Source organism: Ideonella paludis (genome assembly GCF_018069865.1).
GTDB classification, from domain to species: domain Bacteria; phylum Pseudomonadota; class Gammaproteobacteria; order Burkholderiales; family Burkholderiaceae_C; genus Ideonella; species Ideonella paludis.
The window spans coordinates 333752-389376 of sequence record NZ_JAGQDG010000005.1; the positions used below are offsets into that span (position 1 = coordinate 333752).

Annotated in this window: 54 protein-coding genes, 2 tRNA genes and 4 rRNA genes (2 of these 60 running past the window's edge); 27 read left to right on the plus strand and 33 right to left on the minus strand. The window is 63.3% G+C overall.

The annotated features are described in order from the left end of the window. The 4 genes from KAK11_RS14840 to KAK11_RS22315 form a co-directional block, all read right to left on the minus strand. Positions 1–844, minus strand: the 5' portion of a protein-coding gene (locus KAK11_RS14840; protein ID WP_210809977.1) for an MbnP family copper-binding protein. The gene continues 68 nt to the left of window position 1, outside the view; only the first 844 of its 912 coding nucleotides appear in the window; it begins with the start codon at positions 842–844; the stop codon falls past the left edge of the window. A 4-nt stretch (positions 845–848) separates the two neighbouring features. After that, positions 849–1076 (minus strand): hypothetical protein, encoded by a 228-nt coding sequence (locus KAK11_RS14845; protein WP_210809978.1) that lies wholly within the window; start codon positions 1074–1076, stop codon positions 849–851. Further along, positions 1073–1315 carry a hypothetical protein gene (locus KAK11_RS14850; protein WP_210809979.1) on the minus strand — a complete coding sequence of 81 codons (243 nt, stop codon included), beginning with the start codon at positions 1313–1315 and terminating at the stop codon, positions 1073–1075. The genes KAK11_RS14845 and KAK11_RS14850 overlap by 4 nt, the downstream gene beginning before the upstream one ends. Positions 1316–1465: 150 nt before the next feature. Further along, positions 1466–1858: a DUF2946 domain-containing protein gene (locus KAK11_RS22315; protein WP_210809981.1), complete on the minus strand. Its 393-nt coding sequence runs from the start codon at positions 1856–1858 to the stop codon at positions 1466–1468. A 125-nt stretch (positions 1859–1983) separates the two neighbouring features. On the opposite strand from KAK11_RS22315, the gene ruvB reads away from it, so the two are divergent. Then, entirely contained in the window at positions 1984–3048 is a 1065-nt protein-coding gene (gene ruvB, locus KAK11_RS14860) for a Holliday junction branch migration DNA helicase RuvB (protein WP_210809982.1), read from the plus strand. Between the two features lies 1 nt (position 3049). After that, a complete protein-coding gene (locus KAK11_RS14865; RefSeq protein ID WP_210809983.1) occupies positions 3050–3412 on the plus strand; it encodes a thioredoxin domain-containing protein in 363 nt (120 codons plus the stop codon). On the opposite strand, the gene soxR is transcribed toward KAK11_RS14865, so the two are convergent. Then, positions 3405–3860 carry a redox-sensitive transcriptional activator SoxR gene (soxR, locus tag KAK11_RS14870; RefSeq protein WP_210809984.1) on the minus strand — a complete coding sequence of 152 codons (456 nt, stop codon included), beginning with the start codon at positions 3858–3860 and terminating at the stop codon, positions 3405–3407. The two genes, KAK11_RS14865 and soxR, sit on opposite strands and share 8 nt — an antisense overlap. A 107-nt stretch (positions 3861–3967) precedes the next feature. Between soxR and KAK11_RS14875 the strand changes: the two genes are divergently transcribed. Then, positions 3968–4390 carry a VOC family protein gene (locus KAK11_RS14875; protein ID WP_210809985.1) on the plus strand — a complete coding sequence of 141 codons (423 nt, stop codon included), beginning with the start codon at positions 3968–3970 and terminating at the stop codon, positions 4388–4390. A 44-nt stretch (positions 4391–4434) separates the two neighbouring features. On the opposite strand, the gene KAK11_RS14880 is transcribed toward KAK11_RS14875, so the two are convergent. From KAK11_RS14880 to KAK11_RS14895, 4 genes are all read right to left on the minus strand, one after another. Next, the gene (locus tag KAK11_RS14880; RefSeq protein WP_210809986.1) at positions 4435–4899 is read right to left on the minus strand and encodes a hypothetical protein; all 465 of its coding nucleotides are present in this window, start codon (positions 4897–4899) and stop codon (positions 4435–4437) included. Next, entirely contained in the window at positions 4896–6458 is a 1563-nt protein-coding gene (locus KAK11_RS14885) for a caspase family protein (RefSeq protein ID WP_210809987.1), read from the minus strand. The genes KAK11_RS14880 and KAK11_RS14885 overlap by 4 nt, the downstream gene beginning before the upstream one ends. After that, complete coding sequence (locus KAK11_RS14890) at positions 6455–8323, minus strand: caspase family protein (RefSeq protein WP_210809988.1); 1869 nt, start codon at positions 8321–8323, stop codon at positions 6455–6457. The genes KAK11_RS14885 and KAK11_RS14890 overlap by 4 nt, the downstream gene beginning before the upstream one ends. 66 nt (positions 8324–8389) lie before the next feature. After that, a complete protein-coding gene (locus tag KAK11_RS14895) occupies positions 8390–9559 on the minus strand; it encodes a sterol desaturase family protein (protein ID WP_375140688.1) in 1170 nt (389 codons plus the stop codon). A 112-nt stretch (positions 9560–9671) separates the two neighbouring features. Here KAK11_RS14895 and KAK11_RS22225 point away from each other — a divergent pair, with 112 nt between their 5' ends. Continuing rightward, a complete protein-coding gene (locus KAK11_RS22225; protein WP_210809989.1) occupies positions 9672–11420 on the plus strand; it encodes a methyl-accepting chemotaxis protein in 1749 nt (582 codons plus the stop codon). A 7-nt stretch (positions 11421–11427) separates the two neighbouring features. On the opposite strand, the gene KAK11_RS14905 is transcribed toward KAK11_RS22225, so the two are convergent. From KAK11_RS14905 to hemB, 5 genes are all read right to left on the minus strand, one after another. Next, the gene (locus KAK11_RS14905; RefSeq protein ID WP_210809990.1) at positions 11428–12087 is read right to left on the minus strand and encodes a histidine phosphatase family protein; all 660 of its coding nucleotides are present in this window, start codon (positions 12085–12087) and stop codon (positions 11428–11430) included. Next, the gene (locus KAK11_RS14910) at positions 12087–12392 is read right to left on the minus strand and encodes a DUF1840 domain-containing protein (protein WP_210809991.1); all 306 of its coding nucleotides are present in this window, start codon (positions 12390–12392) and stop codon (positions 12087–12089) included. The genes KAK11_RS14905 and KAK11_RS14910 overlap by 1 nt, the downstream gene beginning before the upstream one ends. Positions 12393–12455: 63 nt before the next feature. Continuing rightward, positions 12456–13724, minus strand: coding sequence for a cyclic di-GMP phosphodiesterase (locus KAK11_RS14915; RefSeq protein WP_210809992.1), 1269 nt, complete (start codon positions 13722–13724; stop codon positions 12456–12458). A 108-nt stretch (positions 13725–13832) separates the two neighbouring features. Next, entirely contained in the window at positions 13833–14942 is a 1110-nt protein-coding gene (locus tag KAK11_RS14920; RefSeq protein ID WP_210809994.1) for a magnesium transporter CorA family protein, read from the minus strand. A gap of 7 nt (positions 14943–14949) precedes the next feature. Then, positions 14950–15954 (minus strand): porphobilinogen synthase, encoded by a 1005-nt coding sequence (gene hemB, locus KAK11_RS14925; protein WP_210809995.1) that lies wholly within the window; start codon positions 15952–15954, stop codon positions 14950–14952. Positions 15955–16243: 289 nt separating this feature from the next. Between hemB and KAK11_RS14930 the strand changes: the two genes are divergently transcribed. The 7 genes from KAK11_RS14930 to KAK11_RS14960 all read left to right on the plus strand — a co-directional run bounded on the left by KAK11_RS14930 (position 16244) and on the right by KAK11_RS14960 (position 21425). Next, entirely contained in the window at positions 16244–16675 is a 432-nt protein-coding gene (locus tag KAK11_RS14930; protein ID WP_210809996.1) for a CopD family protein, read from the plus strand. Positions 16676–16683: 8 nt separating this feature from the next. After that, a complete protein-coding gene (locus tag KAK11_RS14935) occupies positions 16684–17796 on the plus strand; it encodes a VanZ family protein (RefSeq protein ID WP_210809997.1) in 1113 nt (370 codons plus the stop codon). A gap of 37 nt (positions 17797–17833) precedes the next feature. After that, complete coding sequence (locus KAK11_RS14940) at positions 17834–18160, plus strand: (2Fe-2S) ferredoxin domain-containing protein (RefSeq protein ID WP_210809998.1); 327 nt, start codon at positions 17834–17836, stop codon at positions 18158–18160. A gap of 9 nt (positions 18161–18169) precedes the next feature. Beyond that, positions 18170–18787 (plus strand): alpha/beta hydrolase, encoded by a 618-nt coding sequence (locus KAK11_RS14945; RefSeq protein WP_210809999.1) that lies wholly within the window; start codon positions 18170–18172, stop codon positions 18785–18787. A 125-nt stretch (positions 18788–18912) separates the two neighbouring features. After that, positions 18913–20064, plus strand: a complete 1152-nt coding sequence (locus KAK11_RS14950; RefSeq protein WP_375140690.1) for a D-alanyl-D-alanine carboxypeptidase family protein — start codon at positions 18913–18915, stop codon at positions 20062–20064. Positions 20065–20257: 193 nt separating this feature from the next. Further along, entirely contained in the window at positions 20258–21148 is an 891-nt protein-coding gene (locus KAK11_RS14955) for a D-amino acid aminotransferase (RefSeq protein WP_210810001.1), read from the plus strand. A gap of 1 nt (position 21149) precedes the next feature. Beyond that, a complete protein-coding gene (locus tag KAK11_RS14960; protein WP_246498974.1) occupies positions 21150–21425 on the plus strand; it encodes a YbeD family protein in 276 nt (91 codons plus the stop codon). Here KAK11_RS14960 and KAK11_RS14965 read toward each other — a convergent pair. After that, positions 21391–22137: a tetratricopeptide repeat protein gene (locus KAK11_RS14965; protein ID WP_210810003.1), complete on the minus strand. Its 747-nt coding sequence runs from the start codon at positions 22135–22137 to the stop codon at positions 21391–21393. The genes KAK11_RS14960 and KAK11_RS14965 overlap by 35 nt on opposite strands. Positions 22138–22182: 45 nt before the next feature. On the opposite strand from KAK11_RS14965, the gene lipB reads away from it, so the two are divergent. After that, positions 22183–22911, plus strand: coding sequence for a lipoyl(octanoyl) transferase LipB (gene lipB / locus KAK11_RS14970; RefSeq protein WP_210810004.1), 729 nt, complete (start codon positions 22183–22185; stop codon positions 22909–22911). A gap of 13 nt (positions 22912–22924) precedes the next feature. After that, positions 22925–23908: a lipoyl synthase gene (gene lipA, locus KAK11_RS14975; protein WP_210810005.1), complete on the plus strand. Its 984-nt coding sequence runs from the start codon at positions 22925–22927 to the stop codon at positions 23906–23908. A gap of 18 nt (positions 23909–23926) precedes the next feature. Here lipA and KAK11_RS14980 read toward each other — a convergent pair whose 3' ends face one another. Beyond that, complete coding sequence (locus KAK11_RS14980; protein ID WP_210810006.1) at positions 23927–24433, minus strand: peroxiredoxin family protein; 507 nt, start codon at positions 24431–24433, stop codon at positions 23927–23929. Between the two features lie 12 nt (positions 24434–24445). Here KAK11_RS14980 and KAK11_RS14985 point away from each other — a divergent pair, with 12 nt between their 5' ends. Beyond that, positions 24446–25129 carry a DUF4197 domain-containing protein gene (locus KAK11_RS14985; protein ID WP_210810007.1) on the plus strand — a complete coding sequence of 228 codons (684 nt, stop codon included), beginning with the start codon at positions 24446–24448 and terminating at the stop codon, positions 25127–25129. 53 nt (positions 25130–25182) lie between these two features. On the opposite strand, the gene KAK11_RS14990 is transcribed toward KAK11_RS14985, so the two are convergent. Then, positions 25183–26331 carry an ATP-binding protein gene (locus tag KAK11_RS14990; RefSeq protein WP_210810008.1) on the minus strand — a complete coding sequence of 383 codons (1149 nt, stop codon included), beginning with the start codon at positions 26329–26331 and terminating at the stop codon, positions 25183–25185. 196 nt (positions 26332–26527) lie between these two features. Between KAK11_RS14990 and KAK11_RS14995 the strand changes: the two genes are divergently transcribed. The 10 genes from KAK11_RS14995 (at position 26528) to rrf (KAK11_RS15040) (ending at position 35696) form a co-directional block, all read left to right on the plus strand. After that, the gene (locus KAK11_RS14995) at positions 26528–27112 is read left to right on the plus strand and encodes a hypothetical protein (protein WP_210810009.1); all 585 of its coding nucleotides are present in this window, start codon (positions 26528–26530) and stop codon (positions 27110–27112) included. Between the two features lie 48 nt (positions 27113–27160). Then, positions 27161–27610 carry a PTS sugar transporter subunit IIA gene (locus KAK11_RS15000; RefSeq protein WP_210810011.1) on the plus strand — a complete coding sequence of 150 codons (450 nt, stop codon included), beginning with the start codon at positions 27161–27163 and terminating at the stop codon, positions 27608–27610. Further along, positions 27579–27848 carry an HPr family phosphocarrier protein gene (locus tag KAK11_RS15005; protein ID WP_210810012.1) on the plus strand — a complete coding sequence of 90 codons (270 nt, stop codon included), beginning with the start codon at positions 27579–27581 and terminating at the stop codon, positions 27846–27848. The genes KAK11_RS15000 and KAK11_RS15005 overlap by 32 nt, the downstream gene beginning before the upstream one ends. A gap of 57 nt (positions 27849–27905) precedes the next feature. Further along, positions 27906–29675 (plus strand): phosphoenolpyruvate--protein phosphotransferase, encoded by a 1770-nt coding sequence (ptsP, locus tag KAK11_RS15010; protein WP_210810013.1) that lies wholly within the window; start codon positions 27906–27908, stop codon positions 29673–29675. 398 nt (positions 29676–30073) lie between these two features. After that, a 5S ribosomal RNA gene (gene rrf, locus KAK11_RS15015) occupies positions 30074–30186 on the plus strand. 245 nt (positions 30187–30431) lie between these two features. Then, positions 30432–31960: ribosomal RNA gene (locus KAK11_RS15020) — 16S ribosomal RNA — on the plus strand. Positions 31961–32105: 145 nt separating this feature from the next. Beyond that, positions 32106–32182, plus strand: a tRNA-Ile gene (locus tag KAK11_RS15025). 16 nt (positions 32183–32198) lie between these two features. Then, a tRNA-Ala gene (locus tag KAK11_RS15030) sits at positions 32199–32274 on the plus strand. 319 nt (positions 32275–32593) lie between these two features. Continuing rightward, positions 32594–35468, plus strand: a 23S ribosomal RNA gene (locus KAK11_RS15035). Between the two features lie 115 nt (positions 35469–35583). Continuing rightward, a 5S ribosomal RNA gene (gene rrf, locus KAK11_RS15040) occupies positions 35584–35696 on the plus strand. The 16S, 23S and 5S rRNA genes sit together here with 2 tRNA genes alongside, the layout of an rRNA operon. 84 nt (positions 35697–35780) lie before the next feature. On the opposite strand, the gene KAK11_RS15045 is transcribed toward rrf (KAK11_RS15040), so the two are convergent. The 7 genes from KAK11_RS15045 to KAK11_RS15075 form a co-directional block, all read right to left on the minus strand. Continuing rightward, entirely contained in the window at positions 35781–36704 is a 924-nt protein-coding gene (locus KAK11_RS15045) for a hypothetical protein (RefSeq protein WP_210810014.1), read from the minus strand. 326 nt (positions 36705–37030) lie between these two features. Beyond that, positions 37031–37375, minus strand: coding sequence for a hypothetical protein (locus tag KAK11_RS15050; RefSeq protein WP_210810015.1), 345 nt, complete (start codon positions 37373–37375; stop codon positions 37031–37033). Then, a complete protein-coding gene (locus KAK11_RS15055) occupies positions 37372–38724 on the minus strand; it encodes a cytochrome P450 (protein ID WP_246498976.1) in 1353 nt (450 codons plus the stop codon). Before KAK11_RS15055 ends, KAK11_RS15050 begins: the two co-directional genes overlap by 4 nt. A gap of 52 nt (positions 38725–38776) precedes the next feature. Further along, entirely contained in the window at positions 38777–39970 is a 1194-nt protein-coding gene (locus KAK11_RS15060) for a hypothetical protein (RefSeq protein ID WP_210810017.1), read from the minus strand. 38 nt (positions 39971–40008) lie between these two features. Then, positions 40009–40965, minus strand: coding sequence for an MBL fold metallo-hydrolase (locus KAK11_RS15065; protein WP_310737811.1), 957 nt, complete (start codon positions 40963–40965; stop codon positions 40009–40011). Then, complete coding sequence (locus tag KAK11_RS15070) at positions 40962–42671, minus strand: long-chain-fatty-acid--CoA ligase (RefSeq protein WP_210810018.1); 1710 nt, start codon at positions 42669–42671, stop codon at positions 40962–40964. The genes KAK11_RS15065 and KAK11_RS15070 overlap by 4 nt, the downstream gene beginning before the upstream one ends. Before the next feature lie 93 nt (positions 42672–42764). Next, a complete protein-coding gene (locus tag KAK11_RS15075) occupies positions 42765–43460 on the minus strand; it encodes a DUF8198 family protein (protein ID WP_210810019.1) in 696 nt (231 codons plus the stop codon). Positions 43461–43576: 116 nt separating this feature from the next. Here KAK11_RS15075 and KAK11_RS15080 point away from each other — a divergent pair, with 116 nt between their 5' ends. From KAK11_RS15080 to KAK11_RS15090, 3 genes are read left to right on the plus strand one after another with little or no spacing between them, the layout of a single operon-like run. Then, the gene (locus KAK11_RS15080; RefSeq protein WP_210810020.1) at positions 43577–44083 is read left to right on the plus strand and encodes a hypothetical protein; all 507 of its coding nucleotides are present in this window, start codon (positions 43577–43579) and stop codon (positions 44081–44083) included. 13 nt (positions 44084–44096) lie between these two features. Next, positions 44097–45761: a GMC family oxidoreductase gene (locus KAK11_RS15085; RefSeq protein WP_210810022.1), complete on the plus strand. Its 1665-nt coding sequence runs from the start codon at positions 44097–44099 to the stop codon at positions 45759–45761. A 26-nt stretch (positions 45762–45787) separates the two neighbouring features. After that, positions 45788–46714, plus strand: coding sequence for an esterase/lipase family protein (locus KAK11_RS15090; RefSeq protein ID WP_310737812.1), 927 nt, complete (start codon positions 45788–45790; stop codon positions 46712–46714). 532 nt (positions 46715–47246) lie between these two features. On the opposite strand, the gene KAK11_RS15095 is transcribed toward KAK11_RS15090, so the two are convergent. The 9 genes from KAK11_RS15095 to KAK11_RS15135 all read right to left on the minus strand — a co-directional run. Next, positions 47247–48092 carry an HDOD domain-containing protein gene (locus KAK11_RS15095; protein WP_210810024.1) on the minus strand — a complete coding sequence of 282 codons (846 nt, stop codon included), beginning with the start codon at positions 48090–48092 and terminating at the stop codon, positions 47247–47249. 74 nt (positions 48093–48166) lie between these two features. Continuing rightward, a complete protein-coding gene (locus tag KAK11_RS15100; protein WP_210810025.1) occupies positions 48167–48355 on the minus strand; it encodes a hypothetical protein in 189 nt (62 codons plus the stop codon). Positions 48356–48466: 111 nt separating this feature from the next. Continuing rightward, on the minus strand, positions 48467–48637 hold the full coding sequence (locus KAK11_RS15105; RefSeq protein ID WP_210810026.1) for a hypothetical protein: 171 nt from the start codon (positions 48635–48637) through the stop codon (positions 48467–48469). A gap of 403 nt (positions 48638–49040) precedes the next feature. After that, positions 49041–49631 carry a hypothetical protein gene (locus tag KAK11_RS15110; RefSeq protein WP_210810027.1) on the minus strand — a complete coding sequence of 197 codons (591 nt, stop codon included), beginning with the start codon at positions 49629–49631 and terminating at the stop codon, positions 49041–49043. 310 nt (positions 49632–49941) lie between these two features. Beyond that, complete coding sequence (locus KAK11_RS15115; protein ID WP_210810028.1) at positions 49942–50952, minus strand: DUF1513 domain-containing protein; 1011 nt, start codon at positions 50950–50952, stop codon at positions 49942–49944. Between the two features lie 34 nt (positions 50953–50986). Beyond that, positions 50987–52045 carry an imelysin family protein gene (locus KAK11_RS15120; protein WP_210810029.1) on the minus strand — a complete coding sequence of 353 codons (1059 nt, stop codon included), beginning with the start codon at positions 52043–52045 and terminating at the stop codon, positions 50987–50989. Beyond that, a complete protein-coding gene (locus KAK11_RS15125; RefSeq protein WP_210810031.1) occupies positions 52042–53463 on the minus strand; it encodes a di-heme oxidoreductase family protein in 1422 nt (473 codons plus the stop codon). Before KAK11_RS15125 ends, KAK11_RS15120 begins: the two co-directional genes overlap by 4 nt. Positions 53464–53468: 5 nt before the next feature. After that, positions 53469–54665: an imelysin family protein gene (locus KAK11_RS15130; protein ID WP_210810032.1), complete on the minus strand. Its 1197-nt coding sequence runs from the start codon at positions 54663–54665 to the stop codon at positions 53469–53471. Further along, on the minus strand, positions 54658–55625 hold the 3' portion of the coding sequence (locus KAK11_RS15135) for an alpha-hydroxy acid oxidase (RefSeq protein ID WP_210810033.1). 136 nt of this gene lie beyond the right edge of the window; 968 of the gene's 1104 nt are visible here — the last part of the coding sequence; its start codon lies off the right edge, out of view — the gene reads right to left on this strand; the stop codon is at positions 54658–54660. The genes KAK11_RS15130 and KAK11_RS15135 overlap by 8 nt, the downstream gene beginning before the upstream one ends.

A 55625-nucleotide genomic window follows, 5' to 3' on the forward strand; every position in this document is an offset into this window, starting at 1 on the left:
CCAGACCCAAGGCATTGAAAACAGCCGGGCACTCTGGGTCCGTCGAGCCGGACATGCAGCCCCCAGGGCCTGCGCCATTGACAGTCACGTTGTTGCCGGCCAGCAAGGCCTTCACATCCACCGCGACCTTCTGGCTGTCCGGGTTGAAGCTGGCCAGTGTGATCACGGGCCGGTCTGGGCGTGCGCAGGTATCCACCTGCCCGGCGGCGGGGTTGGTGCCGGTGCAGCCGGTGGAGCCCAGGTGAGTGAAGAAGGTCGGCGCCGTCCAACTGGCGTTGGTGACCTCAATCTTGGTGAACTTGCGCCCACCTGCCCAGCTCCAGGCCATGCCGGGGTGAACAGCGTTGTTGATGACCGCCGGGGTCACCGTGGTGGCTGCTGTTTGGTCGGTGTGGTTGAGGGCCAGGGGCACCCCCAAGGTCATCTTCATGCCCACGTAGTCGCCAGCCGGCACGGTGCCTTTGATGCTGGCATTCATTTCTGTGGTGCCTGCGCAGGTGCCGGTTTTGTCTTCCAGGTCGATCAGGGTGAGGGTGTCGCTGCCCTTGGTGGTGTTGTAGTTGTCCTCGGTCGACAAGACCAGGGGCACTTCACTGCCGCTGCGGGTGACGAGCTTCACATTGGCAATGTAGAAGCGCATGTCGGCCAAGGTGCCGCTGGCGCTGGTGGTGCCCAAGCCGCTGAGCGTGGAGGCGCAGGTGATGGGGGTATCGCCGGCCACGGCGGCAAACTCAACGCGCACAGCCTTGGGGCCTGTGTCTTCTGTGCTGTCGCCGCCGCCACAGGCGCTGAGCGCGGCCAGGGAGGCTGCGGCCAAGCCGCTGAGCATCAGGGTTTTGTTCATGTCATCAATCCTCTTGATTGTTTTGGGTGGGGTGGGAATGTGCAGGCTCGGCCAGCGCCACACGCTGTGGGCTGGCGTCGGCCCGCAAGGGGGGCGGTGTCAGGGGTGGCATGGGCTCTGCGGCCAAGCCGGAGCCCAGGCTGACCGCCAGTTGAAAGATCACCAGCACGGCGGCCACATGCGCGGCCACAAACCAGCGGATGCGGCTGGCGTGGTCCACAGCGGGCTTCATGGGGTGCCCCCTTCATGGCGGGCCACCAGCGTCGGTGCGGCGGGGGCCTCGGGGTGGCAATGTTCAGTGGTGTGGGGCTGTGCGGCAGCGACAGGCCTCAGCGTCAGGGGAGGGGTCTGGCGCGAGGCTGGGCCGGCGGTGTGGATGATGCTGCTGGTCAGCAGCCACAGCGCCATGGCCAGCATGGCGCCGATGTTCAAGATCGTCATCCAGCGGACGACGCGTTCCAAGAGAGACACGGTAGGGACTCCACAGGGGCGCCCTGGGCCTCAGGTCCACAGCGTGGACGCAAGGCATAACGAGGGGGCAGCCCGGGTCACCCGAAGGTGACAAAGCTTGCAAGGCAGGCAGCGCCAACGCGGCGGCCTGCGGCAAGAGCGGCGGGTGGATCAGCCGCGCAGCGGAGGGGCTCGGGGGTGGGCGCTGGCCCAGGCAAACAGCGGCCGTGGGGCCTGCAAGAACAGCTCAGGCACGGCCTGGCTCAGGCCCTGGTGTAGAGCGGGGCTTGCGCTGGCGGCCGGTGGTGCAGCGGGTGACGCTGCTAGGCCGCACAAAGCACAGTGCTCTAGGCTGTGGGGAGAGAGCGTGGCATCCGCAGGGATCTCTTCCCCGCTGAGACTGACCACCTTTATGCCCTGCGGTGTACAGATTTCCGTCCAAGGGGTGGACCCCTTGGAATGAGCCACTGCATGCGAAATCGTCGGAGCCACGCTCAGGCCGAAGATCGCCAACAAGGCGATCCACGAACAGCGGCGGAGGTGGTGACGAATCAGGGCAAGCACGGGCGCATTCTATGCACAGCGCGGGCCGCAGTGCTTGAGCAGGCTGCATCGAGCCGGCCACTGCGCCTGCAAGCCCGTGGAATCGGAGCTCGCCCAGCCACGCCAAAGCTGGCGATAATCCCTGTATGTCCATCCAGACCGACGATTTTGGAGATCTGCCTGCCCGCCCGGCTCGGGTGGTGGCGGCCAGCCCCGCGACCCCGCAAGAAGAGGCGCTGGAGCGCGCGCTGCGGCCCAAGGCGCTGCAAGAGTATGTGGGGCAAGCCAAGGCGCGGGAGCAGTTGGAGATCTTCATTGGTGCGGCGCGCAAGCGCAGCGAGGCGCTCGACCATGTGCTGCTGTTCGGCCCACCGGGTTTGGGCAAGACCACGCTGTCGCACATCATCGCCACCGAGCTGGGTGTGAACCTGCGCCAGACCAGCGGCCCGGTGCTGGAAAAGCCCAAAGATTTGGCCGCCATCCTGACCAATCTCGAGAAGAACGATGTGCTCTTCATCGACGAGATTCACCGCCTGAGCCCTGTGGTCGAGGAAATCCTCTACCCGGCCCTGGAGGACTACCAGATCGACATCATGATTGGCGAAGGCCCGGCGGCCCGCTCCATCAAGCTCGACTTGCAGCCCTTCACGCTGGTGGGGGCCACCACGCGGGCCGGCATGTTGACCAACCCGCTGCGCGACCGCTTTGGCATCGTGGCGCGGCTGGAGTTCTACACCGCTGAAGAGCTGGCGCGCATCGTCACGCGCTCGGCCGGTTTGCTCAACGCGCCCATTGAGCCCGAAGGCGCCTTGGAGATTGCCCGCCGCAGCCGCGGCACGCCGCGCATTGCCAACCGCCTGCTGCGCCGCGTGCGCGACTATGCGGATGTGAAAGGCACAGGCCGCATCACCCGCGAGATGGCCGATGCTGCGCTGAAGATGTTGGACGTGGACCCGATGGGCTTTGACGTGATGGACCGCAAGCTGCTGGAGGCCGTGGTGCACCGCTTTGACGGCGGCCCGGTGGGCTTGGACAACGTGGCTGCTGCCATTGGCGAAGAGAGCGGCACCATCGAAGATGTGATTGAGCCCTACCTCATTCAGCAAGGCTATTTACAGCGCACACCGCGCGGCCGTGTCGCGACCTTGATGGCCTGGCGCCATCTGGGGCTGACGCCGCCCTCGCGCGCGGGCGATCTCTTCGAGTCCTGAGGTGGCTGCGCCGCTGACCCTGGCCTGCCTGTGCGCAGCCTGGTGCAAGACCTGCACCGAATACCGCCAGGCTTTTGACGCCCTGGTGGCCCCCACACCCGGCTTGCAAGCCGCCTGGGTGGACATTGAAGACCACGCCGATGCGCTGGAGGCCTTTGGCGAGGTGCCCGATGTTGATGACTTTCCGACCTTGCTGCTGATGCGGGGCGAGCAGCCGCTGTTTTATGGCCCGGTGCTCCCGCATGCGGCGGTGGCCCAGCGCTTGCTAGCGCAGGCCGACGCGCTGCCGGTGTGCGAAGAAGCCGAGGTGCAGCACTTGGCGCAGGCCGTGGCAGAGCTGCTGCGCAGCGGGCTGCTCAGGTGACGTCAGACGCGCGATTGCCAAGAAGGTAACGGGCGCCTGAGCCGAGCGCCTGGGCCGCATCACCGGGGTTGTAGAGCGCGCAGCGTTTGAGCGAGAGGCAGCCGCAGCCGATGCAGGCATCCAATTGATCGCGCAGCGTGCACAGCGCGGCAATGCGTGCGTCGAGCAGCGGCTTCCATTGGCGCGACAGGCGCGTCCAATCGGCTTGGGTGGGCGTGCGGCCTTCGGGCAGGCTGGCCAGGGCTTGGCGGATGTCATCCAGGCTCAAGCCCACGTTTTGCGCGGCGCGGATAAAGGCCACGCGGCGCAGCGCCTCACGCGGGTAGAGCCGCTGGCCACCGCTGCTGCGCAGCGCAGCGATCAAGCCTTGGTCTTCATAGAAACGCAGGGCGCTGGTGGCCACGCCGGCCCGCTGGGCCAATTGGCCGATGCTCCAGTGTTCGCTCATGAGGTGTCTCGAAGGTGTGTGCTCGCGGCAAGTGTAAAGCGCTTGACTTCAAGTTCACTTGAACTTTGAGAATGCGCCCACCACCAACTTCCTCAAGGACATTCATCATGAGCCGCATCACTTTGGAACATGTCAATCTGACCGTCACCGACCTGCCCGCCACGCTGCACTTTATTGAGCTGGCGCTGCCGGATTGGCGCGTGCGAGGCAGCGGGCAGATGGACTGGTTTGGCAAGACCATTGACTGGTGCCACGTGGGCGACGACCACAGCTACCTGGCCTTGCAAAGCGGTGGCGAAACCGCGCCCATTGATTGGCAAAGTCACCACACGGCCGTCAAGCACATTGGCCTGGTGGTGCCGGATGTGGCGCAGGTGGTCGAGCGTTTGAACGCTGCGGGCTATCCGCTGGACCATTGGGGCGGCACGGGGGCCGCCCGCCGCAGTGCCTATGTGATGGCACCGGGGGCGCTGCAGTTTGAGTTTGTCCAGTACGACAGCGACAAGATCGCGCTGCGCAATGACTACTAGGGTCTGTAGGGCTCACGCGGGTAGGATTTTTAGGTCAACAGACCCTACGCCACGCTAAAGCGCAGCTCGCGCGTACCGGTGCGGCCTTGGTCGTCGCTGACCTGCAGCACCAGGCGGTGCTGTCCACTGGGAATGGCGGCTTGCTCGACGCGCAGGCCGTCGGGCTGCACCTTGACGCTGGCCAGCAGGCGCTGCGTGAGGTCGAGCTTGAAGGCACCGTAAAACACCCGAAAGCTCTCTGGGGCAATGCGGGCGCCTGCGGCCGGCTTGAAGGCGAGTTCGATGGGCACGGGTGAAGGCAGGGCCGTCTCGCTGACCGTGGGGCGCAGCACCTCGATGACTGGAGCACCTGCCGCTCGGGTGGCGAACAAAGGCGCATCCAGGTCTGCGGCCAGTTGCCGGGCTTCGTCTGGGGTGATCAGCCACGGGGCGCTGTGGCCTTGGGCGAACACGTTGGGGCAGGCGAGGGCCGCGCTGCACTGCAGGAGTCGTCGGCGCATCAGCGTCATGGGCGAACCTCTTCCAGATCTAAGAGCGCCGCCGCAAAGGCGTCGCCGCAGGGCGGGCTGTGGCAGCCCGCTGCGCGCGAGCCCAGCAGCCATTGCACGCGGGCGCGGTTGTGCGCGTCCAGCAAGGTGCGCACAAAGGGGCCGTCGCGCCCGGCGGCTTGCAGGGCGCTCATGTCACGCGGGCCGTCGCTGACCATCACCAGCAGCCGGTCACGGCCCGCAGGCCCGGCGGCGGTGAGCTGCCATTGCGGGCGTGGCAGCAGCAGGTTCTGGCCTTTGACGATGCGGTTGTCGCGGTCCAGCTCGTTGGGGAAGAGCAGGGTCAGGGCGCGACCATCTGAGCCGGCCATGGCGACATAGACATAGCCGTCTTGCGCGCTGGTGATCGACAAGTCCAAAGGGTCCACACCAATGCGCAGTTGCGTGCGGCTGCTCGCCACGCGCAGCTCGCGCTTGTGGTCGCGCTGGGCATGGAGCTGGCTCAGGATGTCGGCGGCGCTGGCCTGCGGCGGGGCCAAGGTGACGGGGGTGGGCGCTGTGGCCGTGCTGGTGGGCTTGGGCGGCACGACGGGCGCGGCGGTGGGGGCGGCAGGGGCGGGCCGCTCGGGCTGCGGGGCTTGGGCAAAGCCATTGGGCACAAACTGTTTGTTGCCCGCCAGGGTCAGGTGGTGCGGGATCAAATGCGGATGAGGCCGCAAAGTGGCTTCGAGCGTGGCTTGCGCGCAGTGCACCAGCTCCTCGGCGGTGATGGCGCCGCTGCCATCCAGGTCTTTGGCTTGGCCGCGCAGGCACTGCAGCAAGGACTGTGTGGCCAAGCCGCCCGATTGCGGGTTGTCGAAGCTCACTTCGTCGGGGCGAGAAGAGGCGATGTGCACCACATCGCCCAAGCCCATGCCCGCGGCGGTGGCAGCCTGCGAAAAGCTGCGGGTTTTGACATTGCTGGGCTGGCTGCACTGCTCACTGACGCCCGACATCTTGGGCCGCCAATCGCCCAGCAGGCTGCGGCTGGCTGCGCCTTGCTTGGCACCGCCGGAGTGGCAGGCGTCGTAGACCACGAAGAGCTTGTCGGCCTTGTCGCCCACGGGTTTGAGCAGGCGGGCAAACTCGCGGTGGGTGAAGTCCTTCAGGTCATGTGGGATCAGGGTTTCGACACAGGCCGACTCCTGCGGGTCGTGATAGCGCGAGCCATGCCCAGACCAATACACAAACACGCGGTCGCCGGGCTGCACCCGGGCTTGCAAGGCGGCGATCGCCTGCATCACGCCGGCCCGCGTGGCTTGGCCATCGCGCAGTTCGGTGATGTTGGCGTCGGGGACTTGCAGCAAGGCCGCCATGGCACGGGCACTGCGCATGTCGTGGCCAATGCCCAGCAAGGTCTCCACCGGTCTGGCGGGGTCGGCGGCATAGTGGCCGACGCCAATGATCAGGGCATGTCGCCCGGCTCTGGCGGGTGGCGCCTCTGCTGCGGCGGCGTGCGACGGCGCAGGCCCCAACAGCCAACCCGACAGCAAGATCATCAGCAGGCTGAGCCCTCGCAGCCACAGGCGCAGGGGCTTCATCGCAGGGCCAGCGCGCCTTGGCGCTGCTCGTAGCTGGTGAGCTCTTCGCGGTCGCGCCGCTCCAACTGGCCGGTTTGGCTGCGGACCTCAATGTCCACGGCCGCGTAGTAGCGCAGTTGCGGCACATACCAGTAGGTGTGCAGCCAGCGGTTGGCCCAGCGCTGGCTACCGCGCGTGCTGTCCACCGAGGCATCGATCTCAATGCGCAAGGCCTCAAACTCACCGGCCGGCACGCGCACGGTTTCTCGGGCTTTCACGAGCATGTCAGCGACCACCTTGCGCAGCGTGGGGTCGCCGTCGGGGTTTTGGACCTCGATTTGGTACTCGACCTTGCGCCGCTGGCCGACTTGCATGTCCTCCCACCAGCGGGCCTGGTAGGGCTTGTAGAGGGTGCGCGGCTGGGTGTCGGAGCGGGGCGATTCCAGCACCCGGCCCAGCGGGTCCATCAAAGTGCCGCCGCCGGTCAGCCATTGGCCATCGGGCAGCACTTTCTTGACCTGGGTGCTGTAATTGCGCACGACCTCGCCGCGCCATTTGTCGACGACTTGGAAGTTCCAGCGGTCGCCCACGCTCAGGCCACTGGCGGTGCTGACTTGGCCGGCGGGCGAGGGCTTGGTGGCCGCGGCCATATCCGGTGTCCAGCCGGCAGGGCGGGCGCCGACGCTTTGACGGGGCGCAGCGGCCGGCCAAGCCAGGTCGGCTGCGGGCGCGGCGTCCACCCCCTTGGGTGGCGATGCCAAGCTGGCCAGGACGGCGGCGTCAGCCTGCGCGGATTGCCGCGGCCCGGCCTCGGGCAGGGGGATGGCGGCTGCAGCGGGAGGTACTTGTGCCGCTGGGCGCAAGGCTTGGGCTGCCGGTGTGGGTGTGGGGGCGGGCATACTCAGGCTGAGCACGCGCTGTTGGGCCAAGGCCGCAAAGCGGCTTTGCGGGTAGCGGCGCAAAAAGGCCTGCAGCTCGGCCGGGCTGCTGCTGTCTTTGACGGCATCCCAAAAGGCTTGCTCCACCGCCTCGGGCTGGGCGCTGGGCGCGGGGGCGGCGGCTGCGGCGCTGGCTTCTGCCTGCCGCGGTGCTAAGAAGTAGAAGTCACCCTCCAGCGAGGTGCTCTCCCACGGGATCTGCTTGCCTTGCGACTCTTTGCGCACGGCCACGCGCACCTGTTTGAACACGTCCTCGACCTTCATGCCCGGTGCGCGCATCAGGCGCAGCAGGTGCTCGGTGTAGAGGCCATGCTGGCCGCTGCCGTCGCTGCTGACGGAGCCGGGCGCGGTGGCAAAGGCCACCAAGGTGCCGACGGGCGCTTCCATTTGGGCCAAGCCTTGGGTGGCTGAGCGGAAGCTGCGTGCAAAGGGGTTGTTGCGGCAGGCGTCCAGGATCATCAGGTTGGTGCCGTTGCCCGCACTCTCCATTTTGTCGAGCACGGCCTGGGCATCCATGGCTTGATAGGCCACCTCGTCTTCACGCTGGATGTCCGCGCCGACCGGGATCAGGTAGTTGCGGCCTTTGATCTGCATGCCATGGCCGGCAAAGTAAAACAGGCCCGAGCCGCCCTGGCGCAGGCGGCTGCCGAACTCCCGCACCGCGCCCATCATGTCCTTGTGGTTGGCATTGAGCTTCAAGATCACCTGAAAGCCGGCCGCTTCCAGGGCTTTGGCAATGGCTTTGGCGTCGTTCAGTGGGTTGTTCAGCGGCGCATCGGCATAGTTGTTGTTGCCGATCACCAGCGCCACCCGCTGTTGCGTGGCGGTGCCGGCGGCCTGGGGCTGCACGGTGAAATTGCGGCCCGTGTTTTGGGCCACGGCCGGGCCGGTGGCCAGCAGCGCCGCCAGGGCGAGCGTGGACAGCAAAGGAGAGAGACGTGGAGACATGCCGAACCCAAAGGGGAGGTCTGCATGTCATCGGACAGGCGCTGCCGGACTTGAGCGCCCGGCTCGCTACTCCGGTGTGCAGACGCGCCCAATCAGCCACAGCAGGCCCAAGACGCCCAGGGCTGCGGCGGCTTTGTCCAGCCAGGGCAGGGTGTGCGCCAGCCATAGCAGGCTGAGGACGGCGCCCAGGGCGCACAGGCCCAAGGCCCAGGCCAGCGTTTGGCGCTGGCGCGAGAGGGGCGGGTTGTAGAGCGGGCGATGCAGCTCAAACGGTGGGCTCGGGTCTTGGGCCGCCACATCGGCGGGGCGCCAGCCCGGCGGCATCAGCCACACCTTCAGTTTGTCGATGGGGCTTCGGGTGCGCCAACTGTCTTTGAGCAGCGCGCTGTAAACCTCCAAGTTGGCCCAGACCGGGTTCCAACTGCGCAGGGGCTTGCGGGTGCCGTAGACGATGGGCTCCAAGTCGTCTTCCTCGATGTAGGTGCCGAACAGGCGATCCCAGACCATGAAGATGCCGCCATAGTTTTTGTCGAGATAGCGGTCATTGACGGCGTGGTGGACGCGGTGATTGCTGGGCGAGCAAAACCAGCGGTCGAACCAGCCCAGGCGCCCGACCTGCTGGGTGTGGACCCAAAACTGGTAGAGCAGATCGATCAGGCCAACCACGGCGAACACCAGCGGCGGAAAGCCCAGCACGGCCATCGGCAAATAGAACACCCAGCCCAGCAGGTGGCCGGAAGAAGTTTGCCGCAGGGCGGTGGAGAGGTTGTAGTCCTCGCTTTGGTGGTGCACAGCATGGGCCGCCCAGAGCACCGCCACCCGGTGGCCGCAGCGGTGCAGCCAGTAGTAGCAAAGGTCGTAGAGCAGCAGGCCGCTGACCCAGACCCAGGCTTGGTCGGTGGGCAATTGCCACAGCGAGGCATGTTGCCAAACGCTGGTGTAGACACCCACCGCCAGCAAGGCCGTGAACAGACCCACCACCTGACTGAGCATGCCCAAACCCAGGCTGTTGAAAGCGTCGTTGAGCCGATAGGTCGGATGGCCGCGCCGCAGGCCGACCCACCACTCCAGCCCGATCAGCAGCAAAAACACAGGGCTGGCCAGGGCAATGATTTGAGACGAGGTCATTCGGGAGGAGGCCGTCAAGGTGGGTCGAGCCACCCATGCTGCCCCAAAGCGCAAGGCTTGTGAGTTGGGGCTTTCATGAGCCTGCTGGCGCCGGAATCGGCGGGACATGGCCCTGCTTTTCAGCGCCTTATGCAGGACGACACCACGCGACACTGGGTGTCAGAGCTTGGCGTCGAGGTCGGTTCGCTGCCATGCATTGCACTTTTGAGAGGGATGAGCCATGACAATTTTGGCAAACACGGGAATTGGTCGTCGCTTGTTGTGGGCCGCTATCGCACTGGTGGCTGTGCTGGGCGGGATGGCTGCGTTTTCGTGGTCGCGACTGGATGACTTGCACAACCTCACCTTGGACACTGAAAAGATTCGTGTGCCCCAGTTGCAGCGCGTGGCCGACATCGAGCTGAACGTGACCCGCGTGTCCTTGCAGATTCGTCATGCACTGCTGGTGCGCAATGATGAGGACCTCAAGGCCACACTGGCGGACATCGGCGCCAAGCGCAAGCACATCGAAGAAACGTTCCAAGCCTACGGTAACGCTTTGACTTCCGACATCGGCAAAACCGAGTTCGCGCGCATTCAGCCGGTCGCCCAGGCCTTTTGGGAGATCGGCAGCGCCAACATCGAACAGATCACGGCAGGCCAAAAAGACGCGGCCTTTGATACCTTGGTCAGCAAGACCATTCCGGCCCGCAACAAGTTGCTCGAAGCTCTGGCCGGTGAGAAGAAGCGCCAGGGCGAATGGCTCGCCCGCGACCTGAAGGACATTGATGACCGAGCCACCTTGATGGCTCGGCTGATTGTGGGCATGGTGGCGCTGGCGGGTGCGGTGCTGCTGACTGCGGCCTGGATGATTGCCAACACCCTGCGCCGCCGTGTGGCTGTCGCCCAGCGTGTGGCTGATGCCGTGCGGGAGGGCGACTTGAGCGTGGTGGTCAAAGACGATGTGCGCGACGAGTTTTCGCCGCTGCTGGCAGGCTTGTCTCAGATGCAAACCTCGCTGGCGCAAGTGGTCAGCACGGTGCGCCGCAATGCCGAGAGCGTGGCCACCGGCAGTGCGCAAATCGCGCAGGGCAATCAGGATCTCAGCGGCCGCACCGAGCAGCAGGCGTCCGCACTAGAGCGCACCGCGTCGGCCATGGAGCAACTCGGCTCCACCGTGCGTCAGAACGCCGACAACGCCCAACAGGCGAACCAGTTGGCCATGGGCGCGTCGACCGTGGCCGTCCAGGGCGGCGATGTGGTCGGCCAAGTGGTGGAGACCATGAAGGGCATCAATGAAAGCTCCAAGAAGATTGCCGACATCATTTCGGTGATCGATGGCATTGCCTTCCAAACCAATATCTTGGCGCTGAATGCGGCGGTGGAAGCCGCCCGTGCCGGCGAGCAAGGCCGCGGCTTTGCCGTGGTGGCCGGTGAGGTGCGCAGCCTAGCCCAGCGCAGTGCTGAAGCGGCGCGTGAAATCAAACAACTCATCACGGCCAGCGTCGATCGCGTGGAGCAGGGCTCGGCCTTGGTCGATAAAGCGGGCCACACCATGGAAGAGGTGGTCACGGCCATCCGCCGCGTGACCGACATCATGGGCGAGATCAGCACGGCCAGCGCCGAGCAAAGCGCCGGCGTGGCCCAGGTGGGCCACTCGGTGACGGAGATGGACCAGGCCACGCAACAGAACGCCGCCTTGGTGGAAGAGAGCGCCGCTGCCGCAGAGAGCCTGCGCACCCAAGCCCAGCAGTTGGTGCAGGCCGTGGCCGTGTTCAAGCTTGGCGGGCAAGACAGCCAGCCCAGCTACAGCGCAGCGCCCGCTGTAGTGGCCAAGCCCGCGCCCGTGGTGGCCAAGGCACCCGCGGCCCCGCGCGCCGTGCCGTCCAAGCCCCAAACGCCCCCGCCACCGCCCGCCCCCGCCGCCACAGCGCCCGCCGCGCCGGCCGTGGCAAGCACGGCGAGCGACGACGACTGGACGACGTTCTAAGCCCGCCTCAAACGGCTTGCGTCGCGCCGTCGCTGGCTTCGTCCAGCGCCTGCGCTTCCAGGTGCTGGGTGTCTGCCCAGCCGACCACAGTAAAGCCTTCGCCGGTGTAGAGTAGGCGGTTGATACCGGTGTTGGGCAACTCCCAGGTGCGCGGCGCGTTCAGCGCCATGTGCGACGCGGCACGGTAAAGGCAGTCCAGCACACCGCCGTGCGTCACGATCACCACGGTTTGGCCCTCATGCGGCGCGGCCAGGGCGGCGAAGGCGGCCACACAGCGGTCTGAAAACGCCTGCAAGGTCTCGCCGCCTTCCGGGCCAAACTCAGGCAGACGGCGGCGCCACAGCTCACTCAGGTCGGGCCAATGTTGCTCGATCTCCGCGTAGGTCTGGCCTTGCCAGATGCCAAAGTGCCGCTCCCGCAGGCTGGCATGTGTTTCTAAGGGCAAGTCCAAGGCCTCGGAGATGGCGCAGGCCGTGTCTCTGGCGCGGCTGAGGTCACTGCTGTAGAGCACATCCGGGCGGTCCTCCAGCAGGCTTTGCGCGGTCAGCCGCGCTTGCGCCTGGCCTCGCTCATTGAGCGGCACGTCCAACTGGCCTTGCAGGCGGGACGCCACATTCCAAGCTGTTTCGCCATGCCGGATGGCGATGATGCGCGTGGGTTCCCGCATCACACCCCCCAGACGATGGGTTCGTCGGCAGCTTGGCAGCGCTGCATCATGTCGATCAGCGGCCAGGCCCGCTGGCGCAGCGAGATGCTGGGGGCGGCGGCCTCATCGTCATCTTGCGCTTGTGCCTGCGCGCGCTCTTCATCTGCGATCGCGGCCTGCAAGGCCGCAATGGCCGCCGAAAAGGCGGTGGGTTCGATGATGCCTTTGGTCGCCGGTTCCTTGCCCATCAGGGTGAGCAAGCGGTCGCCCAAGGCACCGAGCATGATCACATCGCCCGACGCCTTGCTTTTGAATTTATAGATCACAGTCGTCCCAGAGTTGGTGGAATCACGACTGCATTGTCCTCCCAGGCTGCCCCTGGGGCGCTGTCACGCAGGCTGCAGGCTGTTGACGTCGGTGCCGAAGAAGTAGCTCAGCCGCTGGCGGGGAGCCAAGAACTCTGCGGCTTTGGCGGGCAGTTGGTCTGGCTTGATGTTGCGCCGAATGCCCAGGTCGCTGCGTCCTTCGAGATTGAGGTGCAGCCGGTCCTGTCGCGGCGCACGCTGGTCATGCACCAGCACCGTGGGTTTCAGCGGCCGCTGGGCGTTCACGGTCATCACCATGGCGAAGCGCTCGTCGGACAGTTGCACCACCGAGCCTGGCGGGTAGATGCCCATCATGCGAATGAAGGCGTTCAGCAGGCTGATGTCGAAGCGGCTGCGGCTTTGCGCAAACATGCGCGACAACGCTTCGTGGGGCGTCAGCGCCTTGCTGAGGCTGGCCGGGTTACAGAGTTTGTCGTAGTGATTGACCAGGGACACGATGCGCGCGGCCTGGGTCATTCGCTCTTGCGGGCAGCCGGAAGGAAAGCCCGAGCCGTCGGCCATTTCGTGATGCTGGGCCAGCACCAGCAAGCTGCCTGCACTCAGGCCCATTTGGCGGCCCATGGTGATGCCTTGCGCCACATGGTCGCGATAGCGGGCTTGCTCGGCCGCGGTGAAGTTGTCTTGTTGCAGCCGCAAGCGGTCGGGCAAATTGAGTTTGCCCACATCGTGGAGCAAGGCGCCCGTGCCCAAGTCCATCAATTCGTGGTCTGGCCAACCCAGGTGTTTGGCCAGCAAGAGCGACAGCACGGCGACGTTCATCGCATGGGCCGAAGCGCGGTCGCCGCTGGGCTCACCCAGCACGCGCAGGCACAACTCGCCGTCGCCGATCAGCATCTTGTCCAGCAAGGCCCGAGTCAAAGCTTGGCTGGCGTCTCGGGCCGCAGGGGGCGCTGAGAGCGCCAGCTCGTTGACGTGGCGCAGGTCTCGGCAGGCCTCGCTGAACTGCTTCTCGCACAAGCGTTGGGTGGCTTCTTGTCCAGCCAGCGCCTTGGCTTGACGCTGGCTGGGGGAGTCTTCCTCAGCGCTGTGCGAGGCGGGAGGGGCGGCCGCCGGGATGGGCGCTTCGGCCACCAACTCCGCGGTGGTGTGCAGGGCGTCGCTGCGAGCGGCCTCCCAGCGCACTTGGCGCAGGCCAAGGCTGCGGATGGTGTCGATCTGCTCTTGAGAGCTGATCTTGAAGCTGGACAGCGGAAAGGGGTGGGACATCCACCCGAGGTCGAGGTGGATGAACATCCCCACCCGCAGATCCTCAACAGGGACTTTGACGGTCATGGCGGTGCTCAAAAAGGCCTTTTGCTGGGAGTTTGCAAAAGGTCTGCCCTTGTTGTCGGCTTCCAGAGGGGGGCACTTGACCCCCGACTTTTGGGGGGGATGACTCCCTCAGCGTCGAACTTGAGTGCCCAAATACCGCTTACGCCAGAAAAACACACCCAGGCCCACGCCAACACAGAGCATCAAACCCAGGGCGACCAAGAAGCCTGTGCTGCTGTGGATCAGCGGCAGCGCATCGAAATTCATGCCGAAGATGCCGGTGATCAGGTTCAGCGGCAGGAAGATGGCGGTCAGCACCGTCAAGGTGCGCATGATGTCGTTGGTGCGGTTGCTCAGCGCCGAGAAGTGCATTTGCACCGCGCCGTCGGCCGATTGCTCCAGGCGCCGCACATGGCTGAGTACGCGTTCGATGTGCTCCAGCACGTCGCGGGAGCGCACGCGCAGCAATTCGCGCTCACGGCGCTTGGTGGCGTCGGCCTCCAGCGGCCACTCATCCAAGGCGTCGATCCACTCTTGGATCGCGCTGCGTTGGTCTTCGCAGGTGTCTTCCAAGCGGTGCAGGGCGTCGCGCGCGGCCAGCAGAGCGGGCCAGTCGTCAAAGCGGCTGCGCGGGGCCAGCAGGGCGGCCTGCAGGGCTGTGAACTGGCGCGTCAGCATGCGCCGAAGGTCCAGATAGCTGTCGACCATGTGGTTGACCATGCGCAGCATCAGGTCGGCCGGGCTGGTGGGCAGGCGCGCGCTGCCGCGCAGGTCCGGCTCTTGAGAGTGCTGCTCCAGCCGCTGGGCAAAGTGATCGAGCACCTGGCAGTCGTCCGGGTGGACCGTCAGCAGCACCCGGTCAAAGATGGCGAAGCCGACCGGGTTGGTGTCGATGGCCTCCAGGGCCTGGTGCAGACCGTCGAGCGCGTGGGGCGACGCGTCCTCGCTGTCCTTGGGTTTGGCATTGCCGGGGGCGGCGGCCAAGCGCCGAAAGACCAGCATGTCGTACCAGGAGGTGTCCTCGAAGTGCGACGGGAGCTGGGCATTGAGCAGGTCGCTGGTGTGCAGGTCCACCAGGGCGGCGCCCACCCAACGGTTGAGCCCCGCTTGCACGGCCACCAAGTGTTCGGTCAGCTCAGTCCGGGTGCAGCCCAGCCACAAAAAGCCGTCATTCGGCAGATCTTCCGGCAGCGGGCCCAGTGCGGTGAAGCCCTCTGGGCGAATCAAGAAGACGCGCATCGAGGGCTCAATCTCGACGCAGCAGCCGAGCGGCTTCGAGAGCAAAGTAGCTCAACACCCCATCGGCACCCGCACGTTTGAAGGCCAGCAGCGACTCCATCATCACCGCGTCATGCTGTAGCCAGCCGTTGGCCGCGGCCGCCTTGAGCATGGCGTACTCGCCGCTGACCTGGTAGGCAAAGGTGGGCACGCGGAATTCGTCTTTCACGCGGCGCACGATGTCCAGGTAAGGCATGCCGGGCTTGACCATCACCATGTCTGCGCCTTCGGCAATGTCCAGCGCCACTTCGCGCAGCGCTTCATCGCTGTTGGCGGGGTCCATCTGATACGTCTTCTTGTCGGCCTTGCCCAAATTGGCGGCCGAGCCCACGGCGTCGCGGAAGGGGCCGTAAAACGCGCTGGCGTACTTGGCGCTGTAGGCCATGATGCGGGTGTGAATGTGGCCCGCGCCTTCCAGGGCTTGGCGGATGGCGCCGATGCGGCCGTCCATCATGTCCGAGGGCGCGACGATGTCGACGCCGGCTTGCGCTTGCACCAACGCCTGGGCTTTGAGCACAGCCACCGTCTCGTCATTCAGGATGTAGCCCGAGTCATCCAGCAAGCCGTCTTGGCCATGGCTGGTGAAGGGGTCCAGCGCCACATCGGTCAGCACGCCCAGCTCAGGGAAGCGGGCCTTGAGGCCCTGCACCACGCGGGGCACCAAGCCATCCGGATTGGTGGCTTCACGGCCATCGGGCGTTTTGAGGCTGGCATCAATGACCGGAAAGAGGGCCATCACCGGAATGCCCAAGCGCACGCAGTCCTCGGCCACTGGGTAGAGCAAGTCCAGGCTCAGACGTTCTACGCCGGGCATGCTGGCGACGGGCTCGCGGCGCTGCTGGCCATCCAACACAAAGACGGGCAGGATCAGGTCTTCGGGCCGCAGGTGGTGCTCGCGCACCATGGCGCGGCTGAAAGCATCATGGCGCAAACGGCGCGGGCGGCTGGCGGGATAGGCGGGCGGTGTCGGCACGACGAGTTCCTGTGGTTCTAGGGGGGTGGTGCGGCAGGTGCCGCAAACTGTGCATTTTGCGGGGTTCTTGCCGATTGCGGGCAGGTCCTGCGGTGTTAAAGTCACTCCTGAGTGGTGCCCGTGAGGGCGCGCTCCCTGCTTTTCCTCCCTGAGCAGGTGCCTTTACGTGATGACAGCGTCAAGGCTTTTCAGCCCAGGCCTTCATGGCCTGGGCTCTTTCTTTTCTGGCGCCCTTTTTTGTGGCCGCCCCGAGATCTTCGCGCTGCAAGCCGCCCCTCATAATCCGGGCATGAGCACAAGCTATCTTTGGATCAAGGCCTTTCACATCGTCTTTGTGGCGAGCTGGTTTGCGGGCTTGTTCTATTTGCCGCGCATCTTTGTGAACCTGGCCATGGTGCCGCAAGAGTCTCATGCTGAGCGCGAGCGCTTGCTGCTGATGGCGCGCAAGCTCTCCCGATTTGCCTTGATTTTGATGGTGCCTGCGCTGGTGCTGGGCTTGGCCTTGTGGTGGATGCTGGGCTGGCATGTGGGCGGCTGGATGCATGCCAAGCTGGCGCTGGTGGCGCTGGTGCTGGGCTATCAGCATGCCTGCCACCGCATGCTGCACAAGTTTGAGCATTTCGAGAACCGACGCTCGCACCGCTGGTTCAGGGTGTTCAACGAGGTCAGTGTGCTCTTGTTCATCGCCATCGTTGTGTTGGTGGTGGTCAAGCCCTTCTGAGCGCCGTCATGCGGGCCCAGGGCACCAGCTCCGCCGTTCCGCTGGCCTGGGTCCTGGTCGGGCTGATGGTCTACGCCAGCCTCTACCCCTTTGTGGGCTGGCGCTGGCCCGGCGGCGAAGGGTGGTCGTGGCTCGTGCTGCCCATGCCGCCGTGGCGCGACCGCTTTGACATGTGGGCCAACCTGCTGGGTTACGTGCCGTTGGGCGCCCTGGTGTACGCGGCGGCGGTGCGCAGCGCGTGGCGGCCCTTGCCGGGGGCGCTGTGGGCGGTGCTGTTGCCTTCTGCCTTGTCCTACAGCTTGGAAGTGACCCAGCAATTTCTGCCGGGGCGTTACCCCTCGCTCTTGGACTGGATGCTCAACAGCGCTGGCGCGGCGCTCGGCATGGTCTTGGCCGGGCTGGCGCAGTCCCTGGCTTGGGTGGATCACTGGCAAGCCGCCCGAGAGCGTTGGTTCATCCAGCGCAGCGGCGGCGCTTTGGCGTTGATGGCGCTGTGGCCGGTGGGGCTGTTGTTTCCCACTCCTTTGCCCTTTGGTCTCGGCCCCGGCTGGGAAGGCCTGCAAGCGGCCTTGTTGCAAGGCTTGGCCGATGTGAGTTGGGCCGAGTCGGTGCGCAGCGCCGTGGCCGACGTGCCGGTGCCGGCCCAACGCCTGCCTTTGCTGCTGGAAGGTTTGGGCGTGGCCCTGGGCTTGCTGGTGCCTTGTTTGCTGGCCTATTCCGTGACGCCGCCCAGCTGGCGCCGCTTGGTGATGGTGCTCGGGGCGCTTGGCTTGGGGTTTGGCACGGCCACCTTGTCGGCAGCGATGAATTTTGGGCCGGAACATGCCTTGGCGTGGATTGCACCGGTGGTCGTGCGCGGGGCCTCGGTGGCGGCGGCCGTTGCGCTGGTCTTGGTGTGGGTCAACCAGCGACTGGCCGCCACGCTGGGCTTGCTGGCTCTGGCCATCATGCTGGCGCTGGTGGCCCAGGCCCCGGCCGACCCCTACTTTGCGCAAAGCTTGCAGGCTTGGGAGCAAGGCCGCTTCATTCGCTTTCACGGCTTGGCGCGCTGGGTGGGGCTGTTGTGGCCTTGGGCTTGCGCGGCTTGGCTGCTGGCGCGTATTGCCACGCGCTGGCGCTGAGATCAGGGTTTTCTCGGCCCCTGCCTACAATCGGCGAATGAGCTATTACAAGCACCACATCTTTTTTTGCCTCAACCAGCGTGAGAACGGTGACGCCTGTTGCGCCCAGCAAGGTGCCCAAGCGGCTTTTGACCACTGTAAACAGCAGGTCAAGGCGGCGGGCCTGGCCGGTCCTGGCGGCGTGCGCGTCAACAAAGCCGGCTGTCTGGACCGCTGTGCGGGCGGGCCGGTGGCCGTGGTCTACCCAGAAGAGACTTGGTACACCTTCGTGGACGCTTCTGATATCGATGAGATCGTCGAGCGGCATTTGAAGGGCGGCGAAAAGGTTGAACGCCTGATGTTGGCGCCCAGCGTGGGGCGTTGAGGCGGGCCCATGAACGCGCAAACGCAACGATCACAGATGGTGGGGCCGGCCGGCGTTCTGGCGCTGGCGGTGGATGAGCCCGCCCAGCCGCCTTGCGGCGTGGCCGTGGTGTGCCACCCGCACCCGCTGCACGGTGGCACGCTGGACAACAAGGTGGCGCAGACCTTGGCCCGGGCCTTTGTGCAACTGGGCTATCGGGTGGTGCGCTTTAACTTTCGGGGCGTCGGGGGCTCCGAGGGGCAGTGGGATGAGGGCAGGGGCGAAGTGGATGATGCGCTGGCGGTGATCGCCGCGCATCGGCAAGCGGGCCAGCCTTTGGTGCTGGCGGGCTTTTCCTTTGGTGCCTATGTGGCGTCGCAGGCGGCGCATCGCCTGAAGGACACGCCCCACGCCGTTCAACGCCTGGTGCTCGTCGGGCCGGCCACCTCTAACTTCGACGTGGCCCCCGTGGCCGCCAACACCTTGGTGATTCACGGCGAGGCCGATGAGGTCGTGCCCCTGTCGGCCACTTTGGACTGGGCCAGGCCCCAGGTTCAACCGGTGGTGGTGGTGCCGGGCGTGGGGCATTTTTTCCATGGGCAATTGGCTTTGCTCAAGTCGCTGGTGGTGGCGGCTTGGCAGCCATAAAGCGGCCCTGACATTGACCGTGCTTGGCCCTGCGCTGTGGCAGAGGGGCCAGCCTGACTTAGATTCTCATGAAACTCATCCATTCCGTTCTGTTGCTTTCTTCACTGGCGCTCACCTCGACCGCCATGGCGCAAGCCGCACGCGCGCCTGCCGCTGCGGGCTCGGCCGCCGTGGCCGCCATGGTGGCGCCGCAAGCCCCAGAGGTCGCCGCCAAAGGCTTTTTGCTGGTGGACATGACCACCAACCAGATCCTGGCTGAACGCAACGCGGATGCGCCAGCGGAGCCGGCCTCCTTGACCAAGCTGATGACCGCCTATGTCGTGTTCTCGGCCCTGCGCGACCGCAAGATCGCCTTGGATCAAAAGCTGCCTGTCTCCGAGCGGGCTTGGGCCGAGCGCAAGGGGGGCGGCTCTTTGATGTTCATTGACCCCAAGATGACGCCCACCGTGGACGAACTGCTCAAGGGCATGATCGTGCAGTCGGGCAACGACGCGTCGGTGGCTTTGGCGGAAGGGGTGTCTGGCTCGGTCGAGAGCTTTGTGGCCTTGATGAACAAACAGGCTGAAGCCTGGGGCCTGAAGAACACCAGCTTCAAGAACGTCACCGGTTTGACGGAGGCAGGCCACCGCAGCACGGCGCGCGAGCTGGCCGTGATTGCGCAGCGCATCATCCGCGACTTCCCGGATCGCTATGCCTACTATGCGATCAAGGATTACGCATTCAACAACATCAAGCAAGACAACCGCAACTTGCTGCTGCGCCGGGACCCGACGGTCGATGGCATGAAGACGGGCTTTACCGAGGCGGCGGGCTACTGCTTGATCGCCTCGGCGCAGCGCGACTTCCCCAACGGCAAGCGGCGCTTGCTGTCGGTGGTGTTGGGGGCTGATTCGCTGCAGTCGCGTGCCAATGAGAGCCAAAAGCTGCTGAACTGGGGCTATGCCACCTTCGATGCCGTGCGCTTGTTTGATGGCAGCAAGCCCGTGCAAACCGTGCCAGTTTGGAAGGGCTCGGCCAATGAAGTGGCGATTGGTGGCGTGGAAGGCGCCGTCTATGTGGCTGTGCCCAAGGGCGAGGCCGAGCGCCTGAAGACCTCTATCGAGCGCATCGACCCCTTGCTGGCTCCTCTGGCCAAGGGTCAGCGTGTGGCGACCTTGAAAGTCACGACGGGCGCTGGCGCCGTGGTGGCCGAGCTGCCTTTGGTGACGCAAGCGGCCGTGCCCGAGGCGGGCGCCTTGGGGCGTGCTTGGGATGCCATTCGGCTGTGGATCAAGTAAGGTCGGCTGATGGGCAACGCTGAAAAAGACCCTTGCGGCGCGTGCATCCTCGACTTCGGGCGGTCTGCCTCGTTGCAAATGCTCGCGATACCTGCAGGTATCGCTGCGCTTTGCGCCTTGCATTCCATCCCGAATCGAGGCGCTCGCCTCTGCAGGGACTTCTTCAGCGTTACCTTTGCTTTTGGAGACGCCTGTGACTGCTCTGCCTGACACCCTGTGCGACCTGAATGACGAGTTACTACCGCTGAGCCAAGCCAAGGTTTCGGTGCTGGACCGGGGCTTTCTGTTCGGCGATGGGGTCTACGAGGCCATGCCGGTATACGGCCGCAAGCTGTTTCGCTTTGATGAGCACATGGCCCGGCTCAGTCGCAGCTTGGCCAAATTGCGCATCCCCAACCCGCTGGATCGCGATGCTTGGCTGGCGCGGGTGCGTCGGCTGGTGGCGGCGCACCCAGCGGACGATCAGGTGGTGTACTTGCAAGTCACCCGCGGTGTTGCCCCGCGCGACCATGTGATGCCACCGGGCTTGATCCCTACCGTGTTCATGATGAGCAATGCGATGAAGCCGGTGTCGGCCCAGCAGCGGCATCAGGGCGTGGCCTGCATCACCGCGCGCGACTTCCGCTGGGAGCGTGGTGACATCAAGAGCATCTCTTTGCTGGGCAACGTACTGGCGCGCCAGCTTTCGGCCGATGCGGACGCGGCGGAGACGATTCTGCTGCGCGATGGCGCAGCCGGTGGGCCTTGGTTGACCGAAGGCTCCTCGTGCAATGTGTGGTTGGTCCATGAGGGCGCGCTGCTCGGCCCCGTGATGGACGAGCATGTGCTCGAAGGCATTCGTGTGGGTTTGCTGCGCGAGCTGTGTGAAGGGCTGAACCTGCCCTTCAACTTGCGGCCGCTGAGTGAGTCAGACTTGCGCACGGCCGACGAGATCCTGCTGTCGTCCACGGGCAAAGAGGTCTTGGCCGTCACCCGGCTGGACGGCGAGGCCGTGGGCCATGGCGCCTTGCGGGGGAAGCCCGGCCCCGTCTATGCCCGGCTTTATGAGGCCTACCAGCAGGCCAAACGCGAACAATCGATTTGATATGCCAGACATCCCTCCCGAGCAGTCGCTCATTGAGTACCCGTCCTCATTCCCCATCAAGGTGATGGGCCAGCATGTGCCAGGCTTTGTCGAGGCGATGATCCATGTCGCCCAACAGTTCGACCCCAACTTTGACCCTGCCACGGTGGAGCAGCGTCCCAGCAAGGCCGGCAACTACCTGGGCGTGACCTTGACCATCACCGCCACCAGTCGTGAGCAGCTTGATGAGATGTACCGAACGCTCAGCTCCCACCCGATGGTGAAGGTGGTGCTGTAGGCGCTTCCTGCGCTGCCAACTCGGCCAGCTTGGCAGGGGCGGCTTCGTCACCTTGCCGGGCGGCTTGTTCGTACCAATAACGCGCCAGTCGCAGGTCCTGCGACACACCGTCTCCGCGCTCATAGAGCGAGGCCAGGATGTACTGCCCGCCCACGTCACCGGCGGTCGCCGCTTTGCGGTACCAGTGGGCCGCCTGCGTGCTGTCTGCGGCGGTACCTCGGCCCATCAGGTAGGCGGTAGCCGCCGCCATCTGGCCGTCCACGCTGCCGGCTTCGGCGGCCTTCAGGTACCACTGCAAGGCGCGCTGGCGCTGGCCGCCGCGCTGCGGGCTGTCGAACCACTCGCCCAAGGCGAACATGGCGGTGACAAAGCCACATGCGGCCGCGCGCTCAAAGCCTTGCTGTGCCGCTTTTGCGGAGGCGGCGCGGGCCTCAGCGCGGGCATGCATGACGGCCAAGTTGTAGTGCGCTGCGGCATGCCCTTTGCGGGCCAAGGCTTCGAACTTCTGCTGGGCTTGTGGCCAGCGGCCTTGCACATAGTCGACCAAGGCGGCCGCGAACGCACGGTCATGGGCGGTGGGCGAGTCAGGCGCTGAAGTGGCCAAGCAGGTCGAGACGGCTTGCGCGGGCAGGGCGGTCAAGCTGCACAGCGTCAAGGCCGCCGCCGCGGCTGGCCTTCGCAGCAGGTTGGTCAGCAGGGAGGCAGGGGGCATGGTGGGCTTTCTTCAGGGCTTTCGCGGGTCAAGGACAATGGCGGGATGAGTACGCTGGTTCAAGCAGGCGCGCATCCCGTGCCTTGGATTCGTCGCGATGTGGGGCTGCAAGCTTACGCCGAGGTCTTCGAGCGCATGCGCGCGTTCACCGAAGCCCGCACCGCCGACACGCCCGATGAGTTGTGGCTGGTCGAGCACCCGCCCGTGTTCACCCAAGGCCTGGCAGGCAAGGCCGAGCATGTGCTGCTGGCCGGTGACATCCCGGTGGTGCAGAGCAACCGCGGTGGCCAGGTGACCTTTCATGGCCCAGGCCAAGTGGTGGCTTACCCGCTGGTGGACCTGCGTCGGCTCGGCATCTACGTCAAGGAATATGTCTTTCGCCTGGAGGCGGCGCTGATCCAGACACTGGAGGCTTTTGGCGTCGTGGGCTTTCGGGTGCCGGGGGCGCCGGGGGTGTATGTGAACCTGGCGGATCCGTTCAACCTCGGCTTGCCCGCCGGGCCCAGGCAAGACGTTTTTGAAGGCCTGGGCAAGATCGCCGCCCTGGGGATCAAGGTCAGCAATCACTGCACCTACCATGGCCTGTCCCTGAATGTCGCCATGGACTTGGAGCCCTTTGTGCGCATCAACCCATGTGGCTATGCGGGGCTCAGAACAGTGGACCTCGCTACACTGGGCGTCCGCGCTGAGCCGGCGGCCGTGGCCAATGTGCTGGCTGAGCGGCTGGGTCATCATCTGGGCCACTCGTCAAACCCTGTGCCCGTCGCCTTTTAAGAGAGCCTTGTTCATGGCCACCGAGAACGTCACCCACCAAGCCAAGACTGGCGCCGATTACGACGCCACTGCCAAGCAGAAGGCCCAGGCCAAGACCGCGCGCATTCCCATCAAGATCGTGCCGGCTGAGACGCTGAAGAAGCCGGACTGGATTCGCGTCAAAGCGGGTTCGCCCACCACGCGCTTCTACGAGATCAAGAACATCTTGCGCGAGCACAAGCTGCACACCGTGTGTGAAGAAGCATCGTGCCCGAACATTGGCGAGTGCTTTGGCAAGGGCACGGCGACCTTCATGATCATGGGCGACAAGTGCACCCGCCGCTGCCCCTTTTGCGATGTGGGCCACGGCCGCCCCGACCCGCTGGATGTGGATGAGCCCGCCAATTTGGCCAAGACCATTGCGGCGCTCAAGCTGAAGTACGTGGTCATCACCAGTGTGGACCGCGACGACCTTCGCGACGGTGGCGCTGACCACTACGCACAGTGCATTCGCGCGGTGCGTGAGCAGTCTCCCGAGACGCGCATTGAAGTGCTGGTGCCGGACTTCCGCGGCCGCTTGGACAAAGCGCTGGCCATTCTCAAGGCAGCGCCGCCCGATGTGATGAACCACAACCTTGAGACCGTGCCGCGCCTCTACAAAGAAGCTCGGCCGGGTTCGGACTATCAGTTCAGCTTGACGCTGTTGAAGCGCTTCAAAGAAGAAGTGCCCGACGTTCCGACCAAGAGCGGCTTGATGGTGGGCTTGGGCGAAACCGATGAAGAAATCTTGGCCGTGATGGCCGACATGCGGGCCCACAACATCGACATGCTGACCATTGGTCAGTATTTGGCCCCCTCAGGCCACCACCTGCCGGTGCGCCGCTATGTGCACCCCGACACCTTCAAGATGTTCGAAGCCAAGGCCGTCGAGATGGGCTTCAGCCATGCGGCCGTGGGGGCGATGGTGCGATCAAGCTACCACGCTGACCAACAGGCCGCCCACGCTGGCGTGGCCTGATAAGGCGGGGCGGGCGGCTTAGGCCGCCAGCAACTCTTCGATCTGCTTGTGCAGGGCTGCGAAGTCCGGTGGGCCCACATAGCGCTTGACGATGCGGCCTTGCTTGTCGATCAGGATGCTGGTGGGCGTCAGGCGCACATCGCCAAAGGCTTTAGCGACCGCGCCGCTGCTGTCCATGGCCACATGAAAGGGCAACTGCCGGGTTTGGGCGAAGTTGCTGACGAAGGCGGGGGTGTCGTAACTCATGGCCACCGCGTAAGTCTGATAGCCCTGGCCTTTGTACTTTTCAAAGGTGCTGACCAGTTCGGGCATTTCTTTGACGCATGAGGTGCAACTGGTGGCCCAGAAGTTCACCAGGGTCACTTTGCCTTTCTGGGCCGTCACGGCGTGGCTGCTGCCGTCCAGCAACGTGATTGCGACATCCGGCGCGGATTCACGCGAGGAGCAGCCCGACAGGATCATGCCGCCCGTGCAGGCGGTTGCCAGCAGGCCGGCGCAGGAGGCAAGATGACGACGACGATCCATGGAGGACTCCCTATGAAGCGACGGCAGTTTACGGCAGGCACTTTGGCAGCGCTGGGCGTGGGACTTTCCACCCCCCAAGCACAGGCCTTTCAATTGAGCAACGCGGATGCCTCTGCAGGCGTGAAGGCAGCCTTGGAGCGCGGTGCCGTCGCGGCGGTGGGATTGCTGGGGCAAACCGATGGTTTCCTGGGCAACCCTCAGGTGCGCATCCCCTTGCCGGGTTTTTTGAATGAGGCCGCCAAGGTGCTGAAGTTCACCGGCCAGCAAAAGCGCGTGGATGAACTGGTGACCGCGATGAACCGGGCTGCCGAAGCGGCCGTGCCGCAGGCCAAGGAATTGCTGGTCAATGCGGCCAAGAGCATGTCGGTCCAAGACGCGGCGCGCATTGTGCAAGGCGGCGAGACCTCGGTGACGCAGTTCTTCACCGACCGAACCCGCGCTGCCTTGACGGAGCGCTTCTTGCCCATCGTGACCAAAGCCACCGAGCAAGTGGCGCTGGCTGACAAGTACAACGCCGTGGCCGGCAAGGCCTCGGGCCTGGGGCTGGTGAAGAAGGAAGACACCAATATCCAGGCCTATGTGACGCGCAAGTCCCTGGATGGGCTCTACTTCATGATCGGCGAGGAAGAGAAGAAGATTCGCCGCGACCCGGTGGGGACCGGCAGCGACATCTTGCGCAAGGTGTTTGGCGGCTGAGTCGCCACGGTGCAGCCCGCAGAGCCGGGCGACCTGCGCCCTGCGCTGAGGCGTCACATATTGCGCGACAACTCGTAAATCAGCGCAGAGGGCAGGGACTGCAGCACGGTGTCGCGGCCAATGACGGCATGGCGACGGCCGTTTTCACCGCTCAGGGCGAAGCGGCTGCCCTCTTCAGCGATCTCGATGAACACGAAGTTGGGGAAGTCGTGCGACAAGCCGCTGCGCAGGCGCTCGAAGCGCTGACCCGCTGAGGCCGACTCGTAAATGATGGCGTGCGGCAGAGTGTCTCGGCAGTACTCTTCGGCTTCGTCGACCGAGCTGACAAAGTCAAGCACCAAGCCCATGTGCCGGATCGCATCGCGCACCTCGGTGCGCAGTTCTCGCCGGGCAGCCAGCACGAGCACTTGGCTGCCGGCCAAGGGCTTGGAGTTCTCGGACACGCCAAAGTCGGGCTCCACATCGGCAACGCTGACGCCCTCAATCTTGTCTTGCACCGTGCGGGGAAACTCGATCAAGACGGAGCTGGTTTCCGAGGTGTCGACGCGGTCAATCACCAAGCCCAGCGTCCAGCAAATCTGCTGGACCAAGCGCCAGGTCATGGAGTCCAGGCCCGGCGTCGCGTCGTGCCGGGCGACCACATCGGCGGGGGCCTCGCCACTGGCCTTCAGCAAGAACTGGCAGAACAGGCGAGCGTGCGCCGGCCAGGGCTTGAGGTCGATGCGGAATTCGATCTGCTCGCGGGCATGCTCCAGCGCCCAATCCATGACAGATTGAACCAAGGTGTGGAGCAGGGTGGGGTCCACAATGACTTCCGCGGGCCGCAGGGCTTGGCGCACTTCAATGCCACGCGCGGTGGCTTCTCGGCCGCGTTGCACCAAGACATCTCGAACCACCTGGGTGATCGTGATCTGCTCGGGGCTTTGTCGGATGCGCCCTGAAGCGAATCGCGCCAATTGTTGGCCAATCATGCCCACCCGCCGTGCTTGTTCGATTTCTTCGCGCAGGGCGCGCAAGCCGGCACGGTCGATCTTGCCAGTGGTGGCCAGCACGGTGACCCGCTCTAGGGCACTGGACAGCGATTGAGCGATGTCACTGCCCACCTGCCCAATCAGCTCGCGCCAGTGTTCGTCGCTGGACGATTGGATCAGCGGCGAGGCAGTGTGCGGTGTGTCTAACGGAGGCGGGAGGATGGCATTCATGATGAACCTAGACTTCGGGTTAACCCGGTCTCGGGCATTTGGATATTGACACGATTGGCTACATTTGTGGGGCCTTGTTCGTGTTGCTTGCGACGAAGCCGTGAGAAATTGCCCGGGGAATCATGGTGGATGAGGCCCCAGTTGCACATCCTCTGCATCGGGGAGGTAGGCCCATCAAAGTGGGGATAATCCAGCCATGATCGGATGTGCGCCGCTAGATCCACCTCGTTTTTATCGTGGTCTTCATGGGCTTGCTCTCGTGGGGGTGATGTGCGCGGGCGCGTTGAGCGGCTGCGCGCCTGCGATGAATTGGCGGGAGATTCGAGGCGACCAGTCGGGGGTGGTGGCAAGTTTTCCTTGCAAGCCGGATTTGCATGTTCGCCAAGTCAAGCTTGAGGGCCTCGATGGCACATCGCTGCCTATGGCACTCAGAGTGTGCGAGGCGGGGGAGCACACCTTTGCGATGACGGAGGTCGATGTACAAGACCCTGCCCGCGTCCCCGTGGTGATGAAAAACCTGCTTATTGCTTACGCGGGTAATGTGGGCGCCCAGGCCCGGGCGGGTGCGCGCCAAGACTGGGCCGTGAAGGGGATGACGCCTCAGCCTGACGGCGGGCGGTGGCGCTTTGACGGGGCGATGCCCTCGGGCAGGGCTGTCCAGGCTGAAACGGGTCTGGCGTCTCGCGGTACGGTGATTGTTCAGGTGAATGTCAGCGGTCCGAGCGTGCAGGCGGAGGTGGCCAAGCAGTTCTTTGAAGGATTTGTCTTCTCAGTGCCTTGAGGAAACCATTTAGCTGCACGAGCTGAGAAGCTAGCAGATACTTCACCCATGACTACACTCTTGATCATGGCCCATGCCCCACTGGCCAGTGCGCTGCGCGACGTGGCGGCTCATGTCTGGCCAGAAGCGGCTCGAGAGGTCTTGGTCTTGGACGTGCGCCCGGAGTGGGACGGTGAGGCGGCTGAGGCGGCTGCTCAGGCGCTGATCGCGCAGTCCGCCCCTGGCGATGTCCTGATCTTGACGGATGTATTCGGAGCCACCCCCTGCAATGTGGCCCAGCGGCTGGCGGATGGACGCAGTGTTCGGGTTGTGGCCGGCGTGAATGTGGCGATGCTGTGGCGGACGCTGAGTTACGCTCAGGAGCCTTTAGATGCGCTCGTGGCCAGAGCGGTTGCCGGGGGGGCTCAAGGGGTTCTCCAACTGGCGCCGCAAGCGCCTCAAATTCAAACTCAGAGACCACCACGTCATGATCAAGAGCACCCTGACCATCAGCAATAAGCTGGGCTTGCATGCCCGTGCCTCGGCCAAGTTGACCAAGCTGGCTGGGAGTTTTCAGTCCGAGGTGTTCATGACGCGCAATGGCCGCCGTGTCAACGCGAAGAGCATCATGGGAGTGATGATGCTGGCTGCCGGATTGGGCACTGAGGTTGAACTGGAAACAGAGGGGGTTGATGAGCAACAAGCCCAGGACGCCATCACGGCACTGGTGAACGACAAGTTCGGCGAAGGGCAGTAAGCCTCGCAGGCATCTTCGGCGGGCCTGCCCCCTCATGGCAACTGATACATTGAGACCATGAGCATTCAAGTGTTTGGCCTGCCGGTGTCCCGCGGGGTTGCCATTGGTCGCGCGGTACTGGTCGCGTCCAGCCGCGTGGATGTTGCCCACTATTTCATTGAGCCTGCACAGGTGCCCGAGGAGATCGCGCGCTTGCGCCGTGCGCGTGACGAGGTCGCTGAAGAGCTGGTGGCGCTGAAGCAAGAAGTGCCCGAAGACGCCCATGCGGAGTTGGTGGCCCTGTTGGATGTGCATCTCATGCTGCTGCATGACGAGATGCTGGCGGATGCAACCAAGCAGTGGATTCTGGAGCGGCATTACAACGCTGAGTGGGCGATGTCGGCCCAATTGGAAGTTCTCGCACGTCAGTTTGACGATATGGAGGACGACTATCTGCGTGAGCGCAAGGCGGACCTGGAGCAGGTGGTCGAGCGCGTGCTCAGAGCGCTGATGCGCACCAGCCGACGCACGCGCGGTGAGGAGCCAACGGCACCGATTGCGCCCCGTGACTTCGGCGGAGATGATCAGCTGATCTTGGTGGCCAATGACATCGCACCGGCCGACATGCTGCAATTCAAGCGCAGCGTGTTCACGGGGTTCGTCACGGACGTCGGCGGTCGAACCTCGCACACCGCCATCGTGGCCCGCAGCATGGACATCCCGGCCGTGGTCGGCGCTCGCGAGGCCAGCCGCATCGTTCGCCAAGATGATTGGGTCATCATTGATGGCGACGCTGGGGTCATGATCGTCAACCCTTCGGCCATCGTGTTGGAGGAGTATCGATTTCGGCAGCGCCAGATCGATCTGGAGCGGGCGCGCCTGCACCGGCTGCGCAACACCCCGGCGGTCACCCTGGATGGAGAGCGGGTCGAGCTGTTGGCCAATATTGAACTGCCCGCAGATGCGGCTGCTGCCCTGGAGGCGGGCGCTGTGGGGGTGGGTTTGTTCCGCAGCGAGTTCTTGTTCATGAATCGCCAAGGGAATCTCCCGGGCGAGGAGGAGCAGTTCCTCTCCTACAAAGCGGCGGTCGAGGCTCTCAAGGGCTTGCCGGTCACGATCCGCACCGTGGATATTGGTGCGGACAAGCCGCTGGACAGGATGTCTAACCATGAGCTCCGCCACGAGCACACACTGAACCCAGCGCTGGGCTTGCGGGCCATTCGCTGGAGCTTGGCGGAGCCCGATATGTTTGCGCAGCAGTTGCGCGCACTGCTGCGTGCCAGCGCATTCGGCAAGGTTCGGGTGCTGATCCCCATGGTGGCGCATCTCTCCGAGGTGGCTCAGATCCGTGCTGGACTGGAAGCGGCGAAACAGCAACTTCAGCAGCGCGGGCAAGCCTTCAGCGATGTGGAGCTGGGCGCCATGATTGAGATTCCGGCTGCGGCGCTGATGATCCGCTCCCTGTTGCCGCACTTTGACTTCTTCTCGATTGGTACCAACGATCTCATCCAATACACCTTGGCCATCGATCGTGCTGATGAAGCGGTTGCTCATCTTTATGATCCGTGGCACCCAGCGGTCCTGCGTCTCATTGAGCACACCATCACAGAGGCCACTGCGGCGGGCAAGAGCGTCAGTGTCTGCGGTGAGATGGCTGGGGATCCGGCCTTCACTGAGGTCCTGCTGGCGATGGGGCTGAGGAGTTTCTCGATGCACCCTGCTCAAATCAGCGCCATCAAGCAGCGCGTCCTGCGAGCAGACACCAAGCATTTCGCCGCCTTGCTCAGTAATGCCATCGCGGCAGATGACCCGCAAGTGGCCTGGCGAAGTGCCGCAGGGCAGCGCTAAGGGCCAACAAAAGAGAAAAACAAGAGGGCACTTGCGTTCAACAAGAATTCAGTGCTATAGTCGAGGGCTTCGCTGATGACACGGCTTTGCGGCAAGCAAAGCGGTAGATACCAGTGAAGTAGAGGTCGGCGAACAAGTGATCATCACTTCAAGCCGCAAGCGATAAAAGCCTAGTGCTTGACAGGGTTTTTAAAACAAGTCATAATCGCTCCTCTTTGCTGATGACAACAAATCAACAGCAGCAACGACGAAAGTCGATGTTCTTTAAAAACTAACAGCCGATAAGCGTGGGCGTTAAGAGGCGAGTGCCAAGTGTCTTAGGACACATGGTCGCAAGACCTTAATGCTCATGGAAGTGAAGTTCACTTCAATTCTTTGAGCGAAATTCAAGGTTTAAGCCTGATGACCATAGCGAGTTGGTCCCACTCCTTCCCATCCCGAACAGGACAGTGAAACGACTCAGCGCCGATGATAGTGCGGATTCCCGTGTGAAAGTAGGACATCGTCAGGCTAATATCCGAGAGAAACGCCCGGTTTTGCCGGGCGTTTTTATCTCTGAAGCATGAGATCTGTGCTATGATCCCATCCTTCAGCGATAAGCTGGATAGATCGCAAGATCAAGCTCTTTAAAAACTAACAGCCGATAAGCGTGGGCGTTAAGAGGCGAGTGCCAAGTGTCTTAGGACACATGGTCGCAAGACCTTAATGCTCATGGAAGTGAAGTTCACTTCAATTCTTTGAGCGAAATTCAAGATCGAACTGAAGAGTTTGATCCTGGCTCAGATTGAACGCTGGCGGCATGCCTTACACATGCAAGTCGAACGGTAACGCGGGGCAACCTGGCGACGAGTGGCGAACGGGTGAGTAAAGCATCGGAACGTGCCCAGTAGTGGGGGATAGCCCGGCGAAAGCCGGATTAATACCGCATACGACCTAAGGGTGAAAGGGGGGGATCGCAAGACCTCTCGCTATTGGAGCGGCCGATGTCAGATTAGCTAGTTGGTGGGGTAAAAGCTCACCAAGGCGACGATCTGTAGCTGGTCTGAGAGGACGACCAGCCACACTGGGACTGAGACACGGCCCAGACTCCTACGGGAGGCAGCAGTGGGGAATTTTGGACAATGGACGAAAGTCTGATCCAGCCATGCCGCGTGCGGGAAGAAGGCCTTCGGGTTGTAAACCGCTTTTGTCAGGGAAGAAATCCTTTGAGCTAATACCTCGGGGGGATGACGGTACCTGAAGAATAAGCACCGGCTAACTACGTGCCAGCAGCCGCGGTAATACGTAGGGTGCAAGCGTTAATCGGAATTACTGGGCGTAAAGCGTGCGCAGGCGGTTATGTAAGACAGAGGTGAAATCCCCGGGCTCAACCTGGGAACTGCCTTTGTGACTGCATAGCTTGAGTGCGGCAGAGGGGGATGGAATTCCGCGTGTAGCAGTGAAATGCGTAGATATGCGGAGGAACACCGATGGCGAAGGCAATCCCCTGGGCCTGCACTGACGCTCATGCACGAAAGCGTGGGGAGCAAACAGGATTAGATACCCTGGTAGTCCACGCCCTAAACGATGTCAACTGGTTGTTGGGAAGGTTCCTTCTCAGTAACGTAGCTAACGCGTGAAGTTGACCGCCTGGGGAGTACGGCCGCAAGGTTGAAACTCAAAGGAATTGACGGGGACCCGCACAAGCGGTGGATGATGTGGTTTAATTCGATGCAACGCGAAAAACCTTACCTACCCTTGACATGGCAGGAATCCTGTAGAGATATGGGAGTGCTCGAAAGAGAACCTGCACACAGGTGCTGCATGGCCGTCGTCAGCTCGTGTCGTGAGATGTTGGGTTAAGTCCCGCAACGAGCGCAACCCTTGTCATTAGTTGCTACGAAAGGGCACTCTAATGAGACTGCCGGTGACAAACCGGAGGAAGGTGGGGATGACGTCAGGTCCTCATGGCCCTTATGGGTAGGGCTACACACGTCATACAATGGCCGGTACAGAGGGCTGCCAACCCGCGAGGGGGAGCCAATCCCAGAAAACCGGTCGTAGTCCGGATCGCAGTCTGCAACTCGACTGCGTGAAGTCGGAATCGCTAGTAATCGCGGATCAGAATGTCGCGGTGAATACGTTCCCGGGTCTTGTACACACCGCCCGTCACACCATGGGAGCGGGTTCTGCCAGAAGTAGTTAGCCTAACCGCAAGGGGGGCGATTACCACGGCAGGGTTCGTGACTGGGGTGAAGTCGTAACAAGGTAGCCGTATCGGAAGGTGCGGCTGGATCACCTCCTTTCTGGAAAAAAGCACTTCAAATCTGAAGCGCCCACACTTATCGGCTGTGAAACAAGCAACAGTGAAAGCGTGTAGCCTGGTGAGCGTCAAGATGGCACGAGCCTGAGCGGACGCGAAGACGGGCCCGACACGCGTCCGAGATGCGTGGGTCTGTAGCTCAGTCGGTTAGAGCACCGTCTTGATAAGGCGGGGGTCGTTGGTTCGAATCCAACCAGACCCACCACCAAATTGGGAATCTTGGGGGATTAGCTCAGCTGGGAGAGCACCTGCTTTGCAAGCAGGGGGTCGTCGGTTCGATCCCGTCATCCTCCACCACTTCACTGTAGAGCTTGCGAGAGCAAACCAAAGCATCCACTTGATGAGTCAGGTGGTTTTTTGGTTTGCCTTCGACAAGAAGGCTTAGTTCTTTAAAAATTTATAGAGTCGAATCTGTTGTCGACGGAAAGTTGATCGGGGGTAAAGGCCCGAGAGACACCGTGCCGTCGGCAACTAATGATTGCGTCACCAGATACTTCAACTCTAAATACAGAGTTAGAAGACGGCATAACGCGAAATACTCAATGTTGATTCCGGTAGTCACCGGGATTGACACAGTCCTTGACGACGCCTTAAGCATTGGGCGTCAAAGTTATAGGGTCAAGTGACTAAGTGCATGTGGTGGATGCCTTGGCGATTACAGGCGACGAAGGACGTGATAGCCTGCGATAAGCTTCGGGGAGCTGGCAAATTAGCTTTGATCCGGAGATTTCCGAATGGGGAAACCCACCCTTAGGGGTATCGCAATCTGAATACATAGGGTTGCGAGGCGAACCGGGTGAACTGAAACATCTCAGTAGCTCGAGGAAAAGACATCAACCGAGATTCCGAAAGTAGTGGCGAGCGAAATCGGAACAGCCTGTGCTCTTTAGCATTACTCTTATCAGAACGGTCTGGAAAGTCCGGCCACAGCGGGTGATAGCCCCGTATGGAAAAAGAGTTTTGTGGAACTAAGTGCACGACAAGTAGGGCGGGACACGTGAAATCCTGTCTGAATATGGGGGGACCATCCTCCAAGGCTAAATACTCGTAATCGACCGATAGTGAACTAGTACCGTGAGGGAAAGGCGAAAAGAACCCCGGGAGGGGAGTGAAATAGATCCTGAAACCGCATGCATACAAAAAGTAGGAGCCCGAAAGGGTGACTGCGTACCTTTTGTATAATGGGTCAGCGACTTACATTCAGTGGCAAGCTTAACCGAATAGGGAAGGCGAAGGGAAACCGAGTCCGAATAGGGCGTCTAGTCGCTGGGTGTAGACCCGAAACCAGGTGATCTATCCATGGCCAGGATGAAGGTGCGGTAACACGCACTGGAGGTCCGAACCGACTAGTGTTGCAAAACTAGCGGATGAGCTGTGGATAGGGGTGAAAGGCTAAACAAACCTGGAGATAGCTGGTTCTCTCCGAAAACTATTTAGGTAGTGCCTCAAGTATTACCATCGGGGGTAGAGCACTGTTATGGCTAGGGGGTCATGGCGACTTACCAAACCATTGCAAACTCCGAATACCGATGAGTACAGCTTGGGAGACAGAGCACCGGGTGCTAACGTCCGGACTCAAGAGGGAAACAACCCAGACCGCCAGCTAAGGTCCCCAAAATTGGCTAAGTGGGAAACGAAGTGGGAAGGCTAAAACAGTCAGGATGTTGGCTTAGAAGCAGCCACCATTTAAAGAAAGCGTAATAGCTCACTGATCGAGTCGTCCTGCGCGGAAGATGTAACGGGGCTAAGCCAGTTACCGAAGCTGCGGATGCATAGCAATATGCGTGGTAGGAGAGCGTTCTGTAAGCCTGCGAAGGTGGATCGTGAGGTCTGCTGGAGGTATCAGAAGTGCGAATGCTGACATGAGTAGCGTTAAAGGGGGTGAAAAGCCCCCTCGCCGTAAGCGCAAGGTTTCCTACGCAACGTTCATCGGCGTAGGGTGAGTCGGCCCCTAAGGCGAGGCAGAGATGCGTAGCTGATGGGAAACAGGTCAATATTCCTGTACCGATCTATAGTGCGATGTGGGGACGGAGAAGGTTAGCTCAGCCAACTGTTGGATATGTTGGTTCAAGCCCGTAGTCATGCCCGGTAGGCAAATCCGCCGGGATTAGATGAGAGGTGATAACGAGTCTGCTTGCAGACGAAGTGAGTGATACCCTGCTTCCAGGAAAAGCCACTAAGCTTCAGCTATAGACGACCGTACCGCAAACCGACACTGGTGCGCGTGATGAGTATTCTCAGGCGCTTGAGAGAACTCTGGAGAAGGAACTCGGCAAATTGACACCGTAACTTCGGAAGAAGGTGTGCCTTTAGTAGGTGAACCATTTACTTGGGGAGCCCAATGAGGCCGCAGAGAATCGGTGGCTGCGACTGTTTATTAAAAACACAGCACTCTGCAAAGACGAAAGTCGACGTATAGGGTGTGACGCCTGCCCGGTGCTGGAAGATTAATTGATGGGGTGCAAGCTCTTGATCGAAGTCCCAGTAAACGGCGGCCGTAACTATAACGGTCCTAAGGTAGCGAAATTCCTTGTCGGGTAAGTTCCGACCTGCACGAATGGCGTAACGATGGCCACACTGTCTCCTCCAGAGACTCAGCGAAGTTGAAATGTTTGTGATGATGCAATCTCCCCGCGGAAAGACGGAAAGACCCCATGAACCTTTACTGTAGCTTTACATTGGACTTTGAACAGATCTGTGTAGGATAGGTGGGAGGCTTTGAAGTAGGGACGCTAGTTTCTATGGAGCCAACGTTGAAATACCACCCTGGTGTGTTTGAGGTTCTAACCTTGTCCCGTTATCCGGGATGGGGACAGTGTATGGTGGGCAGTTTGACTGGGGCGGTCTCCTCCCAAAGTGTAACGGAGGAGTTCGAAGGTACGCTAAATACGGTCGGAAATCGTGTTGATAGTGCATTGGCATAAGCGTGCTTGACTGCGAGACTGACAAGTCGAGCAGGTACGAAAGTAGGACAAAGTGATCCGGTGGTTCTGTATGGAAGGGCCATCGCTCAACGGATAAAAGGTACTCTGGGGATAACAGGCTGATACCGCCCAAGAGTTCATATCGACGGCGGTGTTTGGCACCTCGATGTCGGCTCATCTCATCCTGGGGCTGTAGCCGGTCCCAAGGGTATGGCTGTTCGCCATTTAAAGAGGTACGTGAGCTGGGTTTAAAACGTCGTGAGACAGTTTGGTCCCTATCTTCCGTGGGCGCTGCAAGATTGAGAGAGCCTGCTCCTAGTACGAGAGGACCGGAGTGGACGCACCGCTGGTGTATCGGTTGTCATGCCAATGGCATTGCCGAGTAGCTAAGTGCGGAAGAGATAACCGCTGAAAGCATCTAAGCGGGAAACTCGTCTCAAGATGAGTCTTGCCGGGGCCTTGAGCCCCCTGAAGAGTCGTTCGAGACCAGGACGTTGATAGGCTGGGTGTGGAAGCGCAGTAATGCGTTAAGCTAACCAGTACTAATTGCTCGTGAGGCTTGACCCTATAACTTTGACGCACAGTCAAAGCGATGTTATGCCATAATCTGGCTACGCAATCATTAATGATTCGACTCTATAAATCAGTTTAGTTACCTCAAATAACTAAACTAAAGTTTAAGCCTGATGACCATAGCGAGTTGGTCCCACTCCTTCCCATCCCGAACAGGACAGTGAAACGACTCAGCGCCGATGATAGTGCGGATTCCCGTGTGAAAGTAGGACATCGTCAGGCTAATATCCCAAAAAGGGCATCGTCGTTGACGGTGCCCTTTTTCTATTGCGCGGCGGTTAGGCCCCCTCCGCGGGGATGGTCGTATCACCAACTGAATCGCTTGAAGTTGTTAATACTTTTGAGGTGCTGCGTCGTTTGCTGGAGCGTCTGGGGACCACATACCCATTGGAAGAAGTCGTAGTGCTTGGGTTTGGGGAAGGCCATCAGGTACTGAAAGTGGCAGCGCAATTTATCAGCCTTCAGCGCTTGATATCGGCCGCTATCCATCTGTTCGGCATAGCGAGGGGATAGGCGCTTGACGTTCTCCGAGTGGGCATCGCTGTCATGCGGGCTCGCGCAAGGGTCTGTCAGTGCAAAGCAGCATGCATCAGGTGGAGCGCTCACATCAATCCAGGTCAGTGATTTACTCTGACCCAGATGTTTGAGCGCTACGCGAAAGGACTTGGCTTCGGGCTGATGGCTCAGTACCGGGATGCACTGGCCGAGTGTGAGCAAACTGACTGCCTTGCGGGTCTTCTGGGTTCGCTCTAGCCGATCTATGGCGCGTGACAATGCAGCCACGGCTGCAATGCAGCCTGAGCTGTGTGCGACGACCTGGACCTCATCATCGTCGCCACTGGCCATGCGGTTGGCTATCACTTCCGACCAGAGCGAGATGCGCCCATCGATCTCCGGCGCTTGGCCGCGTGCATAGCGCAGCAAACTGGCTGTGCTGCGCATCAACCAGCCCCCTTGCCCGTAGCGCCACCCTCTTGGCAGCATCAGGGCCGCACCAAGCGCAAGGGCTGCGCCGAGCCCATAGCTCACTTGAATTGGCGCGCTTGGTGTCGCAGCCGCGCTCATCGCCCAAAGCAGGCTGAGTGCCGTGACCGCACTGAAGATACCCACCAGCCCTACCAGGGAAGGCAAAGCCAGCGTCAGTCCCGCCACCCAACTGAGCCGGCACATGCTGAGCCATGAACCATTGCCGAGCAGCCCTAGGGTGGCGCTGACTGTGACATGCGCCAAGCGGACAGGCCCTCGTGGCCAATGTTGGCGGACGAGATCGTCCCACCGCAAAAACTGGTAGCGCGTCTCAACAGTCTGACCGCTGTGCCCGGTATACGTGACGTCCCATGAAGAAACGTGTGGGCCTGCAGAGGTCCTCGGTCCAATGCAGAGCTCATAGTCCGTGACCGCGGACTGTGCGGCCGCCTGTTCGCAGAACAGACGGTGATAGTGGCCGGGGCCTTGCGGGTCAAAGCCTGCGATGTAAAAGACAGTGCGCCTTTTCACCGCCGGCTGTGGCGGACCGATATCTGGCTGGACCTCAGGCGCGGACTCAGACATCGAGCTCAGAAAATGGTTTGCTTGTGCAGACCCTTGGCCAGCATCAAGTCGACCAAGGGCTGTTCTCGCTTATTCGCGCGTTGGCAATGGCCGCGTTGGAAAAAATCGGTGACCCGAATCACCACCTTGGCCCAGCGCTTCTCCCGCGCACGCCAAGCGTGCGACGACACGGACTCCCAGGCATAGCCATTGAAGAGGGTGGCATTGACGAAGTGATCCAAGGCGCGAACGCCAGCCCGGCCTCGGGCTGTCGAGCCGGCAAGGCCGACGACCACCAGCAAAAGGTAGCCCGCAATGGCCATGGGCACGATCGCAGACATCAGCAAAAAGCCGGCGAGCCTTTCCTTCATGACAAGGCCTCTCTCCGACTGAGCGCCAACCAGATGCCATTCCCCGACCGGATCGTCAGTCGGCCCACTGGCTTGGGCACATGACCGGGCACGGGCGCGACGACGAAATGCTTTGCCATCGTCGCCAAGATCAATGCAGCTTCTTGCTGCGCAAACGCCGCACCAATGCAAACGCGAGGTCCCATGCCGAAGGGCAGATAGCCGACGCGACTCGATTCCTGAGCGCTGGGTTGGTCGGCTGCGCTGTCGGACTCGTAGCGATCAGGGTCGAACTCATCCGGCCGCGCCCAGAGTTGGCGGTGCCGCTGAATCAACCAGGGCGACACCACCACCGTGGCCGCAGCCTTAAGGGTCTTGTCCCGCATGACGCAAGGCCCAGCCGCCTGCCGCGCCAGGAAGCCCACCGGCGGGAAAAGCCGCAACGTCTCCTTAAAGACATTCCGACACAGCACGAGGGCGCGCAAATCAGACGGATCGCACGACTCATCCGGCAAGCCGACCTCCGCTTCATCATGCATGCGCTCTTGAATGTCCGGGCTCTGAGCCATCAGATGCAAGGACCAGGAGAGGGCGCTCGCCGAGGTCTCGTGCCCGGCCAAGAACAGCATCGCTACTTGATCCACCAACTCCTCAAAGCTGAATCCCTCTCCGGTCTGCGGGTCTCGCGCAGCCAGCAGATAGCTGAGGAGGTCCACCGGGCCCGCCGAAGGGTCTCCCGCCCGCGAGGCCTCGTAGCGAGGCTTGATCAGCTTCACCAGCAAGGCTCGAATCTCGACGGCCGCGGCTTCGCTCTTGGCCCTGCCTCGCCAAGGCCGCCACCAACGCAGCCCGAACAGCGCCGGCAAGACCATCTTAGGCGCCAACGCCTGGTACCGCGAAAAGGCCTCAAACACCTTGGTCGCGTCCCCCGCCTCCAGAGGCTGGGAGAGGATGGTGCGCAAGATGATGTCGGCGGCCACATGGGTCATCTCCGCCTCCATGTCGATGAAGCTTGGGCCCTGGCCACGGGCGCGCAGCCGCGCCACCATCGCTTGTGCGGCTGCCTGCATATGCCCATAGACGTGGCGCACGCGGGCCGCTTCAAAAGCCGGCTCCATCAGCGCGCGTTGCTGACGCCATTGCTCACCATGGGTGGTGAAAATGCTATCCCCCAGCAAGGGGCGCAAGGCCTGACCCAGCAGGTCACTCTTAGGGAATGCGTCGGCCTCTGACACCAAGACGCGCTTCACCAAGCTCGGTTCATTGACCATGTAGAGATCAAGTCCCGGCAGATGAAGCTCGCCCATCTTCATCGTGTAGCTACGGACATACAAGCCGTCCAGCCAGGAGTGCTGTTTGCTGAAAAACATCCGCCACCAAGGCGGCCTGCGCTCAACGGGCGCTGGGTAGTGAGGGCAGAACTTAGGCGCGACCATGAGTCTGTTCGATGGAAGGAGCAAGCGCTGATCCCGATGCATGATGCAACTGCCAATGAGCCCGCAAGGTCAGCGGCCCTGCCGTCAAGCGGACATAGTCGTAAGCACCAGGGCGCGTGGAAGACCGAAGATATTGCATGTGCATCGACAGCCGGTTGCGCTTCACGACCTCATAGGCTGCTGGGTCCATGATCGCATGGAAGCGTGGCGAACCTTGCCAAGTGGTCGCGGCGCCTGGCACCAGCCACGGGCCGACGCGATGGAAGGCGGCCCAGTCCCCGGGCGCTGAATAATCGAGCCAGGTCAATGGTGCATGCGCCACCACGAGGGCCAAGTCTCGCCGAAAAGCGCTGGCTGACGAAAAGAACGCAACCGCCGGCGTGCAATGCCCCAGGGTGAGGCAGCTCACGCGCGGGCCGTCTTGCCCCAACCATGGTGCACGCTCCAGCACGCGCGCCAACACACTGGCGGCCACGATGGAGCCGGTGCTGTGGCCCACAATCAACACCTCTTGGCAAAGCTGATCGGGGTCGCGTCTAGCGGCCTCCGCCGCAGCCACCACAGCGTCTGCCATGTCGGAGACTCTGGCGTCTAACTCCGGCACACGTCCGGCGGCTTGGAGATGGCTGAAGCCATACAGCCGCACCAGCCACTCTGAATCCAGACGCGTCTCCACCTGACGCCACGCGAACAGCCAAAGACAGGGGGCCAGCAGCCAAATCCAGGTCGACCAAGCAGGAAGCAACTTGGCCGCGACAAATGCAGACAAGGCGCACATCAGCGCCACACCCAAGGCAATCAGCAAGGGGAACATGCCCAGGAGCCAGGTGTCTTTGGCGACCGGCCATACGCGTCCAAACAGGCCTTGCCGCGTGCCGCCCACGTAGTAGCGCCAATACGCGCCCAAGGCATGCCAGAGGTCACGGTGCCAATGCTGGCGCACGATATCGTCCCAGGCCAGCACCGTGAACCGGGTGTCATGGCCGCCAGAGCGCCCACTCCAGCGCACATCCCAAAACTGCTGCCAGGAGCTGACTTGGCGCAAAGGCCCGACGGCGACCGTCTCCTGATCGGCGCTCAGGCAGCGATGCTTGGCCGCGCCGCGATACAAGCGGTGATAGTGACGAGGACTCTTGGGATCAAATCCCCCCACAAAGAAAACGAGCCGATGCCACTGCATCCCTGCATTGTGGCCGAGGCCTGTCTCCAAACTGCCCCCTAATTGCTCAGCACCGACAACACTGATTCCGAGCGCCGAACATGGCCGCCGTCCACCAAGCCCGCCACAAGCTCGGCGCTCCACCGAACCAGCGCGGTCGGATCGCCGTGACCCAAATGTCGCGCCATGGTGCGATAGAGCGGTGTGCCCATCAGCCACTGCTGCAATGCGGCCTCACTGATCTGCTCCACCTCCATCAGATGGAACATCAGCAAGGCCCGGGCCGCGTGCAGCACATGCCGCTCGGGCTTGCGCTCGAACACTTCCAGCCGCTCACGGCTGGCCGCCAGGGCTGCCGCCACATCCTCAAACACCGCACCGTGGCCCGGCACCACCAGCGTGGGGGCTAAGCGCTCAATGAGATCCAGCGTGGCACGAGTGGCGCTGAAGCCAGGGCCGCCTTCCAGCTCGGGAAAGATGATGGCCAATCGCTGCTCCCAGAGCGCGTCCCCCGCAATCAAAGTGCGGCTCTGTGGCTCGAACAGCATCACGGCGTCCATATCGTGCCCAGGGGCTGCGTGGACTTGCCAGCGGCCTGCGCCCAGTTCAATCTCATCCCCGGCAGCCAACGCGCCCTGCACCGCAAAGCGCTCGCAAAACTGACCGACGGCGTCGTAGCTCAAGCGCGAACGGTCCCACTGCGAGGCCGCTGCCCAGTGACCGATGGGAACCATCGTGGCCAACTCTGGATAGCGCGCCTGCAGCAGACGGTTCCCCCCGCAGTGGTCCGAGTGCAGGTGGGTGTTGAGCAAACGCGCCAAGGGCTGGCCGTCCAGCACATGCTCCAGCAAGGCCAGGGTCATGGGCGCATGCCGGGCATAGCCGCTGTCCACCAGGCTGGCGGGCACCGCGCCCTCCGCGCGAAAGACAGCCTGGTTCGACGACAACCAATCCCGCTGCAAGACCGTCAAACCCAAGGAGGCCAACACCCCGGCCGCGCCGGGGCTGGCTGTCACGCCGCGACGGTGCTGCGCAATTCGCGACGCAGCACCTTGCCGACATTGGACTTCGGCAACTCATCGCGGAACTCCACGTACTTAGGCCGCTTGTAAGCCGTGAAGTTGTCGCGGCAATAGGCCACGATGTCTTCCTCGTCCAGGCCCATGTCCTTGCGCACCACATAGAGCTTGACCGCTTCTCCCGAGCGCGCATCGGGCACGCCCACCGCCGCGCATTCCAGCACGCCCGGATGGAGGTTGACGACTTGCTCGATCTCGGTCGGGTAGACGTTGAAGCCCGAGACCAAAATCATGTCCTTCTTGCGGTCCACGATGCGGACATAGCCGCGCTCATCCATGATGCCAATGTCGCCGCTCTTGAAATAGCCATCCGGCGTCATCACCAGGGCTGTTTCGTCAGGCCGCTGCCAATAGCCCGCCATCACCTGTGGGCCTCGGATGCAAATCTCCCCGGTCTGGCCCAAGGGCACATCGCGTCCTTCATCGTCACGAATGGCGATGTCGGTGGAGGGAATGGGCAGCCCAATCGTGCCGCTGAACTCGGTCACATCCAAGCGGTTGCTGGTGGCTACAGGCGAGGTCTCTGACAAACCATAGCCTTCGACCACCGGGCAGCCGGTGATCTTCAGCCAGCGCTCTGCCGTGGCTTGCTGCACGGCCATACCGCCGCCGTTGGAGACCACCAGCTCCGAGAAATCCAGCCGCGCAAACTCCGGTTCATTGGCCAAGGCGTTGAAGAGCGTGTTGACCGCCGGGAACATATTGATGCGGTACTGCGCCAGGGTTCGGATCAGGCCGGTAATGTCACGCGGGTTGGGGATCAGCAGATTGGTCATGCCCAAGCGGGCACCCATCATGTAGCAGATGGTTAACGCAAAGATGTGGTAGAGCGGAAGCGCGCAAACCACGGTCAATGGCTTGTCCCCCAGCTTGTCCAACATGGGCTTGAACCACGCTTCGGTTTGCACAATATTGGCCACCACATTGCGATGCAGCAGGGTCGCGCCTTTGCTCACGCCTGTGGTGCCGCCGGTGTACTGCAAGAAGGCCACGTCCTCGGGCCCCAGCGGCACCGGCCTCAAGCTCATGCCCCGGCCCGCCTCCAGTGCGGCATTGAAGCGCGTCACACTGCAGTTGCCGTCCAGCGGCAGGCGGAACTCCGGCACCATCTTGGCCAGGTGGCGCACGGCAAAGTTCATCCATTGCCCCCACCAGAAGTTCAGCTGATCGCCCATGGCCGCCAACACCACATGCTCAATCGCGGTGGCATCGATGACCTCTTCCAGCGTGTGGGCAAAGTTCTCGAGCACCACGATGGCCCGTGCGCCGGAGTCTTTGAGCTGGTGTTCCAACTCGCGCGCGGTGTAGAGCGGGTTGACGTTGACCACCACGCAGCCGGCACGCAAGATCGCGCCAATGGCAATCATGTACTGCGGCAGGTTGGGCATCATCACCGCCACCCGGTCGCCACGCTGCAGGCCCTTGGATTGCAGCCAGGCCGCCAAGGCCGCCGAGCGCTCGTCCAGTTGGGCAAAGCTCATGCGCGCATCCATGCAGATGGAGGCTGTGCGCTGCGGGTGGCGCCGCCAAGCCGCTTCCAAGAGGCTCACCAAGGAGCTGTGCTCGGAGACATCGACGGTGGCAGGGACAGAGGGCGGATAGTGGGCCAGCCAAGGCTTGGCGTCAGTGGGCGAAGTTGACACGTTCAAAGATCCAGACGCGTTGATGACCAAACCCCATCGTCGGTGCGCAGCTAAGGCAACGCAACAGGGCTTGTCCCAACTCCGCGCGAGAAATCAAGGCGGCGTTGTCGCACTGGAGACACCGTCGAACAACTGCGTCATCAATTGACCTTCACGCGCCTCGATTTGTGCCAGAAACTGGTCGGCGCGTCCCATGGTGGCAAAAGCCTCAAAGCCCCGCTCCAGGAAGTTCTGCAGGGCTTCCAGACCCGCAGCTCGGGCGGGGCCGCGCATCAGGCGCAGGCTGTGGCGCAGCAGGGGCTTGCGTGTCAGCCGCTCCAGGCGACGACCCAAGGCCAGGGCCATCTCCAACTGCGCAAAACGCTGTTCACGGCACCCCGTGTTGCGCCAGCAATCGCCATAGCCCCCAGCGTGGATAGGGCCATCAGCAAGCTGGCTCGCCATTTGAGAATCCAGCGACTCGGACAAGGCGTGCAGGGCGGCCAAGGCCTCTACGGTCTCGACGACCTCCGCGGGAAACAGCTTGACCAGGGCCGGGACGATGCGTGCGAACTGCGCATCGCGTTGCGCAAAGTCCTGCGGGCCATACAGGTCCTCCAAAAAGAATCGTGCGGCCGCCCCATAGCGTGCATCGCGCAGCAGATCATCGTGGGTGCGCGCAAAGCGAGCCTGTTGCCAAGCCTTCAGTGCGTTGACTTTCCGGGCCAAGTCAGGGTCTTGGCTGCGCCTCTGGCGCTCTGCGTCAACAGCCATCAAATGGGCCAAGATAGAGGTGGCGGCTTGGGACATGGCGTCATCCTAGCCTGCCTTTCCGCACGGGCGAATGAGTTGTGCGCCTCTTCTTGCGCTCGCCTTAGTGCAGCGGCTCTAGGCTCCGCAGCAGCTTTGATGCAACACTGCGCGCCATGCAACGACGCACTCTACTCAAGCTTGGCGTAGGCGCCGGCGTGGCCGTGGCGCTGGCGGGCTGGGGGGCGGCTGTGTGGCGGCCGGGTTGGGTCGATGGGCGCCTGTCCGCCGACGCTAAGCCGATGTGGTCTGCCGTGGCTCGTGCGGTGCTGGAGGGCGTCTTGCCCTCAGACCCGGGCGTACAGCGCTTGGCCCTGGAGCATCACTTGGCGCGCCTTGAGGGCGCCATCGCAGGCTTGGCGCCCGCCACCCGCACCGAGCTCTCAGAGCTGATGGCCCTGCTGGGCACAGCGCCGGGGCGCTTGGCCTTGACGGGCTTGTCGGAGCCCTGGGCGCAAGCCACGGTGCCTGACATTCAAGCGGCGCTTCAAGCGATGCGCGTGTCCGACAGCGACACCCGTCAGCAGGTCTATCACGCCCTGAGAGACCTCACCAACGCGGCATGGTTTGCCGACGCAGGCGCCTGGGTAGCCTTGGGCTATCCCGGCCCCGTGGCGATCTGAAAGGCCGAATCCCATGGCAGATGGACTCCCGCTGACTCACCAAGCCTTGCCCGCGGCGCAGCGCGGCGGCGTGCCCGACCCCATCTTGGCGGGCCTCGCGCGCGGCTGGAAGGTCAAGGGCGGGCCCCACGGCGCCTTGCCGGCACAGCTCCATTGCGATGTGGTCATCATTGGCACCGGGGCGGGCGGGGGCATCACGGCCGAGCTGCTGACGAAGGCGGGCCTGTCCGTGGTAATGGTCGAGGAAGGCCCCCTGAAGTCGAGCAGCGACTTCAAGCAACTGGAGTCCGAGGCCTACCCATCCCTGTACCAAGAGAGTGCTGGGCGCAAGACGGCGGACAAGGCGATCACGATCTTGCAGGGGCGCTGCGTCGGCGGCTCGACCACCGTCAATTGGACAAGCTCATTCAGAACACCCGTCGATACGCTTCGACATTGGGGGCTGCACTTCGGCTTGTCGGACTTCACCCCCGAGGCGATGGCCCCGTGGTTTGAGCAGGCCGAGCAGCGCTTGAACATCGGTGACTGGCTGACGCCACCCAATGAGAACAACGAGCTGTTGCGGCGGGGGGCACAGAAGCTGGGCATTGAGGCTTCGGCCATTCGCCGCAACGTTAAAGGCTGTTGGAACCTGGGCTCGTGCGGCATGGGCTGCCCCACCAATGCCAAGCAATCCATGCTGGTCACCACCGTGCCTGCCGCTCTGGATGCGGGTGCACTGTTGCTGGTGCAAACCCGGGCCGAACGGCTGCAGATGGCCGGCCAAAAGGTGGAGTCCTTGCTGTGCCATCCGATCAAGCCGGACGGAACGCCGGACGCCAACTCGCCATGCCGCATCGTCGCCAAGCATGTGGTGGTGGCAGCCGGGGCCATCAACTCACCTGCGCTGTTGATGCGCTCAGCCTTGCCCGACCCGCATCAGCGCTTGGGCAAACGCACCTTTTTGCACCCCGTGGTGATGTCTGCGGGCACCTTCGGCCAAAAGGTTGAGGGCTGGCAAGGCGCACCGCAGACCATTTACAGCGACCACTTTTTGCATACGCAGGCCATCGACGGGCCCATGGGGTACAAGCTGGAAGCGCCGCCCATGCACCCCCTCATCTTTTCGTCAACCTTGGCGGGGTTTGGCATGGCGCAGACGGAAACTTTGCGTCAGTTCCCCCACATTCACACCTTGTTGGCCCTGCTGCGCGATGGCTTTCATGAGCAGTCACCCGGAGGGCAGGTTCGCTTGCGCAGCGATGGCTCGCCTGAGCTGCATTACCCGCTCAATGACTTCGTGATGGACGGGGCACGGCGCGCGTTGATGAGCATGGTCGAGATTCAGTTCGCCGCCGGGGCGCAGCAGGTGCAGGTGATTCATGAGCAATCTCCCGTGATGCGCTCTTGGGCTGAAGCCCAGGCGGTGCTGAAGTCGCTGCCCATGGTGCCCTTGAAGACGCGTGTGGTCAGTGCCCATGTGATGGGCGGCTGCGGTCTTTCAGGCACGGAGATGGGGGGCGTGACGCGCCCTGACGGCGTGCACTGGCAGGTCGAGAATCTCTCGATTCACGACGGCTCTTTGTTCCCAACCAGCGTGGGTGCCAATCCGCAGCTCAGCATCTATGGTTTGACAAACCGTCTGGCGACAGGCCTGGCCCAGCGCTTAGGAGGGCGTCCCGTGCGCCTCGTGGCCTGATGCTGGCTCGCCTACAAGTTGCACTGGTGCTCGTTTGGTTGCTGGCCGTGGCCTGGGGCCTGCATTGGGCCTTGCAGCTCCACGCCAGCGTGCTGCGTGCTCTCGGGGTCGTGGCCTTGGCTGTGACATGGCATGCACTGTGGTTGGCGCTGACGTTTGCGCTCATGAGCTGGCGCAATCGTCCCGATGCAGCCCCCAAGCCCAGCCGGGAAGAATGCTTGCGGGCCTGGTGGGGTGAGGTCTTGGCGGCCCCCAGGGTTTTCGCCTGGCAACAACCGTTTCGCTCCCGTGCCTTGCCGGATGACTTGGCTGGTGCGTCAGCATCCGAGACCGACGCTCCCAAAGTCGGCGTGGTGTTGGTGCACGGCTTTGTATGCAACCGCGGCCTGTGGAACCCTTGGATGAAGCGGCTGCGCGCTCAAGGGGTACCTTACCTTGCGGTTAACTTGGAGCCGGTCTTCGGTGTGATTGATGACTACACCACCGTCATTGAAGAAGCCGTGCAGCGTGTCACCGAAGCGACGGGCTGCGCGCCGGTCATCGTGGCCCACAGCATGGGCGGCTTGGCGGTGCGGGCCTGGTTGCGGCGCTATCAGGCTGATGACCGTGTTGCCAGCGTTGTCACTATCGGCACGCCGCATCAAGGCACTTGGCTGGCCTATTGGGGCTCGACCCCCAATGCTCGGCAGATGAAACCTGGTGGTGTTTGGCTCACGCACTTGGCGGCCGACGAACCAGCGTCAAGAGCGCGTCGCTTTGTATGCTGTTTCAGTCACTGTGACAACATCGTCTTCCCCGCCATGACCGCCGTACTGCCAGGTGCGCGAGCGGTACTGGTCCGGGCTGCGGCGCATGTGGACATGGTAGGCCGCTCCGAGGTGTTCAACGAAGTCCTCGTCGCGATCAAGGCGGCGCAGGCTGTTGCACAAAGCACCGGAGCGCGTCAGGCCTGAGAGGCAGCTCCACAGTGGCAGCGTGATGAGCCAGCACAACAGGCGGGCGTCTCCCGCCTCGCCCTTGAGCACGTTCAGCGCCCACAAGGTCAAACCGGCGATGACCAGTGCAACGCTCAACCACAGTGCCAGCGGCGCTGAACGGCCTTGCCAGACCTGTTGCAGGGCGCGAGAGGCGCAAAACCACGAGACGCCCGCATACAAAAACGCAGCGCACGCAGTGCCGACCAGTGAGCCTTCCGTCATGGCGGCTAGCGGGTCTACAGAAGGAAGGTGAGGCAGGCCGCAGGCCGTGGCCAGGGCCATGGCGATAAACAGGGCCAATGCACTGCGACGCCGCAGTTCTGGAGTCATCGAGGGTACTGCACAAGTTGATCCAGCTTGAAGTTTCGATCAAGCAGGCCTATCTTGCCTATCACCCTGATGGGGGTGTCCTCAGACCGGTGCGGTGCTGGATTCTGGCGGCTCCAAGCGGCTTGCACTGATCGACTTCCGCGCCGCGGGCCAGTGCGGCAGAGCGGCTGTTGAAGCCTCAGCGTTCGATGTCGTGCAAGAGGCTCAGGGTGGGCTCTGGCCCCAGATTCAGCAAGTGGCTGATGTCGGTGACATCGTCTGGGATGGCGGGGTTGTCCCAACCCTGGGAGGTATGTCTCGCAATGCGAATGGCCAACAGAACATTGCGGACTTGGCTGGCTTCAGCGTGGCTGTCGTCGGTGATGCGAATCAGCAACTCAGGGAGATGCCAATCGACCATCAGCGCATGTTGGATTTCAGCCAGGGTCACGCCCAGCAGCTCTCTTTGCACCGTGTTGCTGCGCAGCGTGGGGTCTTGGCGCTGGCGCTGTTGAATCTGCAGCGCCAACTCGGGCGCATGCAGCCACAGCAGCATTTCTGCAAAGTCATGCAGCAAGGCAGCTTCGTGGATCACCGGTGCGTCATGGTCGCCTCGGTGGGCTGCGAAGGCCATGGCAAAGCGGGCTGCGCGGCGGGCCCGCCGCAGCACTGCGGTCAAGCCGGCGCGCGCCTCAGGCTGACCATGTAAGTGCTCTTCGATCGTGGGCTGCGGGCCAAACGTTCTGAAAAAGGGCGTGATGCCGATCAAGACCACCGCTTCTCGGGCGGTTTCTACGTCGGTGGTGCGCCGTTCGCGATGCACGGTGGCGGAATAGGCCAGCAGCTTCAGGGTCATCAAGGGGTCTGCCGAGACCACGTCCGCGATCATGCGGGCATCGACATCGTCTTCCATGTCCCGCAAGTCTTCTAGGTTCGCCGCCGTTCGACGCAGAACGGGCAATTCAACCAAGCGGAAGTAACGCATCCAGCCCGCCAGGTCGTGCGGATAGCGGGGGGCGTCAGTGGGGGCGGGCGCAATGTTCATGGCAGAGAGATGGCGAGGACAACCCCCGCCATCTCTCTATCGGCGCTCAAGCGTTGGAACTTGAGCCGCAGCCATCACAGGCGCTTGACACCCACATGGCCGACCAGTTCGCCATTCACGTACAAGGCGCCTTCCGGTGCGCCGGCTTCGGCATGGAATTCCCACAGGGGGTCCGTTTGGGCGGCCGGGCGGCGCGCGGTGATGGCCCAATGTCTGGCCTTGCGCCAAGCCCAGGCGCATGCGCGCGCCATGGCTTTGGCCATGCTGTGTCGCCTTCCGTGCGGCCACACGGCGTGGGCGCTGATCAGAGTTCTCGTCATTTTTTCGTCTCCCAGGTCGGCGTCGGGGGTTTCAAGCCCGTACGCTGGGTGGATTCAGGGGCTGCGGTGTTGCCGCAAATCGAGCTGTCGCAATTCGCTGTGGAGCGCACGTTGGGCGCTTTGGCGTCCTGCGGTGGTGCTGCGGCGGTGTGAGCCGGCTCGGCGCTGGAGGCTGGCGGCCACCAGGGGGTTACGCGGCTTGAGCGTGGGCAGGCGGAAGGTCATGAAGGGCTCCTTGAGCAAAGGTGCCGACGTTTGGCCATGCAGCGGCCAAGCCAGGGTCGGCTGTCAAAACACGTTCAGAAGGTGCGCCGGGCCTGAGACCGGCTTGCCCTGAGGGGCAAAGCCGTCAGCCCAGTGCGGACGAGGCCGTTGAAGTGATCAGGGGCTGCATCTCCACCACGGCCGGGGTGTCAACACAGCAGAGTGACAACAAGGACATCAGCTGGCGCTGGTGAGGTGGAGGGCCAAAGTGGCTAAAAGCGACCTTGGGGCGGAGAGTCGACATGATAAACAAAAGATTATCTTGCGCAAGCAAAATTTATCATTTGAGCAACAACAAGCGCCTGCTTGGTGGCGCGCTCCGCCTCAATGCGCGCCACAGCAGCAAGGAATGCCCCGGCTGACTTCAGCGCTTGGACTTCAAAGGCGCGATGCCCCGCTGCATTTGCTGCCACAGCGCCTGGTCTGCATCGGGTGCAGGGGCCGCAGGGCTGGCACCCGGCGCTGCGCCCGCCGCTGCCGGGCGCATTGCGCCTCCACGGTTCATGGCAGGCAGAGGAGCCTCTTTGCCCGGCGCTTCCAGCACATCACCCAGCAAGTTCAGCAAAGCCTTCTTGGCCCGGGTGGGATGGCGTCTGTAGTAAGTGAGCACCAACCCCACAATGAAGCGTTCGTCGTCATCTTGGGGCAGGGGTGGAGCTTCTTGTGCTTCTGCGGCGGCGGCGTTAGGTGTGGCGCTGTGGACCTGATCCATCCAGCCGGCCGGCTTATGGCAGCACTGCTCAAACTGCCGCGCCAGACGCTCGCCAATCTGCCGAGAACGCCCTTTGATCTGGCTCCAATAGCTGGGCTGGATTTGCAAACGCTCGGCAAAGCGGCCTTCGAGGCCCCGCAGCGTGGCCGCGTCGGCATGTTTGGCGGTTAAACGGACGAACTCATCGAACAAAGAGAGCGCGTTTTCGAGGCGAATGGCGGCCACGTCGCGGGGTGCTTGCATGGGAGCGATGATAAAGCCGCACGATGCCTGAGCCGGCTCTTATGGTTGTTCCCCTGTCACCGCCCGCGGCGGACATGGCAGCATCGCACCCCGAGCCGCCTGCAGTTTGGGCGGTGACACAAGGGTCGCCTATGCTTTGGCCGATGCGCCTCTCAACTCAATGGCAAGGACTGCGCCGTGCGCTGCGCTATGCGGCAGCCGTGGTGCTGGCATTTGCTGTCACCGCGTCCCTGCCCTTGGTAATCTAAGGCCTGTGAGCACCGCGGCAAGTGGACGCTTGGTGAGCCCCCTTGGCGTCAGTCAAGAGGCGCTAACCGAGGTGGTTGTCCCAGGCCTTGACCTGTGCGCTTGGGGTGGCTGATGGGGCTTGTGGTGTCTGCCACGTTTGGCCTGCCGCCCAGCCTGGGCTCAAGGCGCCGGCTTGGGGCCAGGCGGTCACGGAGCGCCGCTGCCCGGTCAGATCCCAGCGCGCCAAGGCGCCCAAGGGGGCTGGGGGCAGCCCCGCGCGGCTGGCGCTGACGACAAAGCCTTCTGCGTCGGCCGCAATATCACCCCCGTAACCGCCCAGTCCTGGGTGTGCTTCGGCCAACCGCAGCGCCTGGCCATCGAACAGCGCGAGCAGGGGCGCGTCAAGCCGCGCTGCGGCCTCCGGGTGTTCTGCCTGCAGCGCAATGCCAATGCGCCCGCTGGCGTGACGGGCCAAATGTCGCAGCGAAAGGTGTCGGTCGGGCAGCGTCCAAGCGCCCTGAAGCGCGCCGTCGCGCAGGGACAGCCGCACCAGCGAGGACTGCAAGCCAGTGCTTGCGCGGCTCACGCCAGCCGGGGGCGCGCCGCCATTGGCCACCAGCACATGCCCGGGCCCGTCCAGCAGGGCCATGTGGGGGTCCAGCCCGCCGGTGGGCCAAGCTGCTTGCTCGGCCAAGCTCTGCCGGTCTCGTGCCACCAGCCAGCCTTGCCCATGGTTGGCATCTTGCTCGATGGTGTAGATCAGCTCGGCTTTGGCGGGCACGAGCGCATGGCCGCCCAAGACCCTGACGCCGCTGAGCCAATGCCATTGCGGAGGCCGGGCCTGCTGCGGATGCCAACGCAGCAGCCATTCCCCAGGGCGGCGCGCCACCACCAAGACGCTGCCATCGGCCTCCAGCGTCAGGCCGTGGGCGCGTGTCGGTAGCGCTTGAGCGGCCAGCACGCGCAGTGACGCATCACTGTCCGCCTGCAGCAGGCCCACCCAATGTCGGCCGTCATGGCCATCCCAGGCGGCGACGCAACGGGGCTGTGCGCCATCGTTCGCAGAGGCCCAAGCGGTGCATGGCCCAAGCATGGTCGCTCCCAGAGCGGCCAGGTAGCGGCGTCGATCAAGACCCGTCGCCATCGGAGAATCCCATGGTCACCTTGAGTGCGGGTGCAACCTGGGTGTTCAAGAGCTGCCCCAGTTGATTGAGACAAGCTGCGGCGGCCAGCAAGGCTTTGGGCTCCTGGCCTTGCTTCAGCGCTTGGTCGCACCGCAACACTTGGGTGCGCCATGCGGTGGCTGCTGCAGGGTTGGCGGCGTGCCGCAGTTGCTGCTCGATAGACAGCTTGTTGGGCAGCAGCGCCAAATCGCGCAGGGTTTGCCAGCGCAGCTCGCGCTCAGCGGCGGCCCCGTCGCTGTAGGGCCGCGGCCAGGGCGAGAACGGCGGCTTGGACTCCAACACCTTGAGCGGCCGCTCGATGCCGCCCACCCACAGCTTGTTCAAGCCAGATTGCCATTGGTTGACGAACTCCTCGTACTCCAACACCACGGCCTCTGCATGGCGGCGCTGCACAGCCTGGGCCTTGATCAGCGGATGCAACTCGGTGATCTCGCGCAGCCATTCACCGCTGGTCGATTGAAGATAAGGGCAGAGCGGCACGCCCTCCAAGGCCGACTCCGGCGCAAACAGCATCCACTCCAAGGCGCCCAAGCCTTTGGAGGCGGGGCCGACCTTGTCGATCACTTTGGCGCCGTCGCGCTCCTGCTGCATGGCTTTGCGGATCAGCTCCGGCACCGGATGCCGGCTGTCCAACAGGCGCAGGGCATAGCGCTCGCGCATCGGCCCGCCATCTACCGTCATCAGCCGCGTCCAGGGGGCCAAAACTTTGCGCCAAGCCTCTTGGGCGGCGCCTCGGCTGCCGGGCTTGCGGCAATAGGCGGTGGTCGCCGCATGCAAGGCCTTGGAGGACGCGAGCACTTGGTCTGCATGCGGCCCGTAGTGCTGGCTCCAGAGGTGCTGGAGGTACTCCTTGCGGCTGGCCAAGGTCTTGGCGTCCCAAGCCTGCGCCACGGAGGCTTGGCCGGGCCCGGGCGGCTGGCGAAAACTGGGCTGTGCCAGGCTCGCAACGCTTGCGCACAAGCCCAGCATTCCTGCCGCGCACCAGTGCCACACCTTGTTCATAGCGACTCCACAAATCGGACCAAGGCTTCGCGCTCGCTGCGGCTCATGGCCAGCACGGCACGCCGAGCCTCCTCGGCCTCTCCGCCATGCCACAGCACAGCTTCCAGCACACCCCGCGCACGGCCATCATGCAGCAAGCGCTGGTGGCCGTTCACTTCCTTGATCAAACCAATGCCCCACAGCGGCGGCGTGCGCCACTGGCGCCCATTGGCCAGGTGGTCTGGGCGGTCGTCGGCCAAGCCTTCGCCCATGTCGTGCAGCAACAAATCGGTGTAGGGCCAGATGCGCTGCCCCGCCACACTGCGCGGCGACAAGCGCGGAAACGGCGGCTGGCCGGTGATATAGCTGGGGCGGTGGCATTGGGCGCACTGCGCTTGCTCGAACAGCCGCTGTCCCAAGCGCACGGTCTCGTTAGTCGGCTCGCGCCAAGCCGCCGGGGCCAGCGCCGCTTGGTAGAGCACCACTTCGCCCAAGGTGTGGTCATCAATCTCGTGGGCCGAGCCTTTGGCGCCTTTGGGGGCGGCCAGGCAATCGGCTTGCTTGGGCATGCAGGCCTCGCGCGCAAAGTGGCGCGAGGTGATGCCCAAGTCCCCTTGAAAAGCCGCCGCCGTTTGGTGGGCCAGCGAGGCGGCATTGGCCTTCCAGCCAAAGCGCCCGACTTTCATCGCCCCGGCGAAAGGGTCCCACACCTGGTTGAGTTGGCCCTTGATCGGGCCGGGCTGGGCCGCTTGGCGCGCCACGTTCTGGCGCAACTCGGCCTCTGGGATGGCTTCGAGCAGCCCCACCCCGGCCAATTGCGGCGCAATGCGCGGGCCGATCATCGTGCCTTCCGCCAATGGGCCATAGGCGAGGTCGGCGATGCTGTAGTGCGGCTTGAGCAAGGTGTAGGGCGTGCCGTCGGCAAAGCTGCCCTTGACCTCGCTGTAGCTCAGCACGACCCGCCCTTCCGGCTTGACCCCTTGCACAGCCATGGTGTTGAGTTGTTCGCCATAGCTGGGCTCCCACACGGGCGCGCCGTGCCGCCCGACCCCGGGCACCGACAAGCGCAGGAGCAAGGCGGCGCTCGGCGTCAGAGCCTCCGGGGTGAGGCCCTGGTCAAAGTCGTGCGGCGCTCCCCGGCCATCTTGGATATGGCAGCCGCCGCAGGAGCGGGCCAGGAAATGCGGACCCAGGCCGTCGCGCCCGGTGGTGGAGGCTGGCGCTTCCACCCAGTTGCGCCTGAAGAACGAGTTGCCCACCGCAAAGCGGGTGCGCTCGGCCTCGGTCAGCGTGGCCAAAGGCATGGAAAACGCATTGCGGCCGCGGACCTCAACCGTCGTTGCGCCGCCGCTGTTGAGCGCTGGCGCCTGGGCCGAGAGCGGCAGCCCCAGGCCCATCAACGCCGCCACCGCCACTGCCCCCAAGACCGCCGCGCGCATCGGGCTCAGCCCTTTTGAAGGTGTTGCAGCCCCAAGCCCTGCGCTGCGCGCGCCAGGTCGCGCGCCTGTGCACTCAGGCTGTCTGCCAAGGCCTTGAGCCGAGCGCGACCGGCCTTGTTGCTGGCGCGGATTTGCTGGTCAAACGGGGCCGGTATGGCCTGCGCCAAGCGCAGAGACTGCCGCATCTGCCGGTCGATGCGCTGGGCCAACTTGGCATCGACGCGTTCGATGACCCGCTGCAGGCCCGGGCCTTGCAGCACACTGCCGTCTGCCCGTTGATAGCGCCCTTGCCAGACATTGAGCAGCCCTTGCGCGTTGGCTACCACGTCGTGGTGGGTGGTGTCGGAGAAGCAGGAGTGCTCATCCTCTTGCTGGCGGCTGGCCAGGGCCACTTCAATGCGCTCCCCCGCCAACTCGCCCCGCGACAGCGTGCCCACCCCGATGATGATCTTGCGAACCGACTCCAAGCCGCCGCGCTCAAAGGCCGCGCGATAGTTGTCGGCGCCCGGTGCCCAAGCGTCCAGCACGCTGCGCAGGTCGTCCAGCAGCAGCGCCATCATCACCGTCAGGGCTTGGCGTCGCCGCGCTGCATGTGGCGCTTTGCCGTCGATGAAATCTTCAGGCGGACGCTGGCCGGGGCCGTCGTCACGCTCGTCTTGTCCCCAGAGCAAAAACTCAATCGCATGCCAACCCGTGGCGATGTTTTCTTCGCCTTGGCGCTCATTCAAGGCCGTGAGGGTGGCCTTATCCAGCGTGATGCTGGGGTTGTTGATGAAGCCCGACCCGGGGCGCCCGGCCACGCTGTCGATATAGGCCTCGTCCAGCGGCCAGGCGTTGATGCGCGGCTCCGGGCCGTCCTCGGCGTCGATGGGGCCGCCGTAAAAGCGATAGGCCTCGGTTTGCCCATAAGTTTGCCGCGCTCGTATCCAGGCTTCACGCGCTGCGGCCAAGCTGCTGGCGCTGGGGGCGGCCACCAAAGCCTCAATGCGCTGGCTCAGCACCTGCGCCAAGGCCAGGCTGTCGGCATAGCTGGCGTGCACCAGTGTGGCGTGGTGCTTGACCACCTCCGTCAGCAAGGCCTCAAGGTGTGCCGGCGCGGCAGCCGGTGTGGCCCAAGCCGGTGTCAGGCCTGTCAGCGCGATCGCGCTCAGCAGGCTGCGGCGGCGCAGGCCTCGGGGCGGTGAATACTGGGGATCAGGCATAGAGGCTATTGTCAGCGGGTGGCGGCACCAAGTGGCTGGTGTGGATATCAGCGATGGAGGCACAAGCGCACAGGGCCAGCGCGGCTGACAGCTCGTCGCGCAGCAAGCGGATCATGCGCGCGACCCCCAGCGCGCCATCGCAGGCCAGGGCGTGCACTTGGGGGCGGCCCAGCAGCACGGCATCGGCGCCCAAGGCCAAGGCCTTGAAGACATCGGTGCCGCGCCGAATGCCGCCGTCCACCAGCAAAGGAAAGCCGGGCGGCACGGCGGCCCGCACCTGGGGCAGCGCCCAGGCCGTGCTGACGGTGGTGTCCAGGGTGCGGCCGCCGTGGTTGGAGACGATGAGCCCTGCCACGCCCAGCGCGACGGCGCGGGCCGCATCGGCGGGGTGCAGCACGCCCTTGAGCCACAGCGGTAGTCCGAGCGCCGCGCAGGCGGCTTGCAGCGCCGCCACATCGTCCCAGCGCACGGCCTGCGCCAGCAAGTCCGCCAAGCCGAGGGGGGCGGGGTGGGCGGGCAGGTTCACCGCGCGAATGCCCTCTGGCAGCACAAAGCCGGCACGGCGTTCGGCATCGCGCACGCCATGCACCGGGGCGTCCACCGTCAACACCACGGCCTGAAAGCCACAGGCTTGAGCGCGCTGCACCAGGCTCAAGCTGCGCGCCAGGTTGCCCTGCCAGTAAAGCTGGAACCACAGCGGGCCGGCGTCCGGCTCGGCCGCAAAGATGTCGGCCACGGCTTCCATGGGCGTGCTGGACTGCGAAGACAAAACCATGCCCGCGCCTTGCGCTGCCGCCGCCAGCGCGGTGGCCCGCTCGCCGTCCGGGTGGGCCAACTGTTGAAAGGCCACGGGCGCCAGAAAGAGCGGGTGCGCCATGGCTCGCCCCGCCACCGTGCATGCGGTCTGCTGCAGCGCGCCAGGGCGCAAGTCATTCAGCACCCGCGGCCACAAGCGCAGCG

Excerpts from the sequence above, each read along its gene's own strand:
- KAK11_RS15105 (WP_210810026.1), bottom strand. The coding sequence starts at position 48,637 with ATGACCTTCCGCCTGCCCACGCTCAAGCCGCGTAACCCCCTGGTGGCC.
- lipB (WP_210810004.1), top strand. The coding sequence starts at position 22,183 with ATGAGTACGCTGGTTCAAGCAGGCGCGCATCCCGTGCCTTGGATTCGT.
- soxR (WP_210809984.1), bottom strand. The coding sequence starts at position 3,860 with ATGAGCGAACACTGGAGCATCGGCCAATTGGCCCAGCGGGCCGGCGTG.
- ptsP (WP_210810013.1), top strand. The coding sequence starts at position 27,906 with ATGAGCATTCAAGTGTTTGGCCTGCCGGTGTCCCGCGGGGTTGCCATT.
- KAK11_RS15005 (WP_210810012.1), top strand. The coding sequence starts at position 27,579 with ATGATCAAGAGCACCCTGACCATCAGCAATAAGCTGGGCTTGCATGCC.
- KAK11_RS14940 (WP_210809998.1), top strand. The coding sequence starts at position 17,834 with ATGAGCTATTACAAGCACCACATCTTTTTTTGCCTCAACCAGCGTGAG.
- KAK11_RS14845 (WP_210809978.1), bottom strand. The coding sequence starts at position 1,076 with ATGAAGCCCGCTGTGGACCACGCCAGCCGCATCCGCTGGTTTGTGGCC.
- KAK11_RS15100 (WP_210810025.1), bottom strand. The coding sequence starts at position 48,355 with ATGGCCAAAGCCATGGCGCGCGCATGCGCCTGGGCTTGGCGCAAGGCC.
- KAK11_RS22225 (WP_210809989.1), top strand. The coding sequence starts at position 9,672 with ATGACAATTTTGGCAAACACGGGAATTGGTCGTCGCTTGTTGTGGGCC.
- KAK11_RS14985 (WP_210810007.1), top strand. The coding sequence starts at position 24,446 with ATGAAGCGACGGCAGTTTACGGCAGGCACTTTGGCAGCGCTGGGCGTG.
- KAK11_RS14920 (WP_210809994.1), bottom strand. The coding sequence starts at position 14,942 with ATGCGCGTCTTCTTGATTCGCCCAGAGGGCTTCACCGCACTGGGCCCG.
- KAK11_RS14945 (WP_210809999.1), top strand. The coding sequence starts at position 18,170 with ATGAACGCGCAAACGCAACGATCACAGATGGTGGGGCCGGCCGGCGTT.
- KAK11_RS15125 (WP_210810031.1), bottom strand. The coding sequence starts at position 53,463 with ATGCGCGCGGCGGTCTTGGGGGCAGTGGCGGTGGCGGCGTTGATGGGC.
- KAK11_RS15110 (WP_210810027.1), bottom strand. The coding sequence starts at position 49,631 with ATGCAAGCACCCCGCGACGTGGCCGCCATTCGCCTCGAAAACGCGCTC.
- KAK11_RS15085 (WP_210810022.1), top strand. The coding sequence starts at position 44,097 with ATGGCAGATGGACTCCCGCTGACTCACCAAGCCTTGCCCGCGGCGCAG.
- KAK11_RS14895 (WP_375140688.1), bottom strand. The coding sequence starts at position 9,559 with ATGTCCCGCCGATTCCGGCGCCAGCAGGCTCATGAAAGCCCCAACTCA.
- KAK11_RS14935 (WP_210809997.1), top strand. The coding sequence starts at position 16,684 with ATGCGGGCCCAGGGCACCAGCTCCGCCGTTCCGCTGGCCTGGGTCCTG.
- KAK11_RS14990 (WP_210810008.1), bottom strand. The coding sequence starts at position 26,331 with ATGAATGCCATCCTCCCGCCTCCGTTAGACACACCGCACACTGCCTCG.
- KAK11_RS14875 (WP_210809985.1), top strand. The coding sequence starts at position 3,968 with ATGAGCCGCATCACTTTGGAACATGTCAATCTGACCGTCACCGACCTG.
- KAK11_RS15115 (WP_210810028.1), bottom strand. The coding sequence starts at position 50,952 with ATGCTTGGGCCATGCACCGCTTGGGCCTCTGCGAACGATGGCGCACAG.
- KAK11_RS15075 (WP_210810019.1), bottom strand. The coding sequence starts at position 43,460 with ATGTCCCAAGCCGCCACCTCTATCTTGGCCCATTTGATGGCTGTTGAC.
- KAK11_RS14965 (WP_210810003.1), bottom strand. The coding sequence starts at position 22,137 with ATGCCCCCTGCCTCCCTGCTGACCAACCTGCTGCGAAGGCCAGCCGCG.
- KAK11_RS15000 (WP_210810011.1), top strand. The coding sequence starts at position 27,161 with ATGACTACACTCTTGATCATGGCCCATGCCCCACTGGCCAGTGCGCTG.
- KAK11_RS15120 (WP_210810029.1), bottom strand. The coding sequence starts at position 52,045 with ATGAACAAGGTGTGGCACTGGTGCGCGGCAGGAATGCTGGGCTTGTGC.
- KAK11_RS14980 (WP_210810006.1), bottom strand. The coding sequence starts at position 24,433 with ATGGATCGTCGTCGTCATCTTGCCTCCTGCGCCGGCCTGCTGGCAACC.
- KAK11_RS15095 (WP_210810024.1), bottom strand. The coding sequence starts at position 48,092 with ATGAACATTGCGCCCGCCCCCACTGACGCCCCCCGCTATCCGCACGAC.
- KAK11_RS14950 (WP_375140690.1), top strand. The coding sequence starts at position 18,913 with ATGGCGCAAGCCGCACGCGCGCCTGCCGCTGCGGGCTCGGCCGCCGTG.
- KAK11_RS14930 (WP_210809996.1), top strand. The coding sequence starts at position 16,244 with ATGAGCACAAGCTATCTTTGGATCAAGGCCTTTCACATCGTCTTTGTG.
- KAK11_RS14885 (WP_210809987.1), bottom strand. The coding sequence starts at position 6,458 with ATGAAGCCCCTGCGCCTGTGGCTGCGAGGGCTCAGCCTGCTGATGATC.
- KAK11_RS14995 (WP_210810009.1), top strand. The coding sequence starts at position 26,528 with ATGATCGGATGTGCGCCGCTAGATCCACCTCGTTTTTATCGTGGTCTT.
- KAK11_RS15055 (WP_246498976.1), bottom strand. The coding sequence starts at position 38,724 with ATGTTTTTCAGCAAACAGCACTCCTGGCTGGACGGCTTGTATGTCCGT.
- KAK11_RS14915 (WP_210809992.1), bottom strand. The coding sequence starts at position 13,724 with ATGACCGTCAAAGTCCCTGTTGAGGATCTGCGGGTGGGGATGTTCATC.
- ruvB (WP_210809982.1), top strand. The coding sequence starts at position 1,984 with ATGTCCATCCAGACCGACGATTTTGGAGATCTGCCTGCCCGCCCGGCT.
- KAK11_RS14880 (WP_210809986.1), bottom strand. The coding sequence starts at position 4,899 with ATGACGCTGATGCGCCGACGACTCCTGCAGTGCAGCGCGGCCCTCGCC.
- KAK11_RS14890 (WP_210809988.1), bottom strand. The coding sequence starts at position 8,323 with ATGTCTCCACGTCTCTCTCCTTTGCTGTCCACGCTCGCCCTGGCGGCG.
- KAK11_RS15130 (WP_210810032.1), bottom strand. The coding sequence starts at position 54,665 with ATGCCTGATCCCCAGTATTCACCGCCCCGAGGCCTGCGCCGCCGCAGC.
- KAK11_RS15060 (WP_210810017.1), bottom strand. The coding sequence starts at position 39,970 with ATGCAGTGGCATCGGCTCGTTTTCTTTGTGGGGGGATTTGATCCCAAG.
- KAK11_RS14960 (WP_246498974.1), top strand. The coding sequence starts at position 21,150 with ATGCCAGACATCCCTCCCGAGCAGTCGCTCATTGAGTACCCGTCCTCA.
- lipA (WP_210810005.1), top strand. The coding sequence starts at position 22,925 with ATGGCCACCGAGAACGTCACCCACCAAGCCAAGACTGGCGCCGATTAC.
- KAK11_RS14905 (WP_210809990.1), bottom strand. The coding sequence starts at position 12,087 with ATGCGGGAACCCACGCGCATCATCGCCATCCGGCATGGCGAAACAGCT.
- KAK11_RS15050 (WP_210810015.1), bottom strand. The coding sequence starts at position 37,375 with ATGAAGGAAAGGCTCGCCGGCTTTTTGCTGATGTCTGCGATCGTGCCC.
- KAK11_RS15080 (WP_210810020.1), top strand. The coding sequence starts at position 43,577 with ATGCAACGACGCACTCTACTCAAGCTTGGCGTAGGCGCCGGCGTGGCC.